The organism is Sphingobacterium sp. MYb388, from assembly GCF_037479535.1.
In the GTDB taxonomy this organism is placed as follows: Bacteria; Bacteroidota; Bacteroidia; order Sphingobacteriales; family Sphingobacteriaceae; genus Sphingobacterium; species Sphingobacterium anhuiense.
In genome coordinates, this window is the sequence record NZ_JBBGYV010000006.1 from 173,015 (window position 1) to 230,685 (window position 57,671).

The following is a 57,671-nucleotide window of genomic DNA, read 5'->3' on the forward strand; positions in this document are numbered from 1 at the left end:
CAACTCAAGAAGTCAAAATTGACATCAATTATCAAGAAAATGAGTTGGATGTTCATAAAATCTGGGCTCAGAAAAAGATTGCAACATTAGATGTTGATTACACGGAAAATAAAGAACGTATTGAAGAACTTGGTAAGCAATTTGGTATTGTTACCCGTAATACAAGTTTAATTGTATTGGAAACCGTGGAAGATTATGTACGATATGCCATCCTGCCTCCAACAGAATTGCTTCCAGCTTATCATAAATTTACCAAAGAACAAAGCGTTCTTCGGGAGGAACGTATGCATGATTTATTGGCTCAGGCTGAAACCGCTGTCCAAGAATTAAAAAAATGGTGGCAGACCGACTTCAAAGCAAAGAAAACTTATCCACAGCCTAACAGGATCGTAGAAGAGTCATTTGTAGAGCCCGAAGTTCATCCAATCAATAATGCACAAGCTGCAACATCAAAAATGGTATCATCAGAAAGCAGACAGATGTTTATAGCAGATGATCAATATTCAAATCTGGAGGAAATAGTATTAAGCGATTTAGAAGACCCAGTTTCTGATCAACAGCATTATTCCGGCACTGATGTGAGTGACAGAACAACTGCTGGTGCAAAAATCACCATTCCTGACATTAAAAATGACAATATGTATCTGCAGGTCTTAGAAAAATCAGCGAATCCCTATCAAACATATCTCGAACTTCGCCAAGCATATTTGGGTACTCCGAGCTTCTATTTTGACGTTGCTAATTTTTTCTATCGAAAAGGCACAAAAGATAAAGCATTATTAGTGTTGAGCTCACTTGCAGATCTTCAAATTGAAAATGCAGATTTATTTAAGACAATAGCTTACATACTTAAACAATGGGAACAATATCAATATGAACTTTACATCAATAAGAAAATCTTAGACTGGCGTCCTATGGATCTGCAAAGCCACCGCGATTATGCTTTAGCATTATTAGATAATAAACAATATCAAAAAGCTTTTGATCAATTATATAGTATCCTAACGCAAAGTTATTCCCCTGAAGCAGCCGATCGCGACGATGGTATAGAAGAAATTATTGTGATGGAGTTAAATAATTTATTAAAATTAAACCAGACTCATGTCAATAGCAATAACATCAGCAAAAAACTCATTGCAGATCTTCCTGTCGATTGTCGTGTAGTGATCAATTGGAATTCAAACAATACAGATATAGATCTTTGGGTCACAGATCCACATGGAGAAAAATGCTTTTACAGCAATAATAGCACTGCAATAGGAGGACGTTTAAGTAATGATTTTACCGGAGGATATGGCCCTGAACAATTTCTATTAAAAAGAGCAGTCAAAGGAAAATATAAAGTCGAAGTAGATTTTTATAATGATAATTCGCTAACGCTAGCAGGTCCAACAGCAGTTATGGCAGAAATATTCACCTATTATAGCTCCGGAAAACAGGAACGTAAAATCATCACCCTGTACTTAGATAAAACCAAAGAGCAGCATGTGACCATCGGAACATTTGATTTTTAATCCAGTGTTAAATCAAAAAAAAGCGTGCTTAAAATCAGTTTTAAGCACGCTTTTTTTATCAGGATACGCAATATATCCATTAAATTCCGTTCTGCAACAAGAGCAGATATATAAAGCTAAAATAGATAATTAATAGATTTTTCTAATAACCAAATCCTGCTTCCTTTTCTCGATTTTTGTTTTTAAGTAAGGATAGAAGAAAACTGCACCTAAAACAATGGCAGCACCACCATAAAAACCTAAACTCATCGTCTCTTTTTGACCGAAGATCAGCATGGCCAATAAAATGCCATAAACAGGTTCCAGATTTGTTGTTAAAGCAACTGTAAAAGCACTCAATTCTTTCATTACAGCAACACCTAACACATACGCAACGGCAGTACACAATACCCCCAAGATCAATAGATAAATTAAATCCGACTGATTGAGAACCATATTTTCATTAAAATCTCCACTGAATAACATGAAAACTGACACCCAGAAAAAAGCACCCAGCATTTCATAAAATGTGATCAAGGTAGCGCTTGATTTTTTAACCATTCTGGCATTTGCAATCGAGAAAATACTTGCACAGAATGCACAGGCTAAGCCTGCAAGAATACCTTCAATATAATTGGATTCGAATTGAAATATCATATAAATCCCCATTATTATCACTACACCAACTAACATATCCATTAGGGCGATCTTTTTCTTATTGATCAGGGGTTCCAAAATAGAAGTATACAATGTCAAAGAAGATAATGTTACCAAAGCTACTGATACTGTAGATACCTTAATTGCATAAAAAAAAAGTACCCAGTGAAGCCCTACGACACCCCCGACCATTATGAAAGAGATAAAATCCTTTCTTTTTACCAGAATCTGCTGCTTGCTAACGGCAAGATAAATCCATAGAGAAATCGCCGCAATCAAAACCCGATACCAAACAAGATGTATAGCAGATATCGAAATCAAATTACCCAAAATTCCTGTAAAACCCCATATCAGGATTGTTAAATGCAGAATAAGAACATTCTGATTAATTTTAATTTTTGACATTGTCGGTTTGTTTATTTTGGCGCCTTTATAGCCAAATAGATTGCAATAATTAAAAATGTAATATTGGGAATTAACACTGCAATCAAAGGAGGGAGCCCTCCTTTTAATGAGAACATGGTGGCAAATTGAATGAACACGATGTAGGTAAAGCTCAATCCGATACCGATACCCAAACTAAGACCAATACCTCCTCTGACCTTCTTAGAGGATAAGGCAACGCCCATCAAAGTAAGCACAAATGCCGAAAAAGGATAGACATAACGTTTATATTTCTCCAATTTAAGATCTGTCATCATCCCTGTACCCCTAATTTCCTCTTTATGGATACGCTCATCCAGCTCTTTCGTATCCATGGCTGTAAAAATATTATCATACAGTTCAAAATCACTCGGCTTCATATCCAAAGTGGTATCTTTTACGGTACCCTTGTCCATTCGTTCATGAAGACCATTAATAATCCGGTTTGTATAATCGTGTATTTTCCACTTAGTCGTTACAGAATCCCATGTAATACGCTCAGCGATCATTTTTTCCAATAGGGTATCACCCTTAAATTTTTCCAGTACAAACTTATATCCAATCTTGGAGTTGTTATCAAAGTTGTCTATGTATACATAACTGTTTTTATCAATCTGCATATGCGTGGACACTTTCGTATTATCTTTCAAAGGTTTTACATACACATTTTCAAAACCGATCTTCATTTTATTCGTTTTCGGAATAATATAAAGGTTAAAGACAAAAGAAACTGCAAATATAAGCGTTGCAGAAAAAATATAGGGTCTTAAAAGCCGGTTAAAACTATAGCCTGCACTTAATATGGGTACGATCTCCGTTTGATCGGCCATCTTCGAAGTAAAGAAGATAACAGCGATAAAATTGATCAGAGGACAAAGGAAATTTAAATAAAACGGGATAAATCCTGCGTAATATTCAAATATAATTTTATCCATAGGAGCATTATATTTCAAGAAATCATCCAATCGCTCAGAAATATCAAAAATGACCATGACGACTGTAAAAATAGCCATCGTGAACACAAATGTGCTCAAGTACTTTTTAATAATGTAACGATCGATAATAGAAAACATAATACTACTAAGATGCAAAAAAATTACAAACGTTGACCTAATACTTTGACCATTTTATTTTTCCAATCGTAGAATGTACCATCTACAATTTTCTCACGTGCCTCATTTACCAGCCATAAATAGAAGTGTAAGTTATGTAAAGAAGCAATCTGTGCACCTAAAAGTTCTTGCGAACGGATTAAATGGCGTAAATATGCTTTTGTATATACTTGATCTGAGTAAAGATCACTATCTGGATCAATTGGAGAAAAATCGTCTTTCCATTTTTCATTCTTGATATTGATCGTTCCGTGACGTGTAAAAATCATACCGTTACGTGCATTACGCGTTGGCATTACACAATCAAACATATCTATACCCAAAGCGATGTTTTCAAGTAGATTGATTGGTGTACCTACCCCCATTAGATAACGTGGTTTATCTTCTGGAAGAATATTACAGACAACTTCCGTCATCGCATACATTTCCTCAGCAGGCTCTCCTACGGATAAACCACCGATTGCATTTCCTTCACGATTGAAAGACGCAATTTTCTCAGCAGATCTTTCACGTAAGTCTTTATATACTGATCCTTGAACAATGGGGAACAATGTCTGGTCATATCCATATAATGGTTCTGTACTGTCAAAACGATCACAACATCTTTTCAGCCAACGGTGAGTCATTTCAATCGAACGACGGGCATACCCATAGTCACATGGATAAGGAGTACACTCATCAAAAGCCATGATAATATCCGCACCGATTACTCGTTGTGTATCCATCACATTTTCAGGAGTAAATAGATGCTTTGAACCATCAATATGTGACCGGAACGTCACACCTTCTTCTCGTATCTTACGATTGTCTGACAATGAATAAACTTGGTAACCTCCAGAATCTGTTAAAATTGGACGGTCCCAACCGTTAAATTTGTGAAGACCACCTGCCTTATTCAAAACATCCAGTCCCGGTCTTAGATATAAATGATAGGTATTTCCCAAAATAATTTGGGCTTTAATATCATTTCTCAATTCGTGCTGATGCACACCTTTGACCGTACCAGCTGTTCCAACCGGCATAAAAATAGGAGTTTGAATTTTTCCGTGAGCTGTCTCAACAACACCTGCACGCGCTTTAGAAAATTTATCTTGTACTTGAAGAGTGAATTTCATTAATCTTTTATTTTTTGGGGATTCTAATTTGATGATTTTTACTGTTTCAGAAGCAAATTCCCCAACATGCTTTTTTAAAATCTTTGCAAAAATACTATAAAAAGCAATGCAAAGATTGACCTTTTACAAGATTTTAACATTTACAGCACAAAAAACATTATTAAAGCAAATATCCTTGGAACATACTATCTTTGCAACCTATGAACATCGTACAGCAATACGCCTTCTATTACCCTTATATCGCCTTTGGCATCATCGGTTTATTACTGCTCATCCAGTTGTACTATATTATAATTGTATACGGAAAACTGAGTCGTCATAAAGTGCATTCTTATCAGGAACAAGATCAATTTGATCCTATTTCTGTCATCATCTGTGCACATAATGAACAAAAAAATCTAAAGCAGTTTTTAGCATCAATTTTAGAGCAGGATTATCCCCAATTTGAAGTGATTGTTGTTAATGATTACTCTACTGACGAGACAAAATGGATTTTAAAGGAATATCAATCTCAATATGATAACTTAAGAATTGTCGATATTAAGGAACATATACGGCTTAAGCATGGAAAAAAATTCGCCGTTACCCTAGGAATTAAATCTGCTATTTACGAAAAACTGGTTTTCACAGATGCTGATTGCAATCCAAATTCAAGCAATTGGTTAAAAGAAATAGCTGGAGCGCTTAACCAACCAGATACAGAGATTGTCATCGGGTACTCCCCTTATTTTAAATATAAAGGTTTTCTCAATAAACTTATCCGGTTCGAGACAACGCATACAGCAATGAGTTACTTATCGTATGCGATAAAAAAAGATGCTTACATGGCTGTAGGCAGAAACATGGCCTACACAAAAACATTATTTTTCAGTAAAAAGGGATTTGCATCACACATGCACATTAAATCTGGTGATGACGATCTTTTTGTAAATGAAAACGCTACGAAGAAAAATGTAGCCATATCCATTCATGATGATGCTATCGTTTACTCAGAACCTAAAACAACCTGGAAAAGCTATTACAAACAAAAAGCACGGCATTCGGGCGCTTCGGTTATCTACAAAAAAAGACATCAGCGTATGTTGGGTATGCAATTGATCTCTTCATTTTTATTCTACTTTACGATTATCCTGACTGCGATTATTTTCCCTAATTACTGGTACGTACCTGTAGCTGCATATCTAATTCGCCTACTTGCACAGCTCATTGTTTTTAGGGCAATATATAAGAAATTAGCAGTTTCTGACCTCATTTGGTGGTTACCATTATTAGACATCATCTACTATTTCTATATTTGCATCAACGGACTATTCAACCGTAAAAAGAAATCACTTAGCTGGAAATAATATTCATATTTTAAAACTTTCACTTTGAATCCTACAGTAGACATCATATATCAGTATTTTCCAAACTTAACAGAAGTTCAGAAAACACAATTTGCACAACTTGCAGAACTTTATCCGTTTTGGAACAATCAGATCAATGTTATTTCACGCAAAGACGTTGAAAGCCTTTATCTTCATCATGTATTACATTCTTTAGGTATCGCAAAATACGTCATGACATTTGCTCCGGGCACTCGTATTTTAGACGTTGGCACAGGCGGAGGATTCCCAGGAATACCATTGGCTATTTTATTTCCTGAAGTAAAATTTCATTTAGTAGATTCGATCGGAAAAAAAATTAAAGTTGTTCGCGAAGTTGCGTCTGCTTTAGGACTTGAGAATGTTGAAGCAGATCACATCCGTGCAGAACAATTGGACGACAAATATGATTTTGTTGTATCACGTGCTGTAACACGATTAGCAGATTTTGCTCCTTGGATCCGCAATAAATTCCTTAAACAGGATAAAAATGGAATTCCTAACGGTATCTTATATCTAAAAGGTGGTGATCTTAAAGAAGAAATTAAAGAGTCACGACTGAAAGCTGAGCTGCACCCACTATCCGATTATTTTAAAGAAGATTTCTTCGAAACGAAATATGTCGTTTATGTTCCGATGTAATTTAGGGATTTAAGATTTCTAATTTAGGGAGACTCAGACGTTGATGAATGATTTCGACAGAATCGAGGTAGTTTTTTAAACTGTGCTGTACATAAGCGATCTGATCGTAATGGTCTGCCTTGCGCAACCATTTGGAGGTAGGTTCATAATAAGCCCGAAATTTAACCAAAGAGTCTCCCGTTAAAGGCGTGTAAGCTTCAGTTAGCGCAGTCCATTGTGCTAAGACTTTGTCTTGTTCGAACTCCCGCTCGAATAGTCTTTGAAGTCTCCGAGAAGCACGGCCCTTCTTACTCAAAAGATTATACAACTTATTGAGATTAACGGCAAGACCGCCCTGATGTGGTAAGGTCACCATATTTTTGGTATCTCCCCAAAAGTATATGGACTTATATGTAACCTGCTTTTCGGCCATTTTCTCTTCCGCCGTTAATTTTTCCCCAACTATTAGCGCAGTATCCAGTATGTTGGTATCCTGATTAATTATTTTTTTATTCCGAAGAGTGGTATCTTGATAGGAAAAAACAAAACGTGCAGATGAAGATTTGGCCCGGCTAAAAAATAAAAGCAGACAGATAGACAGCAAAAAAAATAAGCGACCTGGATTCATTTCTTTATAATTAGTTATTTAAAAATAACAACAAAAGAAATACGAACGACGATTTTAACTTTGTTTAACTGTCTATCTATCTTGAATTATTAACCCAATTCTTCTATAATTTTTTTGCCAATCGCATTAATCTCTTCGTCCATACCAAACATTGGTAAACCAGTCTCGGGATTGGTTTTCAACCACAGATTCTCTGTATCTTTAATAATCTGTACATATTCTACCCCTTCTTTAAAAATCACATAAGTATCTTCCTCTTCTGGGAATACCGAGTAAACAATATCTTCAATTTCTATATCAAACGGTTCTTTCATTTCCATAGTCATATATTTTTATTTCAAACAAAGATACAAGCTATCTCATAATTCTCTAAAATATGAAAGTAAAATTCTTTTCTAATCATTTTTCACATCAAAAGTAAAACTGTTTTAGCCTGAATTTCAGTAAAATATTATTATCTTTAAATAACCGAATATGAACTTTTATCATCAAATAGCACTTACCAAAATTAAGGGGGTAGGACCTAAAACTGCGCGAGCTTTGCTTACGCACTGCGGCTCTGTGCAAGAAATCTTAGAGACAAATGCCAGTACTTTAGCAAAAATTCCAGGAGTAAACAGTCGAACAGCTAATGAAATCGCTGCGAAAAACTATCAGGAAGCAACCGAAAAAGAAATGGCATTTGTTGAAAAACACCAGATAAAAGTTTTATGGATAGATAATTCGGATTATCCTCAGAAATTGAGAAATTGTGAGGATGCACCACTGGTTTTATATTACAAAGGGAATGCCGACCTAAATAAAGAACGTATGGTCAGCATTGTCGGAACGAGAAATGCCACCAGCTATGGTCGCAAAATTTGCGATACGCTCATTGAACAGATGCAGTCTCTTGATACCACAATTGTAAGTGGACTGGCCTATGGTATCGATATCATGGCTCACAAAAATGCTTTACTGCATCGCATACCAACAGTGGGTGTATTAGGACATGGACTAGACCGGATTTATCCGGCGACTCATAGAGAAACAGCGTCAGCGATGCTTCAACAGGGTGGATTACTCACCGAATTTCCTTCAGATAGCAATCTTGACCGCCAAAATTTCCCGATGCGAAATCGCATTATAGCAGGCATGTCTGATGTAACGATTGTCATAGAGGCGGCCACAAAGGGAGGCGCGCTCATTACTGCAGAAATAGCAAATAGCTATAACCGCGATGTATGCGCATTCCCGGGAGCAATAGATCAGCTTTATTCGGCAGGTTGTAATTATTTAATTAAAACCAACCGCGCACATCTGATCCGGGATGCGAAAGATCTTTGCTACCTAATGAATTGGGAAACTTCAGAAAAACAAACAGGTATACAGCTCCCACTCCTACCTCCTGAGTTAAATAAAGATCAGTTGCACCTCTATCTCTTTCTCCAGGGTAAACAGCAAGTGGGTATTGACGACATCACGCGTTACTGTAACTGGCCACAAAGTAAACTTGCGATGATTTTACTCGAAATGGAGATGAATGGTCATATCACCTCTTTACCTGGAAAAATGTATAAAATTTAAACCTAAACAACCCTATAAATCTAAATGAAAGAAAATACAAATACCAAAACTATTTGGAAAGTAATCGGTGCGTCCTCCATGGGAACACTGATTGAATGGTATGACTTTTTTATCTTCGGAAGTTTATCCATCGTCATTTCAACCAAATTTTTCCCTGCGGACAATCCGACTGCGGCTTTCCTTTCTACCTTAGCCACGTTTGCTGCTGGTTTTGTTGTCAGACCCTTCGGTGCACTTTTTTTCGGTAGATTAGGAGACCTTATCGGAAGAAAATACACATTTATGGTTACACTGTTGCTCATGGGAGGTGCCACTTTCTTGATCGGTTGTATACCCAGCTATGAGAGCATTGGCTTTCTTGCCCCCTTACTGGTACTGATCTTACGTTTATTGCAAGGGCTGGCACTTGGTGGTGAATATGGTGGAGCGGCAACTTATGTAGCAGAACATGCCCCTGAAGGTCAACGTGGCTATTGGACATCCTGGATACAGACGACAGCAACTTTCGGTTTATTTATCTCTTTGGTTGTTATACTCGTAACAAAATACATCTTGACCGAAGAACAATTTGACGCCTGGGGATGGCGTGTTCCATTTATTCTATCCATATTGATGGTGTATGTGTCTTACCTCATCCGTAAAAACATGAGTGAATCGCCCGAGTTTGCCAAAGCGAAAGAAGAGGGTACAACAAGCAAAAATCCTTTAAAAGAAAGCTTTGGAAACCGGTATAACTTAAAATTTGTGTTGCTTGCTTTATTTGGCGCAGCTATGGGACAAGGAGTCGTATGGTATACGGGACAATTCTATTCCATGAGTTACATGAAAACTGTGATGCACCTCAATTCGGACGAAGCTGATATGATCTTAGGAACGGCATTGCTGATCGGAACACCATTTTTTATTCTTTTTGGCTGGTTAAGTGACAAAGTCGGCCGTAAATGGATTATGCTTTTGGGCATGTTATTGGCACTTTGTACCTATAGACCTATATACAAAGCGATGTATCAACTAGCGGATACCAGCACAAAAGAAGTGAGCTCGACCAATACATTAAAATTGGCCGATAACAAGCTTCAAACGATCATCCAGTATACTGATGGAACACGTTCTCAAGAAATAAGCCACGATCAATCGACCGAACAAGATGCGCTCATTAAAAAAACGGTAACTGTGCATGGTAGTAACCGCATAGGTTTGACAGCATTGATATTTATTCAGATCATATACATCACCATGGTGTATGGGCCAATCGCAGCATTTCTGGTGGAAATGTTTCCGGTTAAAATTCGTTACACATCTATGTCCCTACCTTACCATGTCGGTAATGGTATTTTCGGAGGCTTATTGCCCGCAATTTCGACTTACCTGACAACAAATGCACAGATTGCTCAGGATCCTGAATTTTATTTGGCAGGACTCTGGTATCCGATCATTATTGCGGCTGTATGTTTCATAATCGGATCGTTGTATATTAAAAATAAACCTAATCACCTCAACAATGGATAAGCTAAAAAAAATATTAGGGATTCTTTGGATTGCACTAGCCCTATTCACTGCATACTTTTGTCTTTTTGAACTCGCAATTCCTAAAATAATGATCGGACATCAAGAAGATTTAGTATTCGGAATCATTATTATGTTCATTTTAACACCAATTATCTCACTTGGTCTAGGTCTTTTTGGGTATTATTCGCTCTGTGGCGAGTATGGAAAAGACAAGACTTAAAATTATTCTTATTGACTATCAGCGAAGTAAGCACTAATAGCAAAATATCTTTCTTTAGAAGGATTTTTTTTCTACTTTTGTGACGGGTAAGTCTTTTACGACCAGCTCCCATTGACTCCCCCAGGTTGGGAACAAAGCAAGGGTATTTGGTTGAGCGGTGCGATAAAAGGAGCTTACCCATTTTTTATGCCCAAAATTTCGGGTCAGCTTCCTTTCACAAATCGTAAATACACAGCAATTTTAAGGAATACTTCTACTAAACAAAATAATTTTGTTTATTTGTAACTGAATTAGAACTATCGTATGAGTTGGTTTAAAAGAGATAAAGCCGGAATTAACACGGCAACAGAAAATAAAAAAGAGGCGCCAGACGGATTGTGGAACAAATGTCCATCATGTAAAAAACCGTTGTTGAACCTTGAACAAATCGAAAACAATTACGTTTGTCAATACTGTGGATACCACCTTAGAATTGGTTCTGCAGCTTATTTTTCAATCATTTTTGATAATAACGAGTTTACTGAATTATTCCCGACATTAAGCTCAGGTGACCCGATCAATTTCTTCGATTCAAAACCTTATACAGAGCGTTTAAAAGAAAGTCAGGCTAAAACAGGTCTGGTTGATGCTATTCGTTCTGGTCATGGTAAAATCGATGGACAGGAACTGGTTATCGCTTGTATGGACTTTAACTTCATCGGAGGTTCTATGGGTTCTGTAGTAGGTGAGAAAATTGCACGTTCCATCGATTACTGTATCGAACATAATATTCCTTTTATGTTGATTTCCAAATCAGGTGGAGCCCGTATGATGGAGGCTGCATTCTCATTGATGCAAATGGCAAAAACAGCAGCAAAATTAGCCCTATTAGCTAAAGCAAAATTGCCTTATGTGTGTTTGCTTACAGATCCAACGACAGGAGGTGTTACCGCTTCTTACGCCATGTTAGGAGATATCAATATTGCTGAACCAGGAGCTTTAATCGGTTTTGCAGGTCCACGCGTTATCAAAGAAACAATCAAAAAGGATCTTCCTAAAGGATTCCAGACTTCAGAATTTATTTTAGAGCACGGCTTCCTGGATTTTATCGTAGACAGAAGACAATTAAAAGAAAAAGTATCAACATACTTGAGATTGATTAAATAATAATCGGTCCTTAAAATATCTTCGGTGTTCCACCGAAAAAAAATAAGAGCTCCTACTATTGGAGCTCTTATTTTTTTAGATACTTAAAAAAAGCCCAAAATCTCCGCTTGGACAAATAATCAAAATCAGCCTCATTCGCATAAGCCTCCCGCTCGTAAGATATATTCAGGTAAGCCTGATGGAAATTTCTATACTGCAGATAACGAAATAAAAATTCAATAAGATAACTGATATAAAAGAATATGATGAGCAATTCCACCGCCTGCCTCATATGTATCTGCTCGTGATTGATCAATTGACGGTTATCTTTAAATATACGCTTCTTTAGAAAAATAAAAGGATAAATAGTAATGGCATCAGCCTTTCCCCATGAAAATACTTTTGTCCAAAACCGACTAACCAAAATCATATCTTTTCAAATTAAATCCAATTCTATAAATTACTACGAATCAAGATAGATAATTTTTATTATCTATCTTACATTGTATATTTCCTCTATAAAATAATTCTTGATGGTAGAGGAAAGAACGATAAATTTGTTTTATATTAGGTGCAACGATATTCAACAAATTTATCTAAGTTTGTTATATAAAAATTAACAGATTAGTATGCCTTACAAAGAGCGCGAAATTAATAAATTGTATTACACGATGGGTGAAGTGACAACCATGTTTGATGTCAACGCCTCCCAAATTCGTTTCTACGAGCGTGAATTTGATATTATTCAACCAAAAAAGAATAAAAAAGGAAATCGTCTATTTACCCAAGATGATATTGCTAATTTAAAAATCATCTTCAATCTTGTTAAAGATAAAGGTTATACCCTTCAAGGTGCACGTGAATATCTGCGTACAAATAAATCTGAAGCTAAAGAAAATCAGCGTGTCGTCGATTCTTTAGAAAAATTAAAGAGCTTTTTATTGGAAGTACGCGACAGCTTATAATGAGTTGCCTACCTTCCCGCAAGTTCAATAATCTCTAAATTTTCAATTTTACTGCCATTAATTTCAAACCGCATAAGTGTTCTCACTTTGTGCCAGCCCTGTTTTCCCGCAGCTCCTGGATTTAGATGTAGGCATTTTAACTTCTGATCATACATCACCTTCAAGATATGCGAATGCCCCGTAATAAAAAGCTGGGGAGGATGAGCCGTTATCTGCTTTTTTATCCGTGGTGCATACCTACCGGGATACCCGCCGATATGTGTCAACCAAACATCTACGCCTTCACAGGTGAACCTCAGATCTTCGGGAAAACGATGACGTAGTCCTTGATCATCGATATTTCCATAAACACCTCGTAAAGGTTTAAAACCTTCCAGTTGGTCTGCAACAGCGGCATTTCCAAAATCACCAATATGCCAGATTTCGTCACAGTTTTCAAAGTGCTTAAACACCGACTCGTCCAGATAAGCATGTGTATCTGATATCAATCCAATTCTTGTCATACTAAAAAGCTAAAAAATAAGGTCGCAAAGCGGTCTTATACATTTCTGAATAAACACCTTTCGCTTCATAAATTATAAAATCAGAAACTGTTGAAACTCCACGATAAGCTTTCTGAAAAACAATAATCTTACGGATGATGGCATCACCTTCGAAAGATCGGATCTGAATCTGCTCTTTTAAACATAAATCCAAGGTTTCCGCAATCTCCTTCAGTTCATAGGCCAATAGTTTTGGAACGATCAAAGCCAATTGCCCATCTACCTGTAGTTTGTCTGCGGCGAAGGTCAACAGCTCGTTAAAAAACTGAAGATCGGTATGTCTGGCCAACTTCTTCCTTGCATCGGGATTATGCAACGAATCGGTATAAAATGGCGGGTTAGAAATAATAAAATCAAAAGAGCCTGTATCAGTAAAATCTTGAAATGAACAAGCGTGCATCACCATTCGGTCTCCAAAATTGGAGTTTCTAAAATTTATTGCTGCCCGCTTCGCGGCTGCAGGGTCAATTTCCACAGCGATCACCTCGCTATCCGCACAGCGCTGTGCTAACATAAGCGCAATCACACCTGTACCTGTACCAATATCTAATATACGTTCCGAGGATTCAACATGAACGAGTGAAGCTAATAACACAGCATCGGTATTAATTTTCATCGCACAATCAGATTGATCAACGGCAAACTCTTTAAACTGAAATATAGAAGCCATTGTCACAAAGATAATTCTTTTAAATTGTTGCACTATTTGATCTTTACAATATTTGAATAAATTTTTATTACTTTAGGTCAATAAAAACAAATACATATGAATCGATATATTTCTGTTATTCTCTTCAGTATTATCACCCTATTCACGATTATTCCTTCATCCTTTGCACAAGATAAATGCGAACTAACGATCAACAGCTCGCTTGACCCCTTGACTAAGATATTAAATGCAAACCAGTACGATAAATTAGCACCGATCTTAGCTCAGATAGAACAAAGCTGTGGGACTATAGAACTTGTTCAGCGAATCAAAATAGTACATTTGATCATCGCTAAACAAAGTAGTGGCAATGCCATCGAGCGTTATTTAGACAATGGTTTTGATGAACAATTATTGAACCGCTTTGCTGATGCTGCAAGAGAGGATTTTGCCTATCAGTATGAATCTAATAAACAACAATATAATTATGTTCCACTGAGACATCCGATCGACCAGCTCATTAAAACACGTGCAAAAGCTTTATTGCAGTCTCAATCCTATACGCTTTCCGATGCAGAAATTGACATCTTAAATCTTTTTTCGAACGAAGAGTTATTGCGTAACCAGGCATCATCTGTAAAACAAACGGTACCTGAAAAACAAGAGCATGCAGTAAAAGAGGAACAGGAGGAGACATTAGCTTTAGCAGATTATTACAATAAGTCTAAGATAGGTTTTCTTCCGTATATAGGTGTATATGGTCCTTTAGGTGGAAAAAACACCACATTTGGACCTAATCTTTCTCTTGGTTTTACTATTATGAGCTCGCTCCAAAAGTCATTTATATTTGAAGGGGGATTTAAGGTCCGTATCAATAGCAACGATAAAAATTTTGACTACAACTATTATGATCAGAGCGAATCTGTGAATTCCAATTTCGGTTTATTTTTTGGCGGAGCTGTCGGTTACAAAATCTATGATAACACCAAGTATATTGTCATTCCTAAACTTAATATCGGAATAGATATGGTCGACACAGGAATATCTGAAGACATCTATACAGATGGTTATTACGATGGCTATGGCGATTATATATCCGGCGGAAATTCCACAAAATTACATACTGTGAATACTATGCACTTGGGACTTAGTATGGCAGGAATGCGTCAGATTAAAGGAAAAAATTATATAGGAATAGAAGCTGGATATCATTATACCCCATACCAGTGGGATCATAATCTTCTCAGCAACATCTACAACCACTACGGAAGTATCGAATTATTTTTCAGATTCTAATTTTTCAATAACCGCTGGATCTCATCCAATTTCATAAGCGCTTCCACAGGGGTCAGCGTATTCACATCCAAATTATTCAGCATATCACGGATTTTCTCAAGGACGGGATCATCAATCGAAAACATCTGTAATTGATAGGCTTGCTTTTGGATTTTGCGCATACTATCTTTAATCTGTTCGCCACCAGTCCGCTCCTGCTCTAATCTTTTTAAGATTTCATTTGCACGGGATAGTAATTTTGGTGGCATACCTGCTAATTTAGCTACGTGGATACCAAAGCTATGTTCTGAGCCTCCTGGAACTAACTTACGTAAGAATATAACCTTATTGTTCATCTCCTTAACCGTCACATTATAATTCTTGATGCGGGGCATGGAATTGGTCAATTCATTCAATTCATGATAATGAGTAGCAAACAATGTTTTGGCCTTAGCTGCAGGATGGTTGTGAAGAAATTCAGCGATAGCCCAAGCGATAGAGATACCATCATAAGTGCTTGTTCCTCGACCAATTTCATCCAATAAAATTAAACTCCGGTCAGAGAGGTTATTCATGATACTGGCCGTTTCATTCATTTCAACCATAAATGTTGATTCACCGGACGATAAATTATCAGATGCTCCTACCCGGGTAAAGATTTTATCCACAAGACCTATCTTTGCTTCCTTTACAGGAACAAAAGAACCGATCTGAGCCATGAGTACGATTAATGCCGTTTGGCGCAAGAGCGCCGACTTACCGGCCATGTTGGGACCAGTGATGATGATAATCTGCTGCGTGGTATTATCCAAGTAAACATCATTCGTGATATAATCTTCACCAATGGCCATTTTCTTTTCGATAACGGGGTGACGACCACCTTTAATATCTAATACTTTACTTTCTGATATCTCGGGCTGAACATAATAATTCTTTTCTGCGATAACAGCAAAGTTCAAAAGCACATCTAATTTCGCCAGTAACTGGGCATTCAATTGAATCGGTTTAATGAAAGCCGCAATAGCAATTAACAATTCGGCATAAAGACGATTCTCAATGACCTGAATTTTTTCCTCAGCACCTAAAATCTGATCTTCATATTCTTTTAGCTCCTCGGTGATGTAGCGTTCGGCATTCACCAAAGTCTGCTTTCTAATCCATTCTGTAGGTACCTTATCACGGTGTGTATTGGTAACTTCTAAGTAATAGCCAAAAACATTATTAAAAGCAATCTTAAGGGAAGGGATACCAGTTGCCTCTGCTTCTCTCTTTTGGATTTCAATTAAATAATCTTTTCCTCCGAAAGCGATCTTACGTAAACGGTCCAATTCATCGTCCACACCATCAGCAATTACATTTCCTTTATTCAAGGCAACAGGAGGTTCTGCGAAAACTTCTTTTTCAATCTTATCACGAATGATACGACAGACATTCAGCTGATCAGCAATGGCTCGAAGGGCTTCAGAATTTTCCTGATTTGTTAGCTCCTTTAATTTTTCAACAGCATATAAGGCACGTTTCAACTGTACAATTTCGCGGGGTGAAGCTTTCTGAAGACCAATTTTAGAAATAAGCCGCTCAAGATCGCCTACATACTTAATCTCTTGAATCAAGGCATCGCGTAAATCTTTATGCTCAGAAAAGTAAGCAACCACATCAAGGCGTTCTTGAATTGATTTACGATCTTTCAATGGCATTACAATCCAACGTTTTAATAAACGCGCCCCCATGGGAGAAGCAGTTTGGTCCAAAACATCCGATAAAGTCGTCGCATTTTCATTTGCAGATCCGATCAGTTCGAGATTACGAACTGTAAAACGATCTAACCACATGTAACGATCTTCTTCAATACGCGAAATATTAGAAATATGCTGCAGATTGCGGTGTTCTGTTTCATTCAGATAATGTAAGGCAACACCGGCGGCAACCATCCCAATAGGCATCCGGTCGATACCAAAACCCTTCATTGAATTAACTTCAAAATGTTTCAATAAGTGCTCTGTTGCGTAATCTCCAGTATAAGGCCATTCGTCTAGCGTATAGGTATAATACTGACTCCCGAATAGCTCCAAAAATTCTTTGGATTGCTTACGCGACATGATGACTTCAGTTGGTTTAAATCCCTGCAAAAGTTTGTCAATATAAGACTGCGTACCTTGTGCGACTAAAAACTCACCAGTAGAAATATCTAAGAAAGAAATTCCGATCTGCGTTTTCTCAATATAAATTGAGGCTAAATAATTATTGGACTTCTGTTGGACAATATTATCATTATAAGAAACGCCAGGAGTCACCAATTCTGTTACTCCACGTTTAACGATGGTTTTGGTTTGCTTAGGATCTTCCAATTGGTCACAGATAGCTACACGCTGACCTGCACGGACAAGTTTTGGCAAATAAGTCTCCAGAGAATGATGCGGAAAACCTGCCAGAGCAGTTTCCGATTCGGTTCCATTTCCTCTCTTAGTTTGTACGATCCCTAAAATACTGGCCGCCTTAATGGCATCTTCACCAAATGTTTCATAAAAATCACCTACACGGAACAACAATAATGCACCTGGATATTTCACCTTGATCGCATTGTACTGCTGCATTAATGGAGTTACCTTTTTTTCTGCCTTTGCCAATTGGATTTCGTTTATTGATAATAAGCCGTAAAAATAACATAATCTACCTGATTAGACAAACGATCTCGTAGAATATGAAAAACTTAATTCTCTTTTCGCCTTAAATCATTTTTCAATATACATACATACCGAAGAATATCCATTACCTCGATCTCAGGCTTGTAAAAAAGAACATCTAAAAAAAAGCATATCATAAACAATACTGAACATAACAATTGGGCAAAATATTTCGTTCCTTTGCATTGTTTTTCAAAAGATATGGCAATTAAAAGAACGAATCAAGTAAAGAAAAAAAAGGTTCAAACAGGTTGGCAAAAAAAAGTTAAAACTTGGTCAATACGTATTGTTGGAGGTTTCTTTGCAATAACTCTATTTTGGGTACTCGCACTTAAACTCATCAATCCACCTATTACCTTGCTCATGATCCAACGTGGGTTTGAGTTACAGGCAGCTGATAAAGGATTTAAACTGGAAAAAGATTGGTTAAATTACGATGAGCTCTCGGACAACCTAAAACGTGCTGCGATAGCAGGTGAAGATGCTCATTTCATGACGCATTGGGGTTTTGACACTGATGCTATTCAAAAGGCTATAGAGAAAAATAAAGATGGAAAAAAATTACGTGGGGGAAGTACAATCAGTCAGCAGGTAGCAAAAAATGTATTCCTGTGGCCAAAGCGTTCTTGGCTTAGAAAAGGTTTAGAAACTTACTTTACTGTTTTAATCGAAACATTCTGGAGCAAAAGAAGAATTCTGGAAGTCTATCTCAATGTTATTGAAATGGGGCAAGGTGTTTATGGAGCAGAAGCTGCATCCCAGTATTACTTCAAAAAATCAGGATCTACCTTATCAAAGAAACAAGCCGCACTGATCATTGCAATCCTGCCCAATCCAAGACAGTGGGATGCCCGAAATCCATCAGCCTATGTGAATCGTAGAGCAAATAGTATTGTTCGTTACATGGATCATTACCAAATACCAGAATAGCAAAAATATGATGAGGTTATAATAAAAGAAGCGATGATTGATCAATCATCGCTTCTTTTATTATCTAGCCAAACACTCGTTTATGCCAACTTTCTCCAAAAGGAATCTGCCATTTATCAGTTAAAGACGCTAAAGATGTGATCGTATTATCAAAGACAACAGTTGTGTCGTCAATCTGACCATCTTTTACTAAATTTTCAAATTCAGATCTGGATGCAGCATGCAACTGACCTTCCTTTTTAAAAGCAACGTTCATACGATCAAAAAGCTGAATATCAAAATCTGCTTCTAGTGTCTTCAAAAAGCGGACGGAACTGTCAATTGAACAACCAGATGCTGCAGCAATCTGCTCATCCACGGATAGCACAATAAACAAGTTATACCTAACCTCCGCCTGAGCAGATAAAGGTTCTCCATGCACTTTCCAGCCTGCGGCAAAATCTGCCAACCTGTTTTGAATCAATAACGCTTCATCATCAGTAAAGAAACGATTTGATTGATATACCCACGCACTTGTCATAACTTTTGAATTAATTAGTGAACATAATATGGTGAAATCATCAAATATACAATAACACCCGTTACCGCTACATATAACCACATCGGGTACGTAATACGTGCTATTTTTTTATGTCTTTCATACGACCCGGCAATACCTCTTACATAAGTAATCAGTACAAAAGGGATAATAATAACAGACAATACTATATGTGTTATTAATATAAAATAGTATATCGGACGTAATATGCCCTCTCCACCGTATGGCGTAGAGTTAGCGGTCATATGATAAGCAACATACATCCCTAGGAACGCAACAGAACAACATACACAAAGTTTAATTAATCTTTCATGTAATTTACGATTACCTTTTTTAATCGCTAAGACTGCCCAGAACAATAATATCGCAGTGATACCATTGATCGTTGCATATATAGGGGGCAAAAATCCCAAAGGTTCTACATCATACCCTAATTTGCGTAAATTAACGCCAAACAAAGCCGCCACTACAAGTGGAATAACAACCGATAAAACGATGATCCACTTGTTATATTTCTTCTCTTCTGCTGTTTGTCCCATTTTATTTAGTTTCAATCTTTGGAGGATGATTTCTTATTTCCTCCACAACCAATAATTTAACCTCATCACTTAAGCGTTCCGCTTCTTTTTTCATCGTGATATCATAAAATCCTCTGATTCTACGTTTCGTATCTATCAAAACATAAGATGACCCCACAACAAAAGGATTATTTTTATCTGCTGTAGCTAAAGCATCTTGCAGTAAACCATCTTTTGCAAATTTAAAGATATCCGAACTCGGTTTACTTACAAAGTACCATCTTTTATCTGAGGGATCGATATTCTTAATGTAATTTTTTAATACATCGGGTGTATCATAAGTCGTGTCGACAGAAACAGAATAGAACTTAATCATCTTATTATGTCTAAACTCACCAGATATCTTATTCAGGCTATTAATCATTGTTGTCGAAAACGACTTATCTCTCGAATAAAAAAGATGTACAACAGTAATAGCGCTATCCTTACCAAACAGATCAACGGGTTTGCCATCGTAGTTGATAAAAGACATATTTGGAACCTCATGATAGATTGTATCCATGATATCTCGTCCCCATTTACGATGAGTAGTACCTGGAACTTCTTTTTGACCGAATATTGGCAAAGTAGAATACGAATTCGCCATTCCAGTTCTATTCAGCACTACATACAAAAATCCTGGCAATAATAATATTATTGCCAGGATCATGATAGTTTGAATACCTTTATTTTTACCAGTATTTTTACCCATTTATTTTATTTATTTTCCCACAACTGGTGAGGATGCAAATCATTCAATAAGAAGTTACCTTCAGTTAGCATTAAAATGATAAAATAAATAATGAAGATAAATACAATACTTACAGTAACGATGAAACTAGATTTCTCAAATTTCAAGTGCATAAAGTAAGCGACAATATAGTAAGCTTTTACTAATGTTAATACAATATAGATGGTATTAACTAAAGCACCTTTTGCTAAGATTTGCCAATGATGAACAAATCCCAATGCAATTAAGAATTCGACAGCAGTTAATGCTAAAAGGACGAAGAAAATTCTCCAAATGCCTTTTTTATCCATTCCTTCTCCGTGTCCGTGCTCCTCATGAGCAATATTATCGTGATGTTGTGACATAGCTTTTCTAAAATTAAAAACTTACAATTATACTAAATAGAAGAATGTAAATACAAACACCCAAACTAAATCCACAAAGTGCCAGTATAAACCTACTTTTTCAATCATTAAATACGAACCGCGATTCTCGAATGTGTTATTCAAAGTCATGCACAGGACGATAATATTTAAGATAATACCTACAGTAACGTGAAAACCGTGAAAACCTGTGATCGTAAAGAACAGATTGGCAAACTGCAACGCTGAAGTATAGGAGATATCATGTGTAAAATACGGTTGCAAAGCATCTTTAATAGCATCACCCTCTAAACCTGTTGCCGGGTTTTGACCAAACCAGAAACCAGCATGGTGTAAGTGAGTCCACTCGATCGCTTGACAGCCTACGAAAGCAATACCACCAAGTATTGTCCATAACATCCATTTTACTACTTCATTTTTTGAGTTACGATGCCCTGCTTCTACAGCTAAAACCATAGTCACAGAAGACATAATCAAAATAAAAGTCATAATACCAACGAACACTAAAGGTTGTCCGTGTTCTGCAATACCTGGTATAGATTGGAAAATCTTATCCGCATCTGGCCATGTACTATGTGCAAATCGTTGCGTTCCGTAATAAACCAAAAACGCAGAAAATGTAAAGGCATCCCCAACTAAGAAAAACCACATCATGATTTTTCCGTATTCCAAATTCCAAGGTGATTTTCCACCATTCCATGGACCGGTTTTTACCTTATCCAATTGTGATACAGTTGTACTCATTGTTTACTATTATTGATTCAAAAGTAAGAAAACATATATATAAATCCACAAAAGATCGAGAAAATGCCAAAAAATAGTGGCTAGATTCATGCGGAATTGATTGCCGTCTGGAGGAAGTGGTTTAAATACTCCCACTAAAGCGGTAATCAATACGATCACTCCCGCAATAATATGTGCTAAGTGCATTCCTGTAAAAACATAAACAAAAGACTGTGACGCATTGTTATTCACAAAATAAACGCCTCTTTCTGTTAATATTTCCCACGAATAAACCTGTAGCGCAAAAAATATAATTCCCAAAATTAAGGTAGCAAAAAGCAACGCTTTCTGTCTAGCCAAATTACCCACCAGCGCTGCCTTATAAGCAAAATGCATGGTAACACTACTTAAAACAATTGCCATCGTACTATAGATAAAAGTATCTGGTAATAATGTTTTAAGTCCTTTATCAACACCACTTGCCGTATAGACAATAAAACCGCTGGACAATGCTGCGAACATCATAAACATACCCAGCATACCCAACCATAGGGTAAATTTTTGAGCCTTACGCGATACTAACTTCTCGTCAGTTTGTTGTACTCCTTGATTTAACATTATTTCAAAGGTATAAAGTCAAATAATAACACTAATTGCGTAATAGGAAGATAAAAAAATGAGGTAAACATCACTTTTCTCGCCGAAGCAATATCCTGATTCTTAAAAAGCTGAAAGCCATAATAAGCAAAGAACACACCCCCTATCGCAGAAACAGCTGTAAAGATCCAGCCTCCGAAACCATAATACATGGGAAGAAATGCTGCTGGTATCATGATCAATGCTGAAAGAAAGACCATAAAAGCAGAAATCTTATCACGCTTGGTCGTTGGCAATAACCTAAAACCCGCCTGTTTATAATCATCATCAATCACCCATGCTAGAGACCAGAAATGTGGGAATTGCCAAAAAAACTGAATTCCAAACAAAATAAATGGAATCATAATGATTGCACTTTCATTCGTTTGACTGTAGATTGCTAAATCATCTTGACTAAATGCAGCAAAATAACCAATCAATGGTGGCAATGCACCAGGAAAGGCCCCTACAAATACAGCAATCGGTGATTTCCTTTTTAATGGCGTATACACAAATGCATATAACAATATGGAAAATACCGATAGTAATCCCGCAACAAAATTCAAACGTACCAAAACCAAAGTTCCCAAGATTCCCATAAATAAACTTAGAATCAAGGCCTGACCAGTTGTCATTCTTCCTGAAGGAAGGGGACGATCAGCAGTACGGGTCATTAACTTGTCTAGATCTTTTTCGATAATCTCATTGAAACCATTCGCTGCACCTGTCACTAGGAAGCCTCCTAATGTCAATAGCAACCAATTGATCCACAAAATATCCCCTCCAAGTTGCTTTGCTCCGATCAAAAAAGAGATGGATGCCGAAAAAACAACCGTTAATGTCAGTCTTAACTTAACTAATTTCTTGAAATCAGAAATAAATTCTTTCATAGCGACAAATGTCCTCTTTTTAATTGTTTGTACAAAGTAAAAACTAAATTACCTTATACATCCATTTCATTCATTCAATTAACGTTGCGATTTTCCTAACAACAACATCAAATAATATTGACATCCAAATAAAAGACTGCCAATGACCAAATGAGTTGTCTGTGCGAATGCAGGAACAGCAAATCTTGCCAGGATAATACCCGATAACATCTGAATACCTACTAAAATAAAGAGTAGCGTACCAAATCTTGCTTGAACTGTACTACTACTAAATTTTGTACGCACTAAAAAGAACAATACAATTACTAAAATCAAAGAACTATATGCTAGCCAACGATGTATTTCAAAATGTTGGCCAATATTTTGTATAAAATCTTCTCTAGGCATACCGGAAGCTGTCAACATATCAACAATTTCCCGCACTTCTGTTCCGAAGACAACCTGCACTAACATCAACACTAAAGAGATGATGGCAAGCACTTTTAATCCACTGGAATCTCGGTTAATCAGGATGGACTTATCCCGTAATGTTGTTGCTTTAAAGTAGGTATAGATGGAGATTGCTACAATAACCAATGCAAGAAGCATGTGTACTGTAATCACCCAAGGAGTTAAATTAGTTGAAACAACTATCGAACCCAACCAAGCTTGAACGACAACAACAAAAACATTAACCACCGACCAAATAAAAATTGATCGTTTCGATTTAATATAGGTAAAAGAATAGATGGCTGTAAACAATAAACAAAAGCCAGCAACAACACCAACTAAACGATTGGCATATTCTGTCCATGTTTTTGCTACATTAAACTCTTCATGTGCAAGAATACTTTTGTCATGACGAATTTTAGTTGCCAAATCACGATAGCCAAAGAATTCAATCATCTTGGCAAATCGCTCATTTTTCTTAGCTCTACCTGTTATATAATGTTCTTCATAACCAAGCGGCAACTGTGATACATCCGTAGGAGGAATAATCCGATTAAAGCATTTAGGCCAATCGGGACATCCCATTCCGGACCCCGTACTACGTACAACACCTCCAGCTACAATCACTAAAAACAAAACAACTATTGTAATGAAATTGGATCGAATAAAACGCTTTTCAGCAGCTGGAAACATATCTTTTACCTTTTTGGTTATCAATAATATTTAAAGTAAGTCATTTCGCACAACTTACTCTAAATATCCTTTTTAATTATTTTTTATTTTGAGCATCCCATTCTGTCTGGATACGCTCAGCTTCTTCATTACCTTCGAAATCATGAAGGAAATTAGAGCTCATTGTTTCTGAGAAAGGTACAGTCTGAGGAATAAAATCTTCATCATGTCCTGGCTTACTGTAATCATACGGCCAACGGTGTACTGTTGGGATCTCTCCTGGCCAGTTACCATGGATATGTTCTACTGGAGTAGTCCACTCTAATGTATTGGACTTCCAAGGATTCTGAGGAGCTCTTTCTCCAAAGAAAATGGAGTAGAAGAAATTGAACAAGAAAGCTACTTGACCTAAACCTGCAACGATAGCAGCCCAAGTAATTAACATATTAACAGAAACCCATTTCTCCATGAAGGCAAACTCTGTAAATGCATAATAACGACGTGGAACCCCATCTATACCCATAAAGTGCATCGGGAAGAATACCAAGTAAGCACCGATAAATGTCATCCAGAAGTGTAAGTAACCCAATTTAGTGTTCATCATACGACCAAACATTTTAGGGAACCAGTGGTAAACACCACATAGCATACCGAAGATCGAAGCAGATCCCATTACCAAGTGGAAGTGGGCTACAACGAAGTAAGTATCGTGTAAGTTGATATCTAATGCTGCATTACCTAAGAATAATCCTGTAAGACCACCTGAGATGAAGAAAGATACTAAACCAATAGCAAACATCATCGCTGGAGTGAAACGGATGTTACCTCTCCATAATGTCGCCATGTAGTTAAATGCTTTTACCGCAGAAGGAACTGCAATGATTAATGTTGTGATCATAAATACACCTCCTAAGAAAGGATTCATACCTGTCACAAACATATGGTGACCCCAAACGATAAATGATAAAACTGTAATACCAATTAACGAGTAAACCATGGCATGGTAACCAAAGATCGGTTTACGAGAGTTTGTTGAGATAACCTCCGAAGTAAGACCCAATGCAGGCATTACAACGATATAAACTTCCGGGTGACCTAAGAACCAGAATAAGTGTTGAAACAAAATTGGAGATCCACCTTCATTAGGTAAAATCTGACCTTGAACAACTAAATCTGATAAGTAGAAAGAAGTACCGAATGAACGGTCAAAAATCAATAAAACAACTGCTGATACTAATACCGGGAAAGATAACATACCTACGATGGCAGTTAAGAAGAAAGCCCAGATTGTTAAAGGCATTTTCCAAAGATCCATACCTTTAGTACGCATATTCAAAATTGTACTTACGTAGTTAATACCACCGATCAACTGTGAAGCTACGAAAAGTACCATACTTACTAACCATAAAGTCATACCTGTAGCAGAACCTGCAATTGCTGTAGGTACCGCAGACAGTGGTGGATAAATTGTCCAACCAGCTGACGCAGGTCCACTTTCAACAAAGAAAGAAGCAATCATGATAACTGAAGCTACAAAGAACATCCAGTAGGACAACATATTCATCAAAGGAGACGCCATATCGCGTGCACCAATTTGATAAGGGATCAGTAAATTACTAAAAGTACCCGATAGACCCGCTGTTAAAACGAAGAATACCATAATGGTACCGTGTATGGTTACCAAAGAAAGGAAAAATTCGGGTGCAATACGGCCACCTGCAGCCCATTTACCTAGGAATACTTCCAAAATTGGAAATTCTTTATCCGGCCACGCGAGTTGGATACGGAATAAGATGGATAAGATCATAGCAAATACCGCCATGAAAATACCCGTGATCAAAAATTGCTTAGCAATCATCTTGTGGTCACCACTGAAGATATACTTCGAGATGAATGACTCTTGATGATGTCCGTGCGAATCGTGATGCTCAGCGCTATGCGAAATAACTGTACTTGACATATTCGTTTTTAAAATTCAATTATTCTAATTAATTTATTGAAGCAGTAAGGTTTACGCTATCTTTTAACTGAGGAGCTTTAGCATCCTTAGCGGCAAACTCTTTCTGTAAATCCTCAGTAAAATATTTATTTTGCGTAGCTAACCACGCTTTATATTCCGCTTCAGTAACTACAACTACTTTTTTAGACATGTTAAAGTGACCCATACCACAGATTTTATTACATAACATAACGAAATCATATTTAGGATCATTCATACGCTCACGCATTTCTTCAGTAGTCACAGTAGGTGTAAACTGGAAGTAATTCGTCATACCCGGTACAGCATTGATCTGAACGCGGAAATCAGGAATGTAGAATGAGTGAATAATATCTTTGGAAATGATGTGGAAACGTACAGACTTATTAACCGGAATCACGATATCAGCACCTTGAATATCATCCCATGAAGTTTTATCATTGAAATCGATACCGTAAGGATTAGTCGGAGTCGTTAATTTATAATTGCGTTTTCCTATCTGACCATCTAAACCTGGGTAACGCACATGCCAAGCAAATTGCTCACCTAATACTTCAATCTGAAGAGCAGATTTCTGTAAATCTTCTGGCACATTTGTAATTGATCTCCAAGTAAAGAAACCAAATAATACCAATACTGTTAAAACAACAGCTGGAACGATTGTCCAGATTTTTTCAATCGTATTGTTATGTGGTAAATAGTAAGCTTTACCATTTTTCTTCATTCTATAAACGAACGTAAACGTCAGTAATAAAATGTGTGTAATAACCAATACAAATGTTGTAATAACTGTCGTAATGATAAACATCGTATCAATCTTCGCACCATGCTCTGTTACAGCATCTCTCCATGCCATACCGCCATGGTGAGAGAATGAATAATAAACACCCCCTAAGAAAACAAATAAGAAGATGAATAATAACCATGCCTGGAAACTATTTGATGCTAAAGGATTATGTTTTTTATTCATCTTATTTGTTAACTCATAGATTGAGATAACTTTACCGATAACTGCAACAACTGTACAGATAACTAAGAATAATAAAACATAATAAATGAAGTTTTTATAGACTTGAGGGTCTATCTTCTTCTCTACCTCTGCAGCTTTGGCGTCAACTTTTGTTGTAGACGTACCTGCTGACGCAGCAACTTCTGCTTTTGCAGTTGTAGCCGAATCGACAACATTTGCTCCAGCAGCTGTTGCAACTAATGCAACAGCTTCCGTAGCTTTAGTCGTATCTACCACTACAGAATCTTGGCTTGCAAAAGATGGGACTGTGAATAACAACCCGATTGCAAGGACCAAACCTGAGATGGATTTGAATCTATTATTTAATTTAAAGCTCATTTCTTTATAACGATTTTACGTAATATCCCTTTAAAAGCGAAACTATATTTGGTGATGTAAACTCTCATCCAAGAAAGGATGATTTTTAGCGACTAAGCTTTGTTTACTCAATTTACTCATTACTAAGAATGTAAATAAACCTACAAATCCAAGTGCTGTACCAATTTCTACAATACCAAATCCACGGTGAGATTCAACTGTACCAGGCATAATCATGATATAGTAATCTAACCAGTGACCTGCAAGTAATAAAATCGCAACGAATAACATGGCATTTTTCTTACGTTTTGCATCACGATCAACTAAAAGCAATAAAGGAGCTAAAAAGTTAATAACAATGTTTAACCAGAACCATGGTTTATATTCTGGCTCCCAACGTTTGTAAAAATATACAGTTTCCTCAGGCATGTTAGCATACCAGATTAAGATAAACTGTGCAAACCAAACGTAAGTCCAGAAGATAGAAAAACCAAAGATCAATTTACCTAGATCATGCAAATGATTTTCATTTACCCAGTTCATGTAACCTGCTTTTTGTAATACAATTAGAATAATTGTAATCACACAAAGACCACTAACCCACATTGCTGCAAAGTTATACCAGCCAAACATCGTAGAAAACCAATGTGCTTCTAATGACATGATGGTATCAAATGACCAAATTGGAGTTGTAAAACCAAAAATAACTAAAAATATAGCTGATAATTTAAAGCTCTTTTTATAAGAATTTAAACCACCTTCTAAATCTTCTTTATAAGACAATTTCGCTAAGATAATGGCAAAAATACTATAAAGTCCCATAAAAATTACCTGGCGACTTAAAAAACCTGAAAAATTCAAATACCATGACTTTCCAGCGATGATACTATCATAAGCAGGGCTATTCGGATCTGTAAGACCTTCTGCATACCAGTGATGGTATAGATTGTGAGTGCTTAATCCCAATGCAACAATCACTAATAAAATGATTGACGCAATAGGCAAAATACCTGCCATAGCCTGAGGTATACGGATGATACCAGCTGACCAAGCAGATTGTGTTACATATTGTAATGCCAGGAAAAAAGCTCCAGCAGCACATACACATGTAAAATAATAACCCATCAATAATAAGTTAGCATAAGTACGCTCTACTAGAATATGATCGCCCATAAGCATTCCGTAGGCTACTGCAGCTATACCAACAACGATTGCGATGATACTGAATGTTTTTGCTTTACCAGCAAACTCGAATCGCTCGTTGAAATTATAATCGTGATGATGATTGTGAGTTCCCATTTATTTATCTGATGTTAGATTATTTCTTTTGTAATTCATGAACGTACATAACAACTTCCCAACGTTCTTCAGGAGACAACTGCGATGCATGCGATCCCATTGAGTTGTGACCGTAATAAATCGTATGGTAAATCTTACCATCTGTCAAATCAGCCATCATACCGCCACGAGAAGAATTTGCAGCATCCGTTTTATGATAAGACGGTGGATTAGGGAAATTCTCAAGCTTACGTGTGCCTCTAGAATCTGTAATTTCACGGTCTTTTGTAATAGAACCATCACCTTTACCTTCTGGTCCGTGACAAACAGCACAGTAAGTAGTAAACAAAGCCTGGCCTTTTTCAAGTCTAGCTTGTGTTAACTCAAAAGGGTTAGTAACTTCACGTCCTGCGCGTTCGTAATCTTCCATAGTGTTGGCATATTCAAATCTGGTAAAACCGATCGGATCTGTACCTTTTGGAGGTATTTGTGCAGTTTGCTTGTTTTTAAAATTCTCGTTTGGTTGATCTGGATTGAAAGCAATCGGATCGTACATGTTGCGAGAAAACTCCCAACCTGTACTACGAGTAGTCTTGTCACCACAAGAAGAAACGACTGCTGTCAACGACAGAGCTGCACATACTGTAACTAGTAAATTCTTCTTATTCATAACTAACATATTTTCTATCATTGTACTTAACTTCTACAGCACCGGCCTCTTTCAATAAAGAATCGATCAAAGCATGGTCTGTGTTCTCACGAGCATCTATAGCGATAACGAAACGATCATCTGTAGCTCTTAAATCCATTACGCGAGGTGTACGTCCCGGGAATAAATGATTGCGATAAAAGAAAGTTGCAACCATACCCAAGGCACAGATTAAAATAGTAACCTCAAATGTTACTGGAACAAAGTTCGGGATAGCGAATGATGGTTTACCGCCGATATTCATTGGCCAGTCGTGTACCATTGTATAGTACAATAAACTGAATCCTAATGTTGTTCCTAGTGCTCCAAAGCAAAATGCTGCAATAGGCAAACGCGAAGGTTTAACGCCCAATTTATCTTCAATACCGTGAATTGGCATTGGAGTAAAGCAATCATAGATGCTTACATTATTTTTCTGCAATTTGTCGATCCCATGCATCATTTCATCCGGATCAGCAAAACTACCTAATATATATTTTGTATTGCCCATTGCTATTATTTTAACTCTTTAATTTCTTGTTCTGTTACCGAATCATATTTACCTAAAGAATCTCTAAAGTATTCCACTTGTTCAGCTGGGAATGCGCCTTCTTTAACCAATTTCGTTTTTTGTTGTAAACTAGAGCTTTTCAGCAATAATTTAACCTCTGCAATCGCGATACCTGGTAAGAAACGTAAGAACAATAAGAACAATGTAAAGAATAAGCCGATTGATCCAACGAAAATACCAACATCTGTCCAAGTTGGGTAAAACATAGCCCAAGATGAAGGTAAATAATCACGGTGTAATGAAGTCACGATAATTACGAAACGTTCAAACCACATACCGATATTTACCACGATTGATAAGATCCATGAAATAGGAATACTCGTACGGATTTTCTTAAACCAGAATAATTGTGGAGAAATTACGTTACAAGTCATCATTGACCAGTAAGCCCAAGCATAAGGACCAAACATACGGTTTTGGAAAGCGTACATTTCGTACTCCGATTGTGAATACATCGCGATGAATAACTCTGTTAAATATGCAATACCAACGATAGAACCTGTCGTCATGATAATTTTATTCATGGCTTCAATGTGGAACATCGTGATATAATTCTCAAAATTCATTACTTTACGTAAGATCAACAATAAAGTCTGCACCATCGCAAAACCTGAGAAGATCGCACCAGCAACGAAGTATGGAGGGAAAATTGTTGTATGCCATCCTGGGATAACAGAAGTTGCAAAGTCAAAAGATACAATCGTGTGTACCGAAAGTACCAATGGAGTTGAGATACCTGCCAATATAATTGACACAATCTCAAAACGTTGCCAAGTTTTTACTGATCCGTTCCAACCGAAAGACAATACAGAATAAATCTTTTGTCTTAAACCAGTAGCACGGTCACGAATAGTCGCGATATCCGGTAATAAACCACAGTACCAGAATACTAAGGATACCGTGAAGTATGTAGAGATCGCAAATGCATCCCATACTAATGGTGAGTTAAAGTTAACCCATAAAGATCCGAACTGGTTTGGCAAAGGGAAAATCCAGTATGCTAACCAAGGACGCCCCATGTGAGCTACAACATACGTTGCGGCACAGATAACGGCGAAGATCGTCATCGCCTCTGCCGAACGGTTGATGGAGTTACGCCAGTTCTGGCGGAAAATTAATAATACGGCCGAAATTAACGTACCTGCGTGACCGATACCTACCCACCATACAAAGTCGGTGATATCCCAAGCCCAGCCTACAGTTTTGTTCAGACCCCAAGCGCCGATACCTGTCCAAAAGGTATAACTAACGCTGACTACCCATAATAAAGCACCTAATACGGCTACAGTGAATCCGATCCACCATGCTTTATTCGGTTTATTTTCAACCGGTAGTAAGATATCATCCGTAATTTTAGCATACGTAATGTCCTTACCGGTCATTAATGGTTCTCTTAATATTGATTCGTTATGCGATGACATAGTATTTTTATTTCAAATAATGAACAAGATTACGCCTCAAAAGTGTTTCTAACTTTTGTCATATAACCGATACCCGGCTGTACATTGATTTCCTCAAGTACGTAATAAACACGCTCATTGCGTAATGCTTTAGACACTTCTGATTCTGGATCATTAGCATCACCAAAGATAATCGCATTTGCAGAACATGCTTGTTGACACGCCATTTGGATATCGCCGTCTTTTACTTTACGGTTCTCCATTTTCGCATGTAATTTACCCGCTTGGATACGTTGGATACACATCGAACATTTCTCCATAACCCCACGTGAACGTGTCGTTACATCTGGATTTAATACCAATTGTGTAAACTCATTATTCAAGTAGTTGTCAAAACGTGAATCATTCCAGTAGTTAAACCAGTTAAAACGACGTACTTTATATGGACAGTTATTCGCACAGTAACGTGTTCCGAAACATCTGTTGTAAGCCATATGGTTCAAACCTTCTGATGAGTGAACAGTAGCTAATACTGGACATACCGTCTCACATGGTGCATGTGCACAATGTTGACATAACATCGGTTGGTGAACAACGGTTACATTTTCGAAACTATTCAATTTTTCAATATCCGCTTCTTTTGTATATTCTTTACCATCCTCTTCGATAGTGTAGTAACGGTCAATACGTAACCAGTGCATCTCACGACGACGGCGAACCTCATCACGACCTACAACAGGAATATTGTTTTCTACGTTACAAGCAACGATACAAGAACCACAACCTGTACATGCATTTAAATCGATTGCCATCACCCATTTGTGACCTGGTTGCTCATACTTGTTCCACAAATCATACGTTTTGTGTTTATCTGTAAAGCGGCCTGACTCTGAGTTAGGATCTTTTAAATATTTAGCGAAAGTAGTTTCACGAATGATGTTACGACCTTCGATTGTGTGATGTGTTTGTGTTTGCGCTAATTGATAGATCGTATTCGCTTTAGCGATAGTTGCTTTAGCTACAAACTGAATTGTACCATTAACTAAGCTTGCAAAAGGGTAAGCATTTTTACCTACATTATTACCAGCCTTACCAACTTTAGTACGTCCGTAACCAATAGCTACTGAAACAGTACCCAAAGCTTGTCCCGGTTGTTGAACAACTGGTAACTCAACTTTGTAACCGTTAGCTTCAACAGTAACTGTTGCATCTTCACCCAATCCTAATTTCTCAGCATCTTTAGGGTTAATAGCAGCATAGTTGTCCCAAGTTACTTTTGAAACCGGATCAGGAACTTCTTGTAAGTAGGCATTATTTGCATATCTACCGTCACGTAAAGCACTTGATTCATACAATTTCAATTCGAACTCACCAACTACTGTTTTAGCAGCCGCGATAGCAGCACTAGCAGCAGCTTCTACATTACCAGCGAATGAATAAGAAGCTGCAGTTTTTGCACCTTTATATTCAAATCCAGTTTGCAAAACGCTATTCCAGTTCTTTGTACTTCCAGCTAAAATAGTTGAAGTCCAAAGGTTTTTAACGAATGAATAGATATCTGTTGTATCACCCGCCCAAACCAATAAAGATTGATCCGCTTGACGTGTGTTAAATACAGGATTAATTGTCGGTTGAACGATTGAGAATAAACCTTCTTTTGGAGAAGCATCACCCCAAGACTCCAAGAATGTATTTGTTGGAGCAATAGCAGTCAATTCTGAAGCTGTTTCATCAGCACGTTGAGAGAAAGATAATGTAAAATCAACTTTCTTCAATGCGGCTTTCACGTCTTCAGCTTTGAAATAATCATAAACAGGGTTACTGTTTAAGAATAAAGCAACACCTACCTGACCAGCATTTGCGTTTGTCAAGAATTGTGAAAATGCAACGTCTGAACCTTGATGTTGTTTAGAGAAATTATCTAAATCAATTGTCGATCCGTATGAAGCTAATGCACTGTTGATCGCATTTGCTAATGTTTGAATGTTAATATCATTCGAACCAGCAACAACAACAGCAGCACCTTTGTTTGCTAACAATTCTTTTGCCGCTAAAGTAACCGCAGTTTGTGCTCTTTTTGCAGCAATACCACCCGCTAAAGAAGAACCTGTAATTGCATTATATAATGAAATTAAAACAGCAGCTTCTTCCGAAGGTTTAATTGCGATACGCACATCGGCATTTGAACCGGTCATACTTAGACCCGACTCAAACTGAATGTGACGTGACATCTTACCATTTTTCAATGATTTGTAATCACGGTTTTTAATATATTGCTGTGTATGCTCCTCGCCCGCTAACCAAGTTCCTAAGAAATCAGCTGCTACTGAAACAACAACATTTGCTTTTTCAAAATTGTATGAAGGAACAACTGCTTTACCAAAGGAGTTTTTATTCGCTTCAATAATAGCGCTATAAGAAACAGCGTCTACTTGAACCAAATTAGTCGTTGGGTACTTCGCCGTTAATTTAGCGATTGCAGCCAATGTAGTAGGACTATTTACTGTGCTTGCAACAATAGTAATTTGTTTTCCAGCAGTAGCTGCTGCATTTAAAGCAGCGATAACAGTACTATCTAATTTAGACCATTCAACATCCTGCCCTTTTATTTGGGCTGTTTTTAATTTAGACTCATCATATAAGTCTAAAACTGATGCTGCAGTTCCCGAATCTGTACCTTGATTTAAACCAATTGCGTTCGGGTTTGCCTCTACGTTAATAGGACGACCTTCACGCGTTCTTACTAAGATACTCTGACCGTTAAAAGTCGAAGTATAAAAGTTAGGAATACCTGGAGTAATTTCCTCTGGTTTAATTAAATAAGGAACTGCTTTATGCACAGGAGTGCTGTTACAAGCTGCTAAAGTAACAGCCCCAACACCAAAACCTAATGCTTTTAAGAAGTCACGGCGAGGAGTTTTTGTACTCAACCCTGCTTCATTTAAGACATCTTCTACAGGAATAGATTCGGCAAACTCACCCTTGCTTTTTTCTACAAAAGCAGGTGTTTGTTTCAATTCTTCCAAACCTTTCCAATATTTTTTATTGCTATCCATTTAAGCTGTATATAAGATTGCGTATTTCTGAATAATTATTAATAGTGACATTTACCACACTCAAGACCACCGATCATCGCCGCTGTCATTTTTTCACCCTTTTTGATGCTTTCATGCGCTTTGATTAAGTCTTCGTAGTATTTGTTATCTGATTTCACATCTGTTGCCTTATGACAATCCACACACCATTTCATTGTTAATGGCGAGTATTGGTATACTTCTTCCATTGTTTCAATAGGTCCGTGACAAGTCTGACACTCTACTCCTGCTACTGTAACGTGTTGTGAGTGGTTAAAATAAGCAAAATCTGGCAAGTTGTGAATACGAACCCACTGAATCGGCTTAGGATTGTTTCCGTAAGTACGAGTCTCTGGATTAAAATCCAATGCGCGGTAGATTTTTGCAATCTCAGGTGAAATTTCACCATCATAATGCTCAGAACCAGTAATCGTATTGTGACAGTTCATACAAACATTTGCAGAAGGAATAGATGCATTTTTAGATTTAAAAGCACCACCGTGACAATATTGACACTCAATTTTGTTTACACCTGCGTGTAATTGGTGCGAGAATTTAATCGGTTGAACCGGCTGATAACCTGTGTGAACACCTACGTTCCACATGGTTTTCCAACCACCAACAGCTAATAAAGCAACAAGCATTAATACAGCAAACCCGACTAATTTCTTGTTCTTAACAAAAGCTTTAGCAAAAGCAAGGAATTTAGAACTCGTTTGAGGCTCCTCTTCTGCTTCAACAGCAGCTTGATTTGTTGCGATAACCTTCTCTAAAGTACGGATGACACGGTTTAAAACAACGATAACAACAATTGCCAAAACAACTACCCCTATTAATCCGAAGATCATAAACAAGTTAGCATTGTCATCTTTCGCAGCTCCACCACCTGTAGCACCAGCTTCTTTAGGTTTTTCAACAGACTCAGCTTTAATATAAGCCAATACTGACTTAATATTATCATCTGATAAATCTGTAAAAGAAGTCATCACAGATTTATTGTACTCCTCAAAAATTGCAATTGCATCGGCATCACCGGAAGCAATTAAAGCTTGAGAGTTTTTAATCCATTTAATCAACCACTCTTCAGACTTAGTTTCGGTAATACCTTTTAAGGCAGGACCAACAACTTTTCTATCAACTTTGTGACAGCTCGTACACTTTGCTTTGAAGATTTTTTCACCTTCCTTGACATCTTGCGCATGCAGCGTCGTAACGGCAAATAACAGCACCAAACTCATTGACGCTATCCTCGCAAGTTTTCCCAAAACGGATGAGATATTTCTCATATTTAACACTTTATACTATTTATTTGTGAATATAAAAATTTAAACACCATTCTAAACAGAGCACACTCTGCCTAGTAATGCCACAAAAGTATAACTTATTAATAAATCCCTGACAATTTTGTGACGTTATTTATCAATTTATAATCGTTCTAAATTATTTTAAAATGACTATTTAATGCAGATTTAAACCACCTCTTATACTTCAAGGCGGAAATTGATAAGCCTCAAATTTAAGACATCAATAGGACATAAAAAAATTCAAAACTGCCCGAAAGTGATTCTTGATAACAGTATGCTGACAAAGAATTGATTAGAGAATTGTAACTTTACGGATATGCAGTTATCATGAAAAAATTAGTATTTTTATATGGCTTGATTTTTTTAATAACCTCCTGTAATGCACAGACGCATCAAGCTCCAAAACAAACATCAATCTTTAAGACAATGGAAGATTCAACAAAATATAACAAATTAACGCCAGAAGAGGAACATGTTATTGTTCACAAAGGAACGGAGCGTCCCTACACGGGCACCCTACTTGATAATAAAACAAAAGGAACTTACGTTTGCAAAAGATGCAACGAGGCACTTTATCGTTCGGAAGATAAATTTGATTCGCATTGTGGCTGGCCTAGTTTTGATGATGAAATCAAAGGGGCCATACGAAAAGAAACAGATGCAGATGGAAGAAGAACAGAAATTCTGTGTAACGCATGCGGAGCACACCTCGGGCATGTTTTCATCGGCGAAAGATTGACCGATAAAAACACACGTCATTGTGTCAACTCCATTTCTATGGTATTTGTAGCAGATACTATTGCTTCAAAATAGAAGATTCACGTATTTTCAATTCGCAGGGTAGTGTCAGATGTTTAATTGATTTGGCTTTACCCTGCAATTTTAGCAATAAAATATTGATAATGTGATCCGCAATTTCTTCAATAGGTTGCGAAACAACAGTGATGGCAGGTTCGTGCAATTTAAATACCGTATGATCATCAAATGCAATGAGTGCCGGTAATTTATAATTATGTTTCTTCCCAGATTTAAGTCCTGTAATTGCCAAATAATTAGTTGCAAATAAAACAGCATCCAGGCGGTTATCTACAACAAACTCATGTAAGTCATCTATTGCCTCTGCTTCTGATGCGTCCAGTTGTATTTTCTTGATGTATACCTGCTTCTTAAATTGATCCATACCTTTCATGTAGCCATCTAGGCGATCCCGCATTTGGGTCTGATCAGAGTATAACGAGACTAGACCGATGCGTTTATAGCCCTGCTCATTAAAATGAACGGTAGCATCAAAGGCGCCTTGAAAATTATCAGCAATAACATAATCTGTTTCCACATCCGGCAAATAGCGGTCAAATAAAACAACAGGTACATTAGATTGAATCAAATTAGAAATTGTCTCCTCAATTCCTTCGGAAGGTGTAATGATGAAACCATCAACCTGTCGATCATTGAACATACCGATCAGTTCTTTGGTCTTCTCGCTATCATTATTGGTGCTACAATAGATAATCCGATACCCTTGCTCATAAACTTTAGTTTCAATCAAACGCGCGATATTACCAAAGAATGGATTTGAAATATCTTCAATGATGAGACCGATAATTTTCGTTTTACCTGTACGTAAACTTTTAGCAAGTTCATTAGGTTTATAGCCGACTTTTTTAACATAATCAAGAACTCGCTTTGTCAATGACTCACTTATACGCTTCTCCTTGGCTTTGTCATTCAATATAAAAGATACCGTAGTAACCGAAACCCCTAAAGCCTTTGCTATATCACTGATCAAAATTCTCTTCTTCATTAAGTATAGTGTGTTTATAATATGAGTTACTAATCTAAAAAAAAATAAAGTAATAACGCCATATATTGTAAAAATATTTAAGCTAAAAGGATTTATTAAGCAAAAAAAATGCTATATTTCACCCCTAAATAAGATCAAACTAATTAATTATGATTCAATTGAATTACAATAAAATTTTATTAAGTATTCTTGCATTATCGCCATTAAGTTCAATGGCTCAACAAAATTTGACTCAATATGTGAACCCTTTTATCGGTTCCGAAGATCATGGACACGTATTTGTCGGTGCCAATGTGCCATTAGGAGCTGTACAATTAGGTCCATCTCAGATTGCACAGACCTGGGATCAGTTTAATGGCTGGGACTGGTGCAGTGGTTACAATTATAAAAGCAAAGAAATTCTGGGTTTTACCCATACACATCTTAGTGGTACCGGTATTGGCGATCTTAATGATATTATGATTGTACCTGCAAACGGTAAAGTACAGTTAAAACCTGCAGAGTTTAACAAGATGGGTACCGGCTATGGATCTAGCTTTAAAAAAGAAAATGAAATAGCCCAACCTGGATTTTACAGTGTTCTATTAGACGATTACCAAGTTCAGGCAAATCTAACAGCAACTGAGCGTGTTGGCTATCATCAGTATGTCTATAATAAATCGGACAATGCCCACTTATTCATCGACCTTTCTTTTAAGATGAACTGGGATAAAACAACAGACTCGTACATTAAGCAAATCAATGACAGCACATTTGTCGGATACCGCTTTTCTTCAGGATGGGCAAGTGACCAAAAAGTATATTTTGCTTTAAAAACATCTGTTCCTATCCAAAAAGTGCAGTTCTATGAGGAGAACAGTCAAAAATTAGGTTCTTCTACCGTAAAAGGTCAAGCTATTAAAGCTGCTTTATTTTTTGATGCTGTAAAAAATAAAACCATTGAAGTGAAGGTTGGTCTTTCATCTGTAAGTACGACAAATGCTTTAGAAAACATACAGGTGGAAATGCCGAACTGGAATTTTGCAGATGCGAAGAAACAGGCAAATGACAAATGGAACAGCACTTTAAATAAAATTCAATTTGAAGGAGATGCAGATACCAAAACCATTTTTTATACCGCATTGTATCATACCTATTTTGCACCGACCATCTTTAATGATGCAAATGGTGATTATCTAGGTACAGACAAACAAGTGTACGAAAAACAGGATTTTACCAACCATACCGTATTCTCTTTATGGGATACTTACCGTGGACTTCACCCTTTAATGAATTTACTGGAGGATCGTAAGATCAATCAGGATTTTATTAAAACCATGCTGGCGATTTATCAGCAACAGGGAAAATTACCGGTATGGCATTTACAAGGTAATGAGACCAATACTATGGTTGGATTACCGGCAATACCAGTAGTAGCTGATGCAGTTATCAAAGGGATTTTAGATGAGAAAGATTACGAATTGGCTTGGGAAGCAGTAAAAACCACCGCAATGGGTTATGAAAACGGCTTAAAATTCGTACGTGACTTGACTTATATTCCAATTGACAGCATGGATCATGAATCTGTAGCTTGGGCATTAGAATATGCTATTGCAGATTATAGTGCTTACAAAATGGCGGTGAAATTAGGCAAAACAGAAGATGCTGCATATTTTGAGAAGAGATATAAGCTTTATGAGCAATATTTTGATAAAGAAGTAGGACATTTTGTGGGAAGAAAAGCTAACGGTGAGTTTAGAAGACCATTCAACGCATTGATGGCTAAGCACCGTGAAAACGATTACTGTGAGGGTAATGCATGGCAATACACCTGGTTAGTTCCTCAAGATGTAAAAGGCTTAATCAATCTTTTTGGAGGCGATAAAAACTTCTTGAAGAAACTTGACGAGTTCACAACAATGTCTTCCGATCTGGGCGGAGAAGCTTCAAATGATATTACTGGTCTTATCGGTCAATATGCTCAAGGCAATGAACCCAATCACCATGTCCCTTACCTGTATGCATATGCAGGAGAAGCTTGGAAAGGTTCTGCACTTGCCCGTAAAGCCATGATGGAATTTTATACAAGCAAACCTAATGGTTTGTGTGGTAATGACGATGCTGGACAGATGAGTGCTTGGTATGTGTTTTCAGCAATGGGTATGTATCCATTAAATCCAATCAGCGGTGTCTATGTTTTCGGATCACCGATGATGGAAAAAGCTACGATTACCCTTCCAAATGATAGACAGTTAACGATACAGGTTAAAAACCAAGCGAAGAAAAACAGCTACATCAAAAGTATCAAACGCAACGGTGCATCTTATTCCAAATCATTTATCACTTATGAAGAAGTTCTAAAAGGTGGTACAATCGAAATTGAAATGAGCAGTACACCAAACAAAAATTGGGGTAAAGCGCCACAGGATAGACCTATTGCAGTCGACAATTAATCTGCAAGTCTGTCAGGCCACTATTTATGGAATAGCTTTTGATAATAATCAACAAAAGGAGATTAAAAATGTCAGAATTAAACAATAACATCAATATCCAAGATATTGAAGACGGAAATAATCAGCAAGATTTCTATACAAATTTCAAAGAAAAATTGATTGCTGTAGAACAATTTCCATCCTTGTACAAATTCAAATTCATTGTAAAAGCCGATTTGGAGAAAATAGAGCAAGTAAAACAAGTATTTACGCATGCAAGTACCAAATACGCGGAAAAAGAATCATCAGGTGGTAAATACAAGTCCATCACCGTAGAGACTTTTGTCAATAATGCCGATGAAGTAATTGATTATTACAAAGAAGTATCTAAAATAGAATCCGTTATCATGTTATAACAAATGAAAACAGGCTGTCAAATAGACAGCCTGTTTTTTTTAGCAAAAAAAAGCTCACTTTTCAGTGAGCTTTTTATATGATTAAGTTTTTAAAACTTACGCTTGTGGAGCTGCGTCAACAGCAGGTTTATCTTCACGAGGAGGACGAGGCAATAAAGCTTTACGAGAAAGTTTCAATTTACCTTGTTTGTCGATATCCAATAATTTAACCGTTACTTTATCACCTTCAGTAAAGATTCCATCCATCGTTTCAAAACGTTTCCAATCAATCTCAGAGATGTGTAATAAACCATCTTTTCCTGGCATGATTTCAACGAAAGCACCAAAAGGCATAATAGACTTCACTTTACCTTCGTAAGTAGCACCTACCTCAGGTTTAGCCGCGATATTTTTAATACGTGTACTTGCATCATCAATAGCAGCTTTATTGTCTGCAAAGATCTGAACGATACCTTTACCGTCTACTTCTTCAATAGAAATAGTAGCACCTGTTTCACGTTGCATTTCTTGGATAATTTTACCACCTGGACCGATGATAGCACCAATAAATTCTTTATCGATAATGATCTGAACAATACGAGGAGCATGAGGTTTGTAATCTTCACGTGGCTCAGAAATTGTTTTCTTCATTTCACCTAAGATATGAAGACGAGCCTCTTTAGCTTGATCCAAAGCTTGTGTCAAAACTTCCCATTTCAATCCATTGATCTTTAAGTCCATTTGACAAGCAACAATACCTTTTTCAGTACCCGTTACTTTAAAATCCATATCACCTAAATGATCTTCATCACCTAAAATATCTGAAAGAATTGCATACTTACCTGTTTTCTCATCCGAGATTAAACCCATAGCGATACCAGAAACTGGAGCCTTCAATTTAATACCCGCATCTAATAATGCTAATGTACCAGCACAAACAGTTGCCATTGAAGAAGAACCGTTAGATTCTAAGATATCAGAAACAACACGGATTGTATAAGGATTTTCAGCTACTGGAGGCAATACTTGTCTCAATGAGCGTAATGCTAAATTACCGTGACCTACTTCACGACGACCTGGACCTCTATTTGGTCTAGCCTCACCTGTAGAGAATGCAGGGAAATTGTAGTGAAGGATAAATTTGTTATAACCGTTGATGAAAGCACCATCGATCATTTGCTCTGCATCTTTAGCACCTAAAGTAACAGAAGTTAATGATTGCGTTTCACCACGTGTAAATACAGCTGAACCGTGAGCTGCAGGTAAATAATTTACTTCCGACCAGATAGGACGTACAGTACGTACATCACGACCGTCAAGACGCTTTCCTTCATCCAATACTAGATTACGAACAGCATCATACTGCACATCATGGAAATATTTTTTGAATAAGAACTTCGTATCCTCATCCAATTCTTCTGGAAGTGTTGCTCTGAATTCTTCAGCAATTTTTGCGAAAGCTTCAGAACGGTCATGTTTTGCAGAAGCAGAAGCTGCTACAGCATAAACTTTATCATAAGTCGCACTGAAAATTTCAGCTCTCAACGTCTCATTAGTTGGCTCATGGTTATACTCACGTTTTACATTTTTACCTACTAAATTTGCTAATTCAACTTGAGCAGCAACTTGTTTTTTGATCGCCTCATGCGCAAAAGCAATCGCTTCTACCATTTCAGTCTCAGAAATTTCACTACACTCACCTTCAACCATACCGATATCTTGAGCAGAACCAGCTACGATAAATTCTAAAGTTGCTCTTTCTAATTCAGACATTTTTGGATTAATCACCAATTGGCCATCTATCTTAGCAACGCGAACCTCAGAAATAGGTCCATTGAAAGGGATATCAGAAACCGCAATAGCAGCAGAAGCTGCTAAACCAGCCAATGCATCAGGCATAATATCTTTATCTGCAGAGATCAAAGAGATCATTACTTGCGTATCTGCATGATAGTTTTCAGGGAATAAAGGACGTAAAGCTCTATCTACCAAACGAGAGATTAAGATCTCATAATCTGACAAACGTGCCTCACGGCGTAAGAAACCGCCAGGAATACGGCCTGTAGCCGCGTATTTCTCTTGGTAATCTACTGACAAAGGTAAAAAGTCAACTCCAGATTTCGCTTCTTTAGCAGAAACGACTGTTGCTAGAAGCATCGTATCACCTTGTTTTAAAACTACTGCACCATCAGCCTGTTTAGCCAATTTACCAGTAGAAAGTTCGATCTGGGAGCCATTGCCCATATCAATTACTGTTTTGATTTCGTTATAACTCATTCGTTGTTATTTGCGATATGCTTTTCATCTTTTGGCAGCATACCTATATTAAAAATATTTTAATTTCATCGCAAAGATAAGGTAAAATATTTATAATCAAACTGACGTAAGTTGCATTTATGACAGTAATTATTATGTGCCCCTTAACCATTGAAGGTGGTTTTATAATAATAAGTAGCATAAAATCATCATTTCAAAATTTAGCGACAAAAAAAAAGCCATCTCTAAAGAGACGGCTTTCTAAAGTTTTTATAACTAAAAGCTTATTTGATGATATCACGTAAACCAAGACCTTTAATGATCGCACGGTAACGGTTGATGTCAGTTTTGTACAGGTAAGCTAATAATGAACGACGTTTACCTACTAACATTTGTAGGGCACGTTGTGTGTTAAAATCTTTTCTGTTTTTTTTCAAATGCTCAGTTAAGTGAGCAATTCTCTTAGTGAATAAAGCTACTTGTCCTTCTGTAGAACCTGTGTTCGTTGCCGAACCTGCAAATTCCGCGAAGATATCTGCTTTGTACTCTTTACTTAAATACATCTCTGAAATAATATTAAAGCGTTAAAAATTTTTGTTAATTGACTGCAAAGGTAGCACTTAAACTTTAATCTGCAAAGAAAATGAAGATTAAAGTTTAAGTAGTAACGCTGTAGTATTAAAGTACCACCTTAATGGGTACCTAGTAATTTACATAAAGTTTAAATCAATTGAGGGACAAAATACCTGACAACAATAAACTTAAAATTCGCTCTGCATTAATAAGGAATGCCTTAAACTTTCACATAGATTTTCTTTTTATCCAAGTAATAGCATATACCCCACATCAAGGCCAAAAAGCATAACGAGTAAAAGAAAGAACCGACCTCTGGTGGACCTGGTAAAGGTTTGCAGATTGTTGTATAAAACCAGGTAAATGCGTTGGTGTATAAAACAGTTCCATCATCTCCTACCCCATCCGGAATACGGATCAGCCCTACCAATCGCGGTAAAACACCACTTAGCACAAAGATAAAAAGTGGGTTTTTGCCAAACACATCAAAAAATTTAGTCAAACCATTTTTCACACCTTGTACTTCAACAAACCAGATCATTCCACCGATGGTCATAATTCCTAATCCCGTTGTGTACAGTACATAAGAACTTGTCCATATTTTTTTGTTGATCGGAAAACCTAATGACCAGATCCATGCTAAAACTACCAGAATAAACCCCGTTACAAATAACCCTGAAAGTAATTTGAAATGAGGCTCTTTACTTTCAGGAACCTTAGACCATAACCAATCTACCTGCCCTTGCTTCTTGATATAAGTACCGGCAAGATAACCGAAAACGACTTGCACAATAGTCGGTAATGTACTCATCAGGCCTTCAGGATCAAAAGGTACCCCTTCTCCTTTATAAATATGAGCTACTCCCAATAGCTGTATATCAATCGGAGTTCCAAACCAACCTGCAAGGCTATAAGGATCTTCTGCCTGTCCAACAAAAGCACAAATAGCCCAATAAGCCAATAACATAACAGCAGAAATCCAGATCAACGCCTTCTCTTTAAAGTAATAAGCCAGAATAGAAGCAAAACAGTACGCCAAGGCAATGCGTTGAAGTACACCTAATATCCGGATACCCTTTTCAGGATTATTTGGATTTACCCAATGTTTCAATCCAAGTGCATCACCGTCCCACTGCACAAACGGAGCCCAGTTAAGGAATAAACCAATAGCAAAAATCAAAACCGTTCTTTTGATCACTTTCTTCCAGAATACAGCATCTCCAGCTTCCTGAAGTCGAGGAATAACAAAAGACATAGCATTACCAACTGCAAATAGAAAAAAAGGAAAAACAAGATCTGTTGGGGAACAGCCATGCCAACCGGCATGTTTTAATGGTGCGAACATATGAGCCCATGTTCCGGGGTTATTGACCATAATCATCAGAGCAACTGTAGCTCCTCGGAATACGTCAAGTGAATAATAACGCTGTTTCATAAAATAGTTTGTTTATGGCATAAAAATAACAATTTTACTATTCACTTTTACGCCTAATTTAATTTAAAATGGCACAAACACGGACTTTTATTTTTTAAAATTATATCTAAATAATACCAATATTATCCATCATTACATCAAACAAAAACACAATTAGGCATAACCAATAAAGTATGCATAACAACTTCAACAAGATCCGTAAGCTTTTTTAATGTTGTTACAATTGAAAAAACTTTTGAAAATTAAATCAAATTAAACTGCTAATTATTGATAAAATAAAACAAAGAGCACTATACTTATTAATAAATATTATAAAGTCATGGATTTTACAAAGAAATTTGCTTTCTTTACCCCTTCAATACGAAGATTATTAATGATGAACAGCCAAATCTTAAAAGCACTTTACTTTCAGGAATCACAATCAATTGCACAGCTAAGTAAAACTTTTAATAAAAGTATTCCGGTTATTACCAAATCAATAAATTCCTTACTGGAAATGAAACTCATTGAGGGTAATGGTTTTGCAACATCAACTGGAGGACGACGCGCTATTCAATTCAAGCTAAACAATAGCCTTTCTCATTATATGTTAGTGATCGCGCTTGATCAATATTATACATCGATTTATATTTATAATCTCGAAAACAAAATAATTGAACAGATTACTGATCAGTATAATCCCCTTGCTTGCGAATCGGAAGCACTCCAAAACATCATCAGTTATGCTGATCAGCTTATTACTAAGTCACAGATTCCACTAGCCAATTTTATTGCGGCTGGTGTCAGTATGCCCGGATTTGTAAACACACAAAAAGGCGTTAATGATTCGTACGAGAAAAAATGTAACCTACACCACATTAAAAAACACATCACTGATCATTTTAAAATTCCGACGATTATTGAAAACGACTCCACCTGCATTGCTTTTGCCGAACAAAAATTTGGCGCGGCACAAAAGACAACAAATGCGTTAGTCATCAATTTAAATTGGGGGGTCGGATTAGGCATGATCGTAAACGGTCAAATATTTAAAGGATCGAGTGGTTATGCAGGAGAATTTAGCCATATACCACTAAGCCATAGCAACACCCTTTGTTCCTGTGGAAAAAAAGGATGTTTAGAAGTAGAGGCATCGCTCAGCGCTGCAGTAAAAGATGTACAGAATGCTTTAAAGGCCGGAGAAAAATCGAGTTTAGAAGCCGAGCAGTATAATAACCTATTAGCACAAGGAGATGCTTTACTGGAGAATGCATTACAGGGCGATCAGCTTGCTATTGCCAGTCTTGGAAAAATTGGCTATATGTTAGGAAAAGGCATTGCTACCTTAATCCATATCCTCAACCCTGAAGTCATCATCATCAGTGGCCGGGGAGCCAAAGCCGGTGCCATACTCATGCCTCAGATTCAGACCGCAGTGAATGAATTTTGCATACCCCGCTTGGCCAGCACAACACAATTAAAAATATCAGAAACCAACAAACAGGCACAAAGTATTGGGACTGCTGCCTTTATTATAGAAAACACATTACAAACCCTTATAACTACAAACTAATTAGCTTATAAATCATTACTCATGAATTATTTTCAAAAAAAGAGTGCGGGATTAGCGTTATGCACTTTAGTCAGTGCATCATCCTTATTCGCACAGCAATCCATTACCGGAACAGTAAAAGATGCTTCGGGACTAGTATCTGGTGTAACGGTGACTGTAAAAGGAACCTCAAGGGCTACACAAACCACTGCGAACGGCAGTTTTACCATCCAGGCTTCACAGGGAGAAACTTTACGATTTACAACGATTGGATACAAAACAACAGAAATTTTGGTTGGTTCAACTAAATCGATTAATGTAACCTTGACACAAGATGCTTCTGCTTTAGATGAGGTGGTTGTGACAGCAATGGGTATTAAACGCGATGCAAAAGCTTTAGGATACGCTGTTAGCACGATCAAAGCAGAGGAACTTACTAAAGCGGGAAATACGAACATAGGATCAGCCTTATATGGTAAAGTTTCTGGCGTAAAAATTACCACAGCACCTGGCGGTGCATCAAGTGCTGTAAATGTTCAAATTCGTGGTATTAACTCCTTAAATTACCAACGTCAACCCCTTTATGTTGTAGACGGTGTAATTATTCGTAATGATGAACAATATGGAACCAAAGGCGCCAATAACAATAACTATTGGGATGACCAACGTGTCCGTGGTAATGGGATGTTAGATATTAATCCTGCCGATATTGAAAGTATGACTATTTTAAAGGGATCTGCAGCGAGTGCGCTATACGGATCTGATGCGGCAAGTGGGGTTATTGTGATTACTACAAAAAAAGGGATTAAAGGAAGAGGTTTAGGTATTGATTTTAACTACAATGGTTCTATCGAACGTGCCGCATTCTTACCGAAATTCCAAAATATCTATGGCCCTGGTTATGACGCTGCGACCAATCTAGCGAACGGTGCTGATGCGGAAGGTTGGATCGCAGATACAGACTCACCCTCGGGAAGACGCCCATACTTCCGCTCATACGGAAATTTTGGCCCTAAATTTACTGGTGAAGAAGTAAATTGGTGGGATGGAACAACCAAGAAATACGAAGCACGTGAAAATAACTTTAAGGACATCTTTGACAATGGTTATAATTCAAACATTAACTTTGCAATTTCAAATCAAACAGACAAAGTGAACTATCGTTTGAGCGGTACACGTATGGATTATAAAAGTACAAGTCCAGGTTCAAAACAAAGTAGAAATACCTTCAATCTAAATAGTACAGTAAAAATGCACGAAAAATTGTCATTAGATCTCGTTGCAAACTATACAAATACAGAAACTCATAATCGATCGCAATTACTAGGACAAGTCCTCGGATCTTTTGGAGGTTTCTTTAGTCGTACAGAAGACATGTCTGTTCTAAAAGAAAAATATCAAACTTCGGACGGCTATAAATATTCAGCAGCGACTACTGGTCGTGATGAGGATTTCAAATATGCCATTCGACCATATAATTTGTTGGATTATTTCTGGTCTCAATATAAAAATAGCTACGACGAAACAGAAAATCGCTTGTTAACAAGTGCCACCTTAAATTGGGATGTTGTGAATCACCTCAAATTAAGAGGTCGTATCGGTAATGATTTTACTTCGGCAGCCATCACAAATAAACAATATAACGAGCATGCAACACGCTATAATTCAACAACGAATAGTTCCGGTGGATTCAGCACTTCAAAAGGATTGTACTCAATATTGTATGGCGATGTATTAGCGACTTATGCTAACAAAATAAATAGTGATTGGGATTACAGTGTAAGTGCAGGTTTTCAATCTAGAGAAGAAAATTATGATGACCAATCGTCTACTACACAAAGTGGGCTTGTGAAAGAAAATTGGTTTAGTATCAGCAATAGCTATGCACCAGCGACAACAGGTAATGAGCGTAAGAAAAAAATAAAATATGCATATTTCGGAATGGCCAATATTGGTTATAAAGGATTTGCTTATTTAGACGGTACTTATCGCTCCGAGTATTCTTCCACCATGCCTCCCGGCAACAACAACTACAAATATGGTTCTGTAAGTGGAAGTTTTATATTTAGTGACGCTCTGGGCTGGAAGTCTCAGAATTTCAATTTTGGAAAATTGCGTGTTTCCTACGGTATTGTCGGAAATGATGCCGGAATTTATGTCGCAAATGTCGCAAACAGTCAAAATGCAATAGCTACAATTAATGGATCTGTACCTTCTTTGACATATAATGGTAGTTATGGAAATTTGGGACTTATGCCTGAAATGAAATACGAATGGGAGTATGGATTAGAACTTAAATTTTTAAAAAACAGATTAGGTTTAGATATCAGTTATTATGATAATTACATCGACGATCAAATTTTAAATCTAACAACAGAAGCATCATCAGGAGCAACCTCTCAATGGACGAATGTAGGTCGTATCTCAAATAATGGTCTAGAAGTTTCATTAACAGCAACACCTATACAGCGTGAAAATTTCAGTTGGAATACCCGTTTAAACTATTCCTTCAATAGAACTATGGTGGATAAATTAAATAGTGGCGGAGATATGCTAACGTTCTACAGCGCAGATGAGAACTCCTTAAAAGTCGTTGCCGAAGTCGGTAAAAAATTAGGTAATATTTATGCGTACGATATTGCTAAAGATGATCAGGGTAATAATCTAATTTCTGATGAAGGTTACTATGTTATTGATAAAACAAAGTATAAATATGTAGGAAATATATTACCAAAGGCAATAGGTGGTATGACCAATACATTCAACTATAAAAATTGGTCATTAGATTTCACTGTGGATTATAGATTAGGTGGTAAAATGGTTTCTGAAAATCAGAAATATGCCATGGGAACCGGTGCTTATGAAAACACTTTGGAATACAGAGAAACTGGTGTTACTTTAGGTGGTGTAAATCAGAATACTGGTGAGAAAAATGATGTACACCTAAGCGCTGCTGACTATTACATGAATACCTTCGCTTGGGGAGCGGATTCATGGACTGAGAAAGGAGCTGTATATGATAATTCGTTTGTCAAAATGCGGGAACTCTCAGTTGGTTACCGAATTCCATCTTCTGTCACACAAAAACTCAAATTAAACAACGTAAGAGTATCCTTAATGGGTAGAAATCTATTTTATTTCTACAGAACACTCAAAAATCTTGATCCAGAATCACCTGTTGGAAATCAATGGTGGTCCCAAGGTGTAGATGTAGGTTCTAATGCTGCAACTAGAAGTTTCGGGTTTTCATTAAATGCTAATTTTTAATCGTAATTAATCATGAATAAATCATTTTATATACTATTATTTTTAACGCTATCTACCCTTGGGTTTACAGGATGTAAATCACAATTGGAAGATGCGTTTAACAATCCCGATCAAACCACTGATGCTAGTATACCTGGCTTTTTTGCAGATTTGTTAAACAACGATAGAGTTCGCCCATCTTATTGGCATTACAGAACATTTATTTTATCCAATCAAACAATATACAGCCAAACATCGTCTTTTATACCGAACAATACGATGTACCAGCCAAATGACAGTTATTCCTATGGCTATTGGACAGATTTCTATGCTCCGGGCGTATTGGGTGTCTATCGGAAGATGGAAGCGGCGTATGCAGAATTAAGCCAAGAAAATCAAGCGAAAGAAGAAATTTTCCTTCAAGCAGGTAAAGTTGTCATGTACGATGAAGCATCAAAACTCATTGACAATTATGGTGATATTCCATTTTCAGAAGCTGGGAGTCTACCTTTAACAAGTATTGCAAAAAAAGCAAAATTCGATGATCAAAAAGAACTGTATTATTCTTTCATAGACGATCTGAAAGAAATTAACACTTATTTTAGCAAAGCGGCAACGACCGGTGATTTTTCTAAGTTTGATATTTTAAATGCCGGTAGTCTTAACAAATGGAGACGGTATACCAACTCTTTACGTTTACGCTTATTAATGCGAATTTCAAATGTAGACGAAAGTAAAGCTAAAACAGAAGTTTTAGAAATGTTGAATGATCCAGGCACATACCCGCTAGTTGACGGTTCTGCTAATGCAAACTACGTTCCTGGTAGTACAGATATTTTGCTTCAACCATTAACAACATACACAGGAACATTACGTGATGCATTAACAGAGGGCAATAATCAATATGCTACAGATTACATGCTAAATAAAACAATGAAACCTGCTGATGACCCACGTATCCCTGTATTTTATGATAAATTCGGTGTGAGAAAAGATGGTATATTTACCCCAAATAAGGAATATAATGCCATGCCTATAACCTTCACTGAAAATGACATATTAACAAATTACCAAAAATATGCAGTATTGGATTCAGCAACATTCTTTGATAACGCAAAACTTCCAGGTATAGTTGCAACAGCATCTGAGACAAACTTTGCTAAAGCTGAGGCTTTTTTAAGATGGGGAAATGACACAGATGCGAAAGCCGCTTATGATCTAGCCCTTAAGCAATCCGTTACTTTCTATTATTATCTTAATAATTTAAATACATCTGGCTTAAAAACAGAAACAAAGCCTACCGATGCCGTAATAACTAATTTCGTTGACAATTCAACAGCTAAATATAGTGGAAACTCAACGCAAAAATTAGAATTGATTTTAACTCAAAAATGGCTGCATTACGGATTCTTACAAGCACAACATGCATGGTCTGAATACAGAAGAACTGGCTATCCAAAAATTACGATATTAACAGCCGGAGCAGCGAATTATTCGACTCTTCCATTAAGATTTTTATATCCTACCGGAGAGATCTCTGTTAACTCCGAGAATTACGAAGCTGTTCGTTCAAAAGACACGCGTGATACCAAAATCTTTTGGGATGTAAATTAATTAAATCCACAATATACCGATTGAAAGCCGCCAAATGGCGGCTTTCTTTTTATCATTTTAACTATATTTATACATGCTAACATTAAAAATAATTATATCAACTGTGCTAATAGCAACAACAGCTACAGTAGCATTTGGTCAGGCCCATAATGTATCTTCTGGTTACCAAAAACCAACAGACCCATTAGTTATTGAAAACCTAGAACAGTGGCAGGACATGAAATTCGGACTTTTTATGCACTGGGGCACGTACAGTCAATGGGGTATCGTCGAAAGCTGGAGCTTATGTCCGGAAGATGAAGGTTGGACACAACGTAAACCAGAGCATGGAAAAAACTATTTTGATTATGTGAAAAATTACGAAAACTTACAAAAATCATTCAACCCAACACATTTCGATCCTAAAAAATGGGCAGATGCGACAAAAGCTGCTGGTATGAAATATGTGGTATTTACAACAAAACACCATGATGGATTTGCCATGTTTGACACGAAAGAGTCTGACTACAAAGTTACCTCGCCCAATACACCATTTTCAAAGAATCCGAAAGCAAATATCACTAAAGAAATTTTCAACTCCTTCCGTAACGATGGTTTTAAAATAGGTGCTTATTTTTCGAAACCTGATTGGCATACCGATTTTTATTGGTGGAACTATTTCCCGCCTAAAGACCGTAACGTGAATTACGATCCGCAAAAACATCCTGAAAGATGGGAGAAGTTTAAAAACTATACCTACAACCAATTGAACGAGTTGACGTCTGAATATGGAAAAGTGGATATTTTATGGCTAGACGGCGGTTGGGTAAGACCGTTCAAAACCATTGACCAATCTGTTGACTGGCAACGAACCATTAAGGTAGAACAAGATATTGATATGGACCGTATCGGTAATATGGCACGTAAGAACCAACCCGGCATCATTGTCGTCGACCGTACTGTACCGGGTAAGTGGGAAAATTATGTCACACCGGAACAGGCCATCCCAGAACATACATTAGACATCCCGTGGGAGAGTTGCATCACCATGGGTAACTCTTTTAGTTATGTTCCTAATGATCAGTACAAGCCCACTAAAAAAATTGTAGAAACTTTGATCAAAATTATCGCACGAGGAGGCAATTATTTAATGAACATCGCGCCTGGACCAAATGGGGACTACGACCAAGCTGCGTATGACAGATTAAAAGAATTAGCTTCGTGGATACAGATCAACCAAGGCGCAATATATGCTACCCGTCCAGTCGCTCCCTATCACGAAGGAGATTATTACTATACCAGAAGTAAGGATAGCAAGACCGTCAATGTTTTCCATATTGTAGAAGGCGACAGCTATCAACAACCAACTGAGTTTACATTCAATGTTCCAGATAATTTCAAAATTAAAGACATGAGTATCTTAGGCCACAAAGGAAAATTGAAATGGACACAAAAGGAAAATAAAATTATTGTTAAGAATCCAAGCACAAAATTAAACTATGCTACCGTTATTCAATTAAAATCGAAATAAGGTTTAACAATAAATAACTACATAAAACCTACTGCATCTGATCCTGCAGTAGGTTTTTTTTTGCCCATCTTTCCGAATCCTGTTACAATTTTTCGAAACATATATCTCTTCTCAAAAAATAGTTTTAAAATAATAAAATCTCCCAAAAATTTTAAATTCCCCAATTTATTCCCTACAAAATATTGAAATCTTAATCAAAATATCTTAACTAGATTAAAATGATATTAATTCCCGTTATTAAGAAAATTTACTTATTAAAAAAAAGTAAAAAGTATTTGCATCTTAATAATATAACTGTAACTTTACCATTACGGAAAACCAATCCAATTATGAATAACCAGATTATAAAAGCAATATACTTTCAAAAACTGCAATCGATTGCGCAGTTGAGTAAGACATTTAATAAGAGTATTCCACTCATTACAAAGTCAGTAAATTCATTACTTGAAATGAATTTAATTGAAGGTAATGACCTTGCAGCATCTACTGGTGGAAGAAGAGCTATTCAATTTAAAATAAATAACAATTTAAACACTTATACTTTAGTTATAGCATTAGACCAATTCTACACTTCCATTTACATATTTGATCTGGAAAATAACGTGATTGCAGAAAATGTCGATAACTATAATCCCTTAAAAAATAGCACTAAAGCTTTAGAGACAATTATCAGGCTAACAGAAGCCATCATTGTTGAATCAAAAATTCCTGTTACCGATTTCTTAGGTATGGGCATTAGTATGCCTGGCTTCGTTGATACAGAGAAAGGTATTAATGATTCGTATGATAAACAATCGAAGCTATATCATATTAAAAAGCACATATCTGATCATTTTAACATACCAACCATCATTGAAAATGACTCCACCTGTATTGCTTTTTCAGAACAAAAATTTGGTGCTGCTAAAAATATAAAAAGTTCTTTAGTCATTAATCTCAACTGGGGTGTGGGTTTGGGTATGATCGTGAACGACCAAATATTCAAAGGATCAAGCGGTTACGCCGGCGAGTTCAGTCATATTCCACTCAGTGACAGTAACGAATTATGCTCCTGCGGAAAAAAAGGCTGTCTTGAAGTAGAAGCGTCTCTTACCGCGGCAGTAAAAAACGTGCAGACAGCAATTAATGCTGGAGAAAAATCAAGCTTAGAAGGTGATCAGCACAATAATCTGTTAGCTCAGGGTGATGCATTATTAGAAAGTGCGCTAAATGGCGATCAATTAGCTGTCGCCAATCTCGGAAAAATAGGTTATATGCTAGGAAAAGGAATAGCGACATTAATTCATATCCTCAATCCTGAAGCTATTATCATTAGTGGCAGAGGAGCTCGAGCAGGAACCATTTTAATGCCTCAGATCCAAACCGCAATCAACGAATTTTGTATTCCACGATTAGCACAGGCCACACAACTAAAAATATCTGATACCAATAAACAGGCACAAAGTCTAGGAACTTCAGCCTTTATTATAGACAACTTTATACAGACACTTTTTCACACAAACTAATTACACTTATAAACCATTCGTTATGAGTTATTTTTACAAAAAAAGTGCGGGATTGGCATTATGCACCTTATTTAGTGCATCCTCCCTCTTCGCACAGCAATCTATTACCGGGAGAGTAACAGATGCAAAAGGACCAGTCGCCGGTGTAACCGTTTCCGTAAAAGGAACAGCTCGCGGTACACAGACAGATGCAAATGGTAGTTTTACAATTCAAGCCTCACAAGGTGAAACTTTGCGTTTTTCCAATATTGGCTACAAGTCAACAGAAATTGTAGTTGGTTCAACTAAAACGGTTAATGCTACTTTAACAGAAGATGCTTCAGCACTGGATGAAGTTGTTGTAACCGCAATGGGTATAAAAAGAGCCCCTAAAGAGCTGGGATATGCCATGAGTACAGTTGGAGCTGAAGAGCTTACCAAAACAGGAAGTCCTAACTTTGCCGGAGCATTATACGGTAAAGCACCAGGTGTCCGTATTTCAGCGGCGCCAGGTGGAGCAACTTCAGGGATCAACATCAATATTCGGGGAACAAACTCTATTACAGGAAACTCACAGCCCTTAGTCATTATTGATGGAGTTCCAATGCGCCAAACAACTTTTAATAACTCCGATTACTGGGGTGACCAACGTGCTCGCGGTAACGGTTTAGAAGATCTGAATCCGGAGGATATTGAAAACATCAGTATTTTGAAGGGTGCTTCTGCAGCAGCGTTATATGGATCTGAAGCTATGAACGGAGTTGTTTTAGTCACTACAAAATCAGGAAAAGCCGGAAAAGGTTTTTCTGTAGACTTTAATGCAACTTATACTCACGACCAAATTGCTTATTTACCTAGATTTCAAGACGTAAGAGGACCTGGATATAACAAAGCCTATAATAATGTAAATCAGTCCGATGATTTATTTTATTATTATGGCGCTGGAGATGCTGTTAATGGTGTCAATAGAGGAGTTATGAATACTAACGTAAATTTTGGTCCTAAATTCGATGGAAAAGATATCATCTCATGGGATGGTCAAGTCAGACCTTACAGTGCTCAAAATTCATATCACAAATTCTTTAATAATCCTAACAACAGTATATTTAATTTAGCAATTGGTAATACTTCTGAAAATTCAAATATCCGCTTTTCATTGACAAGACAGGATAATGAAATGACTGCAATGGATTCGTACAATAAAAAAAATATTGCGAATCTGAACGCTAGTTTTACATTATGGAAGAAATTCAAAAATGATGTAGTCGTCAATTTCATCAATCAACATACACACAATAGACCTTTGTTGACAGATCGTCTTATAAACAATTTCACAGGGATGATATCAACTTTTGATAATCCAGATTGGTACCTAAATAAATACCAAACAAGTCTAGGTTATAAATATGTGATTAAAGATCCGAATACACAATCATTGACTCCTGATGAAGATATACGATATTTTGGATATCGTGGAGATGTTTTATCATACATGTGGGATTCGAGAGCAAAACAATATGATGAAAATTCAAATAGATTAATTGGATCCTATACTGCAACTTGGAGTATAACAGATGATCTATCTCTTCGCAGTCGTGTATCTGCAGATGTAACAGCGCTAAGAACTGAGTCAAAACAGCCTAACGAAGTTCCATTGGCATTTGGTAATTCAGGTGGTTATTCCCTTGGCAATCAAAATGCAAACATCTATTATACAGATTTAATGGCGACCTACAACAAACAACTCAATGAAGATATCAAATTTGGTGTTGTAGCAGGATATACTGCGACCCGCACACAAGATACTTATGTTCAAAATGAAACAGATGGGGGACTTGTAATAAGAGATTGGTTCGATACAAATGCGTCTTTAAATCCGGCAAGACCAAATGAGCGTTACAATTATCGCAAAAATATGTTGCGTGACGCAGTATTTGGGACTGTGAATTTTAATTTAAAACAGTTTTGGAATGTGGAAGGAACTTTAAGACGCGAAAGAATCTCTACAATGCATCCTGATAATAATGTTTTATATTATCCATCTGTAAATACAAGTTTTATCCTCTCAGATGCCGTTAAATTACCAGATTTCTTTAGCTATACGAAATTAAGAGGTTCTTGGGGTATAGTAGGTAATTATCCCGATATTTATAAAAGTGCGCTCTATTATAATATCAGAACTTTAGGGCCACAAATGGCTAATGGTTCGTCTGTTATTTATTCAACCCTACCCACATCAGAATTTGGTAATCCTGGTATCAAACCTGAAACCAAAAATGAAATCGAATTTGGTATTGAGACAAAAATGCTAAATGGCCGATTAGGACTTGATATAACATATTATAATGGTCTAGTTAAAGATCAAATATTAAATTATACCTTACCTATTTCAGCAGGCTCGAGCTCCATTCTTGCAAACGTAGGTTCACTCCGAAACACCGGTTGGGAATTTGCGATCACTGGTGCACCAATACAGAACGAGAATTTCAAATGGAATACTGTTTTAAATTTTTCTATGAATAAGAACAAAGTAATTTCTTTACCAGGAAATGCTGAAACGTTATTATTAAGAGACTACGATGGACAAGCAGCTCAGCTTATCGCTAAAGTCGGAGAGACAATGGGGGATATAATGGTACGCCCAGTAAAATTAGATGAAAAGGGGAATAAGACAGTTTCTTCCAACGGTCTTTATCAAATTGATGGAGATAAATGGGTTAAGGCTGGAAACTCGATGCCAAAAGCAGTTGGTGGCTTGATAAATAATTTCTCCTACAAAAACTTTTCACTAGATGTTCTTATGGACTTTAGATTAGGAGGAAGTGTCATGCCTACAGGAGTTAATTGGATGACAAGTAGAGGATTGTTGGAAGAAAGTTTAAATGCTATGGATAAAGAGCATGGTGGTTTAAGTTATTATCAAGCTAAGGATGCTTCTGGAAGAATTGTGGGTATTGCAACAAACAATGCTAGCGGTCCAAATGGAGAAACAGTTTTTCATGACGGTATGTTAATGGATGGGGTATTAGCGGATGGTTCTCAAAATAGTAACATCATTTCTCAAGCAACTTATTATAACAGCACTTATAACTGGGGAGGACCTCAATATTCACAATCTCGATATGAATTATATGTTAAAAAGAACAATTATGTTAAAATGAGAGAAATCTCACTAGGATATCGCTTACCGACATCTATTGCCAATAAATTAAAAGCCAAAAACATTCAACTTTCTGCTTTTGGACGTAATTTATTCTTCATTTATAGATCAATTAAAGATTTAGATCCAGAGCAAATGACAGGTGGATCCAACTGGATTAATGGCGTTTCGAATGCTGGAACAAGTCCAGCAACAAGAA

Annotated in this window: 48 protein-coding genes and 1 other RNA gene (2 of these 49 running past the window's edge); 20 read left to right on the plus strand and 29 right to left on the minus strand. The window is 37.0% G+C overall.

Annotated features, from left to right (window positions below; all coding sequences use genetic code 11):
* A protein-coding gene (locus WH188_RS18545; protein ID WP_339424455.1) for a VIT domain-containing protein crosses the window boundary here: on the plus strand, positions 1-1,514 show its 3' portion. The gene continues 1,432 nt to the left of window position 1, outside the view; only the last 1,514 of its 2,946 coding nucleotides appear in the window; its start codon lies beyond the left edge, outside the window; it ends in the stop codon at positions 1,512-1,514.
* 129 nt (positions 1,515-1,643) lie between these two features.
* On the opposite strand, the gene WH188_RS18550 is transcribed toward WH188_RS18545, so the two are convergent.
* The 3 genes from WH188_RS18550 to tgt are packed head-to-tail and all read right to left on the minus strand — an operon-like array spanning position 1,644 to position 4,800.
* Positions 1,644-2,555 (minus strand): DMT family transporter, encoded by a 912-nt coding sequence (locus WH188_RS18550; RefSeq protein ID WP_132772383.1) that lies wholly within the window; start codon positions 2,553-2,555, stop codon positions 1,644-1,646.
* An 11-nt stretch (positions 2,556-2,566) separates the two neighbouring features.
* Positions 2,567-3,646 (minus strand): LptF/LptG family permease, encoded by a 1,080-nt coding sequence (locus WH188_RS18555; protein WP_132772385.1) that lies wholly within the window; start codon positions 3,644-3,646, stop codon positions 2,567-2,569.
* 23 nt (positions 3,647-3,669) lie between these two features.
* Complete coding sequence (tgt, locus tag WH188_RS18560; protein ID WP_108160421.1) at positions 3,670-4,800, minus strand: tRNA guanosine(34) transglycosylase Tgt; 1,131 nt, start codon at positions 4,798-4,800, stop codon at positions 3,670-3,672.
* Between the two features lie 200 nt (positions 4,801-5,000).
* Between tgt and WH188_RS18565 the strand changes: the two genes are divergently transcribed.
* A complete protein-coding gene (locus tag WH188_RS18565; protein ID WP_339424456.1) occupies positions 5,001-6,146 on the plus strand; it encodes a glycosyltransferase in 1,146 nt (381 codons plus the stop codon).
* A gap of 24 nt (positions 6,147-6,170) precedes the next feature.
* Positions 6,171-6,806, plus strand: a complete 636-nt coding sequence (gene rsmG, locus WH188_RS18570) for a 16S rRNA (guanine(527)-N(7))-methyltransferase RsmG (protein WP_132772388.1) — start codon at positions 6,171-6,173, stop codon at positions 6,804-6,806.
* Between the two features lies 1 nt (position 6,807).
* Here the strand turns inward: rsmG and WH188_RS18575 are convergent, their stop codons facing one another.
* Positions 6,808-7,413 (minus strand): hypothetical protein, encoded by a 606-nt coding sequence (locus WH188_RS18575; RefSeq protein ID WP_339424457.1) that lies wholly within the window; start codon positions 7,411-7,413, stop codon positions 6,808-6,810.
* 89 nt (positions 7,414-7,502) lie between these two features.
* Entirely contained in the window at positions 7,503-7,733 is a 231-nt protein-coding gene (locus tag WH188_RS18580; RefSeq protein WP_021188507.1) for a hypothetical protein, read from the minus strand.
* Between the two features lie 154 nt (positions 7,734-7,887).
* Here WH188_RS18580 and dprA point away from each other — a divergent pair, with 154 nt between their 5' ends.
* The 5 genes from dprA to accD all read left to right on the plus strand — a co-directional run bounded on the left by dprA (position 7,888) and on the right by accD (position 11,854).
* Positions 7,888-8,979, plus strand: coding sequence for a DNA-processing protein DprA (dprA, locus tag WH188_RS18585; protein WP_339424458.1), 1,092 nt, complete (start codon positions 7,888-7,890; stop codon positions 8,977-8,979).
* A gap of 24 nt (positions 8,980-9,003) precedes the next feature.
* Complete coding sequence (locus tag WH188_RS18590) at positions 9,004-10,488, plus strand: MFS transporter (RefSeq protein ID WP_339424459.1); 1,485 nt, start codon at positions 9,004-9,006, stop codon at positions 10,486-10,488.
* Complete coding sequence (locus WH188_RS18595) at positions 10,481-10,708, plus strand: DUF6814 family protein (protein WP_021188509.1); 228 nt, start codon at positions 10,481-10,483, stop codon at positions 10,706-10,708. The genes WH188_RS18590 and WH188_RS18595 overlap by 8 nt, the downstream gene beginning before the upstream one ends.
* 84 nt (positions 10,709-10,792) lie before the next feature.
* Positions 10,793-10,890: signal recognition particle sRNA small type (gene ffs / locus WH188_RS18600), an RNA gene on the plus strand.
* 121 nt (positions 10,891-11,011) lie between these two features.
* Positions 11,012-11,854, plus strand: coding sequence for an acetyl-CoA carboxylase, carboxyltransferase subunit beta (gene accD / locus WH188_RS18605; RefSeq protein WP_021188511.1), 843 nt, complete (start codon positions 11,012-11,014; stop codon positions 11,852-11,854).
* 67 nt (positions 11,855-11,921) lie between these two features.
* Here the strand turns inward: accD and WH188_RS18610 are convergent, their stop codons facing one another.
* Positions 11,922-12,263, minus strand: a complete 342-nt coding sequence (locus WH188_RS18610; RefSeq protein ID WP_132843781.1) for a hypothetical protein — start codon at positions 12,261-12,263, stop codon at positions 11,922-11,924.
* Positions 12,264-12,462: 199 nt separating this feature from the next.
* Here WH188_RS18610 and WH188_RS18615 point away from each other — a divergent pair, with 199 nt between their 5' ends.
* Positions 12,463-12,798: a MerR family transcriptional regulator gene (locus tag WH188_RS18615; RefSeq protein WP_021188513.1), complete on the plus strand. Its 336-nt coding sequence runs from the start codon at positions 12,463-12,465 to the stop codon at positions 12,796-12,798.
* Between the two features lie 8 nt (positions 12,799-12,806).
* On the opposite strand, the gene WH188_RS18620 is transcribed toward WH188_RS18615, so the two are convergent.
* Both WH188_RS18620 and WH188_RS18625 read right to left on the minus strand, forming a co-directional pair.
* Positions 12,807-13,301: a metallophosphoesterase family protein gene (locus tag WH188_RS18620; RefSeq protein ID WP_339424460.1), complete on the minus strand. Its 495-nt coding sequence runs from the start codon at positions 13,299-13,301 to the stop codon at positions 12,807-12,809.
* 1 nt (position 13,302) lies between these two features.
* Positions 13,303-14,010 (minus strand): tRNA1(Val) (adenine(37)-N6)-methyltransferase, encoded by a 708-nt coding sequence (locus tag WH188_RS18625; protein WP_339424461.1) that lies wholly within the window; start codon positions 14,008-14,010, stop codon positions 13,303-13,305.
* A gap of 96 nt (positions 14,011-14,106) precedes the next feature.
* On the opposite strand from WH188_RS18625, the gene WH188_RS18630 reads away from it, so the two are divergent.
* Positions 14,107-15,285, plus strand: a complete 1,179-nt coding sequence (locus WH188_RS18630; RefSeq protein ID WP_339424462.1) for a hypothetical protein — start codon at positions 14,107-14,109, stop codon at positions 15,283-15,285.
* Here the strand turns inward: WH188_RS18630 and mutS are convergent.
* Positions 15,282-17,891: a DNA mismatch repair protein MutS gene (mutS, locus tag WH188_RS18635; RefSeq protein ID WP_339424463.1), complete on the minus strand. Its 2,610-nt coding sequence runs from the start codon at positions 17,889-17,891 to the stop codon at positions 15,282-15,284. The genes WH188_RS18630 and mutS overlap by 4 nt on opposite strands.
* A 258-nt stretch (positions 17,892-18,149) precedes the next feature.
* Between mutS and mtgA the strand changes: the two genes are divergently transcribed.
* Positions 18,150-18,878: a monofunctional biosynthetic peptidoglycan transglycosylase gene (gene mtgA / locus WH188_RS18640; RefSeq protein ID WP_339424464.1), complete on the plus strand. Its 729-nt coding sequence runs from the start codon at positions 18,150-18,152 to the stop codon at positions 18,876-18,878.
* A 64-nt stretch (positions 18,879-18,942) separates the two neighbouring features.
* Here the strand turns inward: mtgA and WH188_RS18645 are convergent, their stop codons facing one another.
* The 16 genes from WH188_RS18645 to WH188_RS18720 form a co-directional block, all read right to left on the minus strand.
* Positions 18,943-19,398: a hypothetical protein gene (locus WH188_RS18645; RefSeq protein ID WP_021189367.1), complete on the minus strand. Its 456-nt coding sequence runs from the start codon at positions 19,396-19,398 to the stop codon at positions 18,943-18,945.
* A 14-nt stretch (positions 19,399-19,412) separates the two neighbouring features.
* A complete protein-coding gene (locus tag WH188_RS18650) occupies positions 19,413-19,955 on the minus strand; it encodes a DUF420 domain-containing protein (RefSeq protein ID WP_132843790.1) in 543 nt (180 codons plus the stop codon).
* Between the two features lies 1 nt (position 19,956).
* Positions 19,957-20,685: an SCO family protein gene (locus WH188_RS18655; RefSeq protein WP_339424465.1), complete on the minus strand. Its 729-nt coding sequence runs from the start codon at positions 20,683-20,685 to the stop codon at positions 19,957-19,959.
* Positions 20,686-20,690: 5 nt separating this feature from the next.
* Positions 20,691-21,068, minus strand: coding sequence for a cytochrome C oxidase subunit IV family protein (locus WH188_RS18660; protein WP_021189364.1), 378 nt, complete (start codon positions 21,066-21,068; stop codon positions 20,691-20,693).
* Positions 21,069-21,095: 27 nt separating this feature from the next.
* On the minus strand, positions 21,096-21,830 hold the full coding sequence (locus WH188_RS18665; protein WP_021189363.1) for a cytochrome c oxidase subunit 3: 735 nt from the start codon (positions 21,828-21,830) through the stop codon (positions 21,096-21,098).
* 9 nt (positions 21,831-21,839) lie between these two features.
* The gene (locus WH188_RS18670; protein ID WP_339424466.1) at positions 21,840-22,427 is read right to left on the minus strand and encodes a cytochrome c oxidase subunit 3; all 588 of its coding nucleotides are present in this window, start codon (positions 22,425-22,427) and stop codon (positions 21,840-21,842) included.
* Positions 22,427-23,335, minus strand: a complete 909-nt coding sequence (cyoE, locus tag WH188_RS18675; RefSeq protein ID WP_339424467.1) for a heme o synthase — start codon at positions 23,333-23,335, stop codon at positions 22,427-22,429. Before cyoE ends, WH188_RS18670 begins: the two co-directional genes overlap by 1 nt.
* Before the next feature lie 78 nt (positions 23,336-23,413).
* Positions 23,414-24,457, minus strand: a complete 1,044-nt coding sequence (locus WH188_RS18680; RefSeq protein WP_339424468.1) for a COX15/CtaA family protein — start codon at positions 24,455-24,457, stop codon at positions 23,414-23,416.
* 76 nt (positions 24,458-24,533) lie between these two features.
* A complete protein-coding gene (locus WH188_RS18685) occupies positions 24,534-26,396 on the minus strand; it encodes a cytochrome c oxidase subunit I (protein WP_339424469.1) in 1,863 nt (620 codons plus the stop codon).
* Between the two features lie 28 nt (positions 26,397-26,424).
* Positions 26,425-27,762 (minus strand): cytochrome c oxidase subunit II, encoded by a 1,338-nt coding sequence (locus WH188_RS18690; protein WP_339424470.1) that lies wholly within the window; start codon positions 27,760-27,762, stop codon positions 26,425-26,427.
* 42 nt (positions 27,763-27,804) lie between these two features.
* On the minus strand, positions 27,805-29,040 hold the full coding sequence (locus tag WH188_RS18695) for a hypothetical protein (protein WP_021189358.1): 1,236 nt from the start codon (positions 29,038-29,040) through the stop codon (positions 27,805-27,807).
* A gap of 19 nt (positions 29,041-29,059) precedes the next feature.
* Positions 29,060-29,698, minus strand: coding sequence for a c-type cytochrome (locus WH188_RS18700; RefSeq protein WP_445265590.1), 639 nt, complete (start codon positions 29,696-29,698; stop codon positions 29,060-29,062).
* Positions 29,682-30,218, minus strand: a complete 537-nt coding sequence (locus WH188_RS18705) for a DUF3341 domain-containing protein (RefSeq protein WP_021189356.1) — start codon at positions 30,216-30,218, stop codon at positions 29,682-29,684. The genes WH188_RS18700 and WH188_RS18705 overlap by 17 nt, the downstream gene beginning before the upstream one ends.
* 5 nt (positions 30,219-30,223) lie before the next feature.
* On the minus strand, positions 30,224-31,699 hold the full coding sequence (gene nrfD, locus WH188_RS18710) for an NrfD/PsrC family molybdoenzyme membrane anchor subunit (protein WP_021189355.1): 1,476 nt from the start codon (positions 31,697-31,699) through the stop codon (positions 30,224-30,226).
* A gap of 29 nt (positions 31,700-31,728) precedes the next feature.
* On the minus strand, positions 31,729-34,734 hold the full coding sequence (locus WH188_RS18715; RefSeq protein WP_168128268.1) for a TAT-variant-translocated molybdopterin oxidoreductase: 3,006 nt from the start codon (positions 34,732-34,734) through the stop codon (positions 31,729-31,731).
* A 38-nt stretch (positions 34,735-34,772) separates the two neighbouring features.
* Positions 34,773-36,038: a c-type cytochrome gene (locus tag WH188_RS18720; protein ID WP_315402293.1), complete on the minus strand. Its 1,266-nt coding sequence runs from the start codon at positions 36,036-36,038 to the stop codon at positions 34,773-34,775.
* A 345-nt stretch (positions 36,039-36,383) separates the two neighbouring features.
* Between WH188_RS18720 and WH188_RS18725 the strand changes: the two genes are divergently transcribed.
* Entirely contained in the window at positions 36,384-36,869 is a 486-nt protein-coding gene (locus WH188_RS18725) for a methionine-R-sulfoxide reductase (protein ID WP_339424472.1), read from the plus strand.
* On the opposite strand, the gene WH188_RS18730 is transcribed toward WH188_RS18725, so the two are convergent.
* Positions 36,853-37,857 carry a LacI family DNA-binding transcriptional regulator gene (locus WH188_RS18730; RefSeq protein WP_132843804.1) on the minus strand — a complete coding sequence of 335 codons (1,005 nt, stop codon included), beginning with the start codon at positions 37,855-37,857 and terminating at the stop codon, positions 36,853-36,855. The genes WH188_RS18725 and WH188_RS18730 overlap by 17 nt on opposite strands.
* A gap of 149 nt (positions 37,858-38,006) precedes the next feature.
* Between WH188_RS18730 and WH188_RS18735 the strand changes: the two genes are divergently transcribed.
* Complete coding sequence (locus tag WH188_RS18735; RefSeq protein WP_315402298.1) at positions 38,007-40,289, plus strand: GH92 family glycosyl hydrolase; 2,283 nt, start codon at positions 38,007-38,009, stop codon at positions 40,287-40,289.
* Positions 40,290-40,357: 68 nt separating this feature from the next.
* Positions 40,358-40,684, plus strand: a complete 327-nt coding sequence (locus tag WH188_RS18740) for a DUF493 domain-containing protein (RefSeq protein WP_021190954.1) — start codon at positions 40,358-40,360, stop codon at positions 40,682-40,684.
* Positions 40,685-40,780: 96 nt separating this feature from the next.
* On the opposite strand, the gene pnp is transcribed toward WH188_RS18740, so the two are convergent.
* The 3 genes from pnp to WH188_RS18755 form a co-directional block, all read right to left on the minus strand.
* Positions 40,781-42,940: a polyribonucleotide nucleotidyltransferase gene (pnp, locus tag WH188_RS18745; protein WP_339424473.1), complete on the minus strand. Its 2,160-nt coding sequence runs from the start codon at positions 42,938-42,940 to the stop codon at positions 40,781-40,783.
* Positions 42,941-43,203: 263 nt separating this feature from the next.
* On the minus strand, positions 43,204-43,482 hold the full coding sequence (gene rpsO / locus WH188_RS18750) for a 30S ribosomal protein S15 (protein WP_021191167.1): 279 nt from the start codon (positions 43,480-43,482) through the stop codon (positions 43,204-43,206).
* Positions 43,483-43,712: 230 nt separating this feature from the next.
* Positions 43,713-44,927, minus strand: a complete 1,215-nt coding sequence (locus WH188_RS18755; protein ID WP_339424474.1) for an acyltransferase family protein — start codon at positions 44,925-44,927, stop codon at positions 43,713-43,715.
* A gap of 319 nt (positions 44,928-45,246) precedes the next feature.
* Between WH188_RS18755 and WH188_RS18760 the strand changes: the two genes are divergently transcribed.
* The 6 genes from WH188_RS18760 to WH188_RS18785 form a co-directional block, all read left to right on the plus strand.
* Positions 45,247-46,479: an ROK family protein gene (locus tag WH188_RS18760; protein WP_339424475.1), complete on the plus strand. Its 1,233-nt coding sequence runs from the start codon at positions 45,247-45,249 to the stop codon at positions 46,477-46,479.
* 21 nt (positions 46,480-46,500) lie between these two features.
* On the plus strand, positions 46,501-49,725 hold the full coding sequence (locus tag WH188_RS18765; RefSeq protein ID WP_339424476.1) for a SusC/RagA family TonB-linked outer membrane protein: 3,225 nt from the start codon (positions 46,501-46,503) through the stop codon (positions 49,723-49,725).
* A gap of 12 nt (positions 49,726-49,737) precedes the next feature.
* On the plus strand, positions 49,738-51,318 hold the full coding sequence (locus tag WH188_RS18770) for a SusD/RagB family nutrient-binding outer membrane lipoprotein (RefSeq protein ID WP_339424477.1): 1,581 nt from the start codon (positions 49,738-49,740) through the stop codon (positions 51,316-51,318).
* Between the two features lie 73 nt (positions 51,319-51,391).
* The gene (locus WH188_RS18775) at positions 51,392-52,828 is read left to right on the plus strand and encodes an alpha-L-fucosidase (protein ID WP_339424478.1); all 1,437 of its coding nucleotides are present in this window, start codon (positions 51,392-51,394) and stop codon (positions 52,826-52,828) included.
* A gap of 329 nt (positions 52,829-53,157) precedes the next feature.
* The gene (locus tag WH188_RS18780) at positions 53,158-54,333 is read left to right on the plus strand and encodes an ROK family protein (RefSeq protein WP_339424479.1); all 1,176 of its coding nucleotides are present in this window, start codon (positions 53,158-53,160) and stop codon (positions 54,331-54,333) included.
* A gap of 22 nt (positions 54,334-54,355) precedes the next feature.
* A protein-coding gene (locus tag WH188_RS18785) for a SusC/RagA family TonB-linked outer membrane protein (RefSeq protein ID WP_339424480.1) crosses the window boundary here: on the plus strand, positions 54,356-57,671 show its 5' portion. Its footprint extends 32 nt past the window's final position; 3,316 of the gene's 3,348 nt are visible here — the first part of the coding sequence; its start codon is at positions 54,356-54,358; its stop codon lies beyond the right edge, outside the window.

Bases quoted from the DNA above. Each gene is read 5' to 3' on its own strand.
- WH188_RS18550 (WP_132772383.1), bottom strand. From the start codon at position 2,555: ATGTCAAAAATTAAAATTAATCAGAATGTTCTTATTCTGCATTTAACA.
- WH188_RS18555 (WP_132772385.1), bottom strand. From the start codon at position 3,646: ATGTTTTCTATTATCGATCGTTACATTATTAAAAAGTACTTGAGCACA.
- tgt (WP_108160421.1), bottom strand. From the start codon at position 4,800: ATGAAATTCACTCTTCAAGTACAAGATAAATTTTCTAAAGCGCGTGCA.
- WH188_RS18565 (WP_339424456.1), top strand. From the start codon at position 5,001: ATGAACATCGTACAGCAATACGCCTTCTATTACCCTTATATCGCCTTT.
- WH188_RS18575 (WP_339424457.1), bottom strand. From the start codon at position 7,413: ATGAATCCAGGTCGCTTATTTTTTTTGCTGTCTATCTGTCTGCTTTTA.
- WH188_RS18580 (WP_021188507.1), bottom strand. From the start codon at position 7,733: ATGGAAATGAAAGAACCGTTTGATATAGAAATTGAAGATATTGTTTAC.
- dprA (WP_339424458.1), top strand. From the start codon at position 7,888: ATGAACTTTTATCATCAAATAGCACTTACCAAAATTAAGGGGGTAGGA.
- WH188_RS18590 (WP_339424459.1), top strand. From the start codon at position 9,004: ATGAAAGAAAATACAAATACCAAAACTATTTGGAAAGTAATCGGTGCG.
- WH188_RS18595 (WP_021188509.1), top strand. From the start codon at position 10,481: ATGGATAAGCTAAAAAAAATATTAGGGATTCTTTGGATTGCACTAGCC.
- accD (WP_021188511.1), top strand. From the start codon at position 11,012: ATGAGTTGGTTTAAAAGAGATAAAGCCGGAATTAACACGGCAACAGAA.
- WH188_RS18610 (WP_132843781.1), bottom strand. From the start codon at position 12,263: ATGATTTTGGTTAGTCGGTTTTGGACAAAAGTATTTTCATGGGGAAAG.
- WH188_RS18615 (WP_021188513.1), top strand. From the start codon at position 12,463: ATGCCTTACAAAGAGCGCGAAATTAATAAATTGTATTACACGATGGGT.
- WH188_RS18620 (WP_339424460.1), bottom strand. From the start codon at position 13,301: ATGACAAGAATTGGATTGATATCAGATACACATGCTTATCTGGACGAG.
- WH188_RS18625 (WP_339424461.1), bottom strand. From the start codon at position 14,010: ATGGCTTCTATATTTCAGTTTAAAGAGTTTGCCGTTGATCAATCTGAT.
- WH188_RS18630 (WP_339424462.1), top strand. From the start codon at position 14,107: ATGAATCGATATATTTCTGTTATTCTCTTCAGTATTATCACCCTATTC.
- mtgA (WP_339424464.1), top strand. From the start codon at position 18,150: ATGGCAATTAAAAGAACGAATCAAGTAAAGAAAAAAAAGGTTCAAACA.
- WH188_RS18645 (WP_021189367.1), bottom strand. From the start codon at position 19,398: ATGACAAGTGCGTGGGTATATCAATCAAATCGTTTCTTTACTGATGAT.
- WH188_RS18650 (WP_132843790.1), bottom strand. From the start codon at position 19,955: ATGGGACAAACAGCAGAAGAGAAGAAATATAACAAGTGGATCATCGTT.
- WH188_RS18655 (WP_339424465.1), bottom strand. From the start codon at position 20,685: ATGGGTAAAAATACTGGTAAAAATAAAGGTATTCAAACTATCATGATC.
- WH188_RS18660 (WP_021189364.1), bottom strand. From the start codon at position 21,068: ATGTCACAACATCACGATAATATTGCTCATGAGGAGCACGGACACGGA.
- WH188_RS18665 (WP_021189363.1), bottom strand. From the start codon at position 21,830: ATGAGTACAACTGTATCACAATTGGATAAGGTAAAAACCGGTCCATGG.
- WH188_RS18670 (WP_339424466.1), bottom strand. From the start codon at position 22,427: ATGTTAAATCAAGGAGTACAACAAACTGACGAGAAGTTAGTATCGCGT.
- cyoE (WP_339424467.1), bottom strand. From the start codon at position 23,335: ATGAAAGAATTTATTTCTGATTTCAAGAAATTAGTTAAGTTAAGACTG.
- WH188_RS18680 (WP_339424468.1), bottom strand. From the start codon at position 24,457: ATGTTTCCAGCTGCTGAAAAGCGTTTTATTCGATCCAATTTCATTACA.
- WH188_RS18685 (WP_339424469.1), bottom strand. From the start codon at position 26,396: ATGTCAAGTACAGTTATTTCGCATAGCGCTGAGCATCACGATTCGCAC.
- WH188_RS18690 (WP_339424470.1), bottom strand. From the start codon at position 27,762: ATGAGCTTTAAATTAAATAATAGATTCAAATCCATCTCAGGTTTGGTC.
- WH188_RS18695 (WP_021189358.1), bottom strand. From the start codon at position 29,040: ATGGGAACTCACAATCATCATCACGATTATAATTTCAACGAGCGATTC.
- WH188_RS18700 (WP_445265590.1), bottom strand. From the start codon at position 29,698: ATGTTAGTTATGAATAAGAAGAATTTACTAGTTACAGTATGTGCAGCT.
- WH188_RS18705 (WP_021189356.1), bottom strand. From the start codon at position 30,218: ATGGGCAATACAAAATATATATTAGGTAGTTTTGCTGATCCGGATGAA.
- nrfD (WP_021189355.1), bottom strand. From the start codon at position 31,699: ATGTCATCGCATAACGAATCAATATTAAGAGAACCATTAATGACCGGT.
- WH188_RS18715 (WP_168128268.1), bottom strand. From the start codon at position 34,734: ATGGATAGCAATAAAAAATATTGGAAAGGTTTGGAAGAATTGAAACAA.
- WH188_RS18720 (WP_315402293.1), bottom strand. From the start codon at position 36,038: ATGAGAAATATCTCATCCGTTTTGGGAAAACTTGCGAGGATAGCGTCA.
- WH188_RS18725 (WP_339424472.1), top strand. From the start codon at position 36,384: ATGAAAAAATTAGTATTTTTATATGGCTTGATTTTTTTAATAACCTCC.
- WH188_RS18730 (WP_132843804.1), bottom strand. From the start codon at position 37,857: ATGAAGAAGAGAATTTTGATCAGTGATATAGCAAAGGCTTTAGGGGTT.
- WH188_RS18735 (WP_315402298.1), top strand. From the start codon at position 38,007: ATGATTCAATTGAATTACAATAAAATTTTATTAAGTATTCTTGCATTA.
- WH188_RS18740 (WP_021190954.1), top strand. From the start codon at position 40,358: ATGTCAGAATTAAACAATAACATCAATATCCAAGATATTGAAGACGGA.
- pnp (WP_339424473.1), bottom strand. From the start codon at position 42,940: ATGAGTTATAACGAAATCAAAACAGTAATTGATATGGGCAATGGCTCC.
- rpsO (WP_021191167.1), bottom strand. From the start codon at position 43,482: ATGTATTTAAGTAAAGAGTACAAAGCAGATATCTTCGCGGAATTTGCA.
- WH188_RS18755 (WP_339424474.1), bottom strand. From the start codon at position 44,927: ATGAAACAGCGTTATTATTCACTTGACGTATTCCGAGGAGCTACAGTT.
- WH188_RS18760 (WP_339424475.1), top strand. From the start codon at position 45,247: ATGGATTTTACAAAGAAATTTGCTTTCTTTACCCCTTCAATACGAAGA.
- WH188_RS18765 (WP_339424476.1), top strand. From the start codon at position 46,501: ATGAATTATTTTCAAAAAAAGAGTGCGGGATTAGCGTTATGCACTTTA.
- WH188_RS18770 (WP_339424477.1), top strand. From the start codon at position 49,738: ATGAATAAATCATTTTATATACTATTATTTTTAACGCTATCTACCCTT.
- WH188_RS18775 (WP_339424478.1), top strand. From the start codon at position 51,392: ATGCTAACATTAAAAATAATTATATCAACTGTGCTAATAGCAACAACA.
- WH188_RS18780 (WP_339424479.1), top strand. From the start codon at position 53,158: ATGAATAACCAGATTATAAAAGCAATATACTTTCAAAAACTGCAATCG.